Source organism: Curtobacterium sp. MCLR17_058 (genome assembly GCF_003234705.2).
Taxonomy (GTDB): domain Bacteria; phylum Actinomycetota; class Actinomycetes; order Actinomycetales; family Microbacteriaceae; genus Curtobacterium; species Curtobacterium flaccumfaciens.
Map to the genome: position 1 here is coordinate 2040921 of NZ_CP126262.1, position 57671 is coordinate 2098591.

The following is a 57671-nucleotide window of genomic DNA, read 5'->3' on the forward strand; positions in this document are numbered from 1 at the left end:
CTTCGTGATGCTCGCGATCGACCGGGGCTTCGTGTCGCCGCTGGTGCGCAGGCTCTCCGGGAAGTCCGTCGCCTCGACCGCCGTCGCGCCGTACCCCGGGAAGCTCAGCGCCGGGACGGTCGTCTTCGGTGCCGAGTACGTGGTGGTGCTGGCGCTCGCCGGGCCGAACGGCACGACGGCCGCGGCGACGAGGTACCCCGCCACCAGGAGCAGGACGGCGACCACCGAGATCGTGACCGGCCTCCGGACGGCGGAGCGGGGGCGGCGGACGACTCGTGACACGGGACCCGAGCGTACCGGTCCGCTCCTAGGCCGAGGCTGCGACGGGCTGGTCGGGCTGCCGTTCCGGAGCAGGAGCCGGGGTCGCTGCGCCGCCGGCCTCGGTCGCGGCGACCGGGTCGGCCGAAGCGGCCGGGTCGGCCGAACCGGCCGAACCGGCCGAGCCGGCCGAACCGGCCGAGCCCGTCGTCTCGGCCCGGGCGAAGGTCAGGCGGCGGGACAGGTAGGCGAACACCGGCCCGAGCGCGTTCATCAGCACGACCGACACCCAGGCGGCCCAGGCGTTCCCCGGGTCGAACCCGAAGCCGCCGAAGCAGGTCGCGAAGAACGAGGCGAACCCGAGGAACATGCCGGGGACGAGCCCGAACAGCTTCGTGCGACCGGTGTACATCAGGGCGCAGTTCACGACGAGGATGAGCAGCGCCAGGACGGTGTTCTGCGCCGCCTGCCCCTCGCCGAACAGCGTGCCGAACCGCTGGTCGAGCAGGACGATGACCAGGCCGAACGCCGACCCGATCGGCATCGCGGCCCACAGGCGCGTGGCGTTCCGCAGCGTCGGCTTGCTGCCGAGCAGGAACATCCCCGCCCAGCTGATGAAGATCGCCCAGGTCGGCATGTGCAGGGCGTTGCCCCCGATGAACGCCGTGGCACCGGCCAGGACGGAGGCGACGATCTCGTGCGGGATCCGTTCACGCATGGCTGAGTTCCTTCGATCGGTTCGTGGTGTGGCTGGTGGTGAGGCGGGTGGTCCGGGTGGTCTCGGCGACGACCCGGCCGCGCTTGACGACCAGGGCGCGGTCCGGCCGGTCGAGCAGGACGCCGTCCGGGTCGGTGGTGGAGAGCACGACGAGGTCGGCGGCGGCACCGGGCCGGATGCCGTGGGTGTCCGCGACGCCGACGACCTCCGCCGCCCCCGTGGTGGCCATGGCGAGCACCCGTCGCAGGTCGTCCGGGCCGGACAGGTGCCCGGTCTGCGCCAGGAGCAGCCCGACGTCGAGCAGGTCGGCGTTGCCGAACGGGGTGAAGGCGTTCCGGACGTTGTTCGACGCGTAGGCGCTCGTGACCCCGGCGTCCCAGAGTTCGCGGACCGGCACGACCCCGCGCCGCACGTCGTGGTCGTCGGACCGGCCGCCCAGGTGCAGGTCGGTCGCGGGCAGCGGCACGACGGCGACCCCGGCAGCTGCCAGACGGTCGAACAACGCCCGGCGCTCGCCGCGGGGCAGGCTCGCGACCGAGGTCACGTGCCCGAGCGCCACCCGCCCCTGCAGCCCGCGGGCGGTCACGCGGTCGGCGATGTGCCCGGCGAGGGCGTACCGCGGGTCGGAGGTGTCGTCGGCGAAGTCGGCGTGCAGGTCGGCCGGCACCCCGAACTCTTCGGCGAGGTCGAGGACGGTCTCGACGTGCTCGTGGCACGCGGCCAGGGTGTGCTCGTTGTACGTGCAGCCACCGATGACGTCCGCCCCCGCGGCGAGCGCCTGGCGGAGCAGCGCGAGGGTGCCCGGTGCCTTGGCGATGCCCTCCTGGGGGAACGCGACGATCTGCAGGTCGAGGGCGTCCCGGTACTCGTCGCGCAGGTCGAGCAGCACCTCGACGCCGGTGAGCCCGACGATCGGGTCGACGTCGGGGTGTGCGCGGACGAGCGTCGTGCCGTTCGTGATGGCCTGGTCGAGCAGGGTGCGGGCGCGGTCGCGGACGGTGGCGTGGGTGAAGCCGCGCTTGAGCTCCCCCGTGACGGCGATGGCGCCGGCGAGGGTGCCGTCGGGGTTCGGGCGTTCCCGGTCGAGCAGGGCCTTGTCGACGTGCAGGTGCGCCTCGATGAGCCCGGGGATGAGCACACGCCCGGCGCAGTCGACCACGCTGGTGGGAGCAGCAACGGTGCCGGTGCCGATGCCCTGCGCCGAGCCGGGACCGGGCAGCGCGTCGGCCACGCTGACGATCACGCCGTCGGCGATGGTGACGTCGACGGATGGACCGTCGGTCAGCCGTGCGTTGGTGAGGACCAGGTCCACGTCGAACCCCTCTTCCGGTCGGTGCGGGTGGGACGTGCTCCACCATTCGCCCGCCGTGTTTCGGCTTCCGACGCCGCGTGTGACGGCCGTGTAAAAGATGGTCGTACCAATGAACCAAGCAGACCAACCGGCCCTACGGTCGAGGGCATGCACCGTGGACGGACCCTGAGCGCGGCGACCGCCGCCCACCTCGGCACGCTCGTGCTCGACGACCTGCAGCCCGGCGACAAACTGCCGCCGGAACGCACCCTCGCCGAGGACCTCGCCGTGTCCCGCACGACCATCCGCGAGGCGCTGCAGGAGCTCGAGCGCCGTCGCCTGGTCTCCCGGACCCCTGGTCGTGGCACCGTGGTGCTGCCGCGGCCGGAGGAAGCGTCCGCCCTGCTCGACCACCACCGCGACGACCTGGACCACCGGGCCGAGCACGTCGCCGAGTTCCGGACCGTCGTGGAGCCGCAGGTCGCCGGACTCGCGGCGTCGCGGGCGGGCGAGGCCGACCTGCTCACCCTGGAACGCATCCTCGCCGCCACCCACGCGGGGCTCAGCCCGGAGGAGTCGCTCGCCCAGGACGTCGCCTTCCACGTGCAGGTCGCCCGTACCTCGGGGAACCCCCTGCTCGTGTCCCTGTGCGAGCTCAGCAGCGGCTGGGTGCAGGACGTCCGTGCCCGCTCGCACAGCACCAGCGAGGGGCGCCGGTCGTCGTTCGAGTGGCACGAGCGGATCCTCGAGCGGATCCGGGAGCACGACGTCGCGGGCGCGACGCGGGCGATGGCCGACCACCTGGCCGACGTGGCCCACCTGGTCGAACGGAGGACGGAACGATGACCACCACACACCGCACCACCGCACGCGAGACCACCGCCCCCGCGGTGGCGACCCTGCAGCCCGGCGCCGGGCCCGTCCGCGGTGACCACGCCCTGCCCGTCGACCCGGAGACCGTCCTCTGGGGCCGGCTGCCGAGCGACGGTGACACCCCGGCCCTGACGATCGGCCCAGGGGAGTCGGTCACGATCGACACCGTCAGCCACGAGGGGATCCTCCCCGACCAGGGCAGCGACCCCGTCGCCTGGTTCGGCGACCACGGCGTCGCTCCGGAGCACGTCCTCGCCGACGCCGTCGCGATCGTTCGCTCCGGTCACCGCGACCCCTCGGCGGACGGACCGCACGTCGTGTCCGGGCCGATCGCGGTGCGCGGTGCCCGTCCCGGTGACGTGCTGACGATGACGGTCCTCGAGACCCTGCCCCGCGTGCACTACGGCGTCGTGTCGAACCGGCACGGCCGCGGCGCCCTGCACGGTGAGTTCCCGGTCGACGGCACGACGGTGAGCGTCTTCGCCGACGTCGTCGACACCGACCAGGGCCGGCGGGGCCGTATCCCGCTCACCGCCGCCGGCGACCGCTTCGCGCACTTCCCCCTCGCCCCGTTCCTCGGGATCATGGGCGTCGCCACCCCCGGGGAGCGGCTGCACTCGGTCCCGCCCGGTCGCCACGGCGGCAACATCGACGTCAACCTGCTGCAGGCCGGGTCCCAGCTGCACCTGCCGGTGCTCGTCCCCGGCGCACTCGCCCACGTCGGTGACCCGCACTTCGCCCAGGGCGACGGCGAGGTCGCACTCACCGCGATGGAGGCCTCGCTCCGCGCGACGATCCGCTTCGACCTGACCCCGGCAGCCGAGGCCGCCGCGCGCTTCGGTGACCTGGTCTGGCCCGTCGCCGAGACGCAGGAGTTCCTCGTGCCCACCGGCATGGACCCCGACCTCGACGAGGCCGTCCGGCAGTGCGTCCGGCACGCCGTCGCGATCCTCGGCGCGCGCTGGGGCATGGAACGCCACCTGGCGTACGCGTACCTGTCGGCCGCGACCGACTTCAACATCTCGCAGGTGGTGGACCTGGTCACCGGGGTCCACGCCCGCATCCGCAAGGCCGACTTCGAGGAGCCCGCCCGATGACCACGCCCCCGGCGTCGCCCGCGCCCGACGCCGCGCCCGAAGGCCTGCTCGAGGCGCTCGACGCCTACGAGGCCGCCCTGCTGGTGAATGACCTCGACGCCCTCGACGCCGCCTTCGTCGACTCCCCCGCCACGATGCGCGGCGACGACCGCGGCCTGCTCGTCGGGCACGACGCGATCAGCGCGTTCCGCGGGGCACGGGGTGGGGTCGCGACCCGGTCGCTGACGCACGTCGAGGTCCGCCCCCTGACCGAGGACCGCGCCCTCGTCGTGTCGGTGTCCCGGTTCGCCGCAGGTGGGCAGGGCCTCCAGACCCAGCTCTGGCGCCGCGACGGCGACACCGGCGCCGGCCCCCGCTGGCGCATCGAGGCAGCCCACGTCACCGCCCGTCCCAAGGCCGTCGACACCACCGTCTGGCGGGCCGTCGGCGACCCGCTCGTCGCCCCCACCGCCTCCGGACCGCTCGACGGCCTGACCGTCGCGGTCAAGGACCTCTACGCCGTCCCCGGCCAGCCGGTCGGCGCGGGCAACCCGACGTACCTGCGCGAGGCCCCCGTCGAGACCGCGCCCGCCGCAGCGGTCGCCGCGCTCCTCGCCGCCGGCGCCTCGATCCGCGGGATCGCGCGCACCGACGAGTTCGCCTACAACCTGACGGGCCGGAACGCGCACCACGGCACGCCGCCGAACAGCGCGGCTCCCACCCGACTGCCTGGAGGCTCGTCCAGCGGATCCGCATCGGCCGTCGGCCTCGGGACGGCCGAGATCGGGATCGGCACGGACACCGCGGGATCGGTCCGGGTCCCCGCCTCGTACCAGGGGCTCTGGGGCCTCCGGACGACCCACGGCACCGTGTCCCGCGAGGGGCTGCTCCCGCTCGCGCCGTCGTTCGACACCGTCGGGTGGCTCACGCGGAGCCACGGTGTGCTGCTCGCCGCCCTCGACGCCACCGTGCCGCCGCCCGCGACGGCAGGGGCTTCCGATGCGACCGTGCTCGTCGTCCCCGAGGAACTCGTCGCACTCGTCGAACCGGCCGTCGCCCGGTCCTTCACCGCCTTCGTCGCGACACTCGACGAACCCGTCGCGACCGTCCGGCTGCGGGACCTCGGCATCCCGGACCCCGCAGCACTGCAGGAGCAGATGCGCCTCGTCCAGGCCGCCGAGGCACTCGCCGCCCACGGCCCCTGGATCGACGCGCACCCCGGCGCACTGAGCCCCGTCGTCGGTGACCGGTTCCGGGCGGCACGCGCGAACGACCCCGACGCGACCGCCGACGCCGTCGCACGCCTCGACGAGGTCCGTGCGACGATCCGCCGTGCCCTCGCCGGTCGGACGCTGCTGTTCCCGACCGTGCCCGGACCCGCTCCGCTGCTCGACGCGGACACCGCTGCGCTCGAGCGCACCCGGACCGCCACCACGGCGATGACCGCGCTCGCGAGCATCGGCGGCCTGCCCGCGGTGAGTGCACCGGCGCTGACCGTGGACGGCGCGCCCGTCGGCGTCTGCCTGGTGGGCGGGCCGGCCACCGACCGTGCCCTGGTGATCCGTGCCGGGCGCATGCTGCCGGACCAGGCCGCCCCGGGCCTCCCGACGGTCTCGGTGGTGCGCTAGGAGGCGAGCCGCCGGGCGTGGGTGACCGCCCACAGACCGACGGCGCTCGCCGCGGCCACGTTGAGCGAGTCGACGCCGTGCGCCATCGGGATCCGGACGGTCGTGTCGGCCGACGCGATCGCGGCCGGCGTCAGTCCCTGCCCCTCGGTGCCCATCACGAGCGCGACCTTCTCGGGCAGGTCCGCCACGAAGGCGTCGAGGTCGACCGATTCGTCGGTCAGCGCCATCGCGGCCAGGTGGAAGCCCTGCGCGCGGAGTTCCTCACCAGCCGCGGGCCAGTCGCCGATGCGGGTCCACGGCACCTGCAGGACCGTGCCCATGCTCACCCGGACGCTCCGGCGGTACAGCGGGTCGGCACACCGCGGGCTGACGAGCACCGCGTCGGCGCCGAGGCCGGCGACGCTCCGGAACACCGCGCCGACGTTCGTGTGGTCGACGATGTCCTCGAGCACGACGACGACCTTCGCGTCCCGCACCACGTCGGCGACGCTCGGCAGCTCGGGACGCTGCATCGCGGCGATCGCACCGCGGTGCATCCGGAAGCCGGTGAGCTCCTCGAGCAGGGCGTCGGCACCGACGAAGACCGGCCCGTCGTGCTCCGCGACCAGGGGCAGGACACTGTCGAGCCACTTCTCCTGCACCAGGATGCTCCGCGGCACGTGCCCGGCGCGGACCGCGCGCTCGATGACCGTGTTCGACTCGGCGATGTACAGGCCGCCCTCGGGCTCCGAGACCCGGCGGAGTGCAACGTCGGTCAGACGGGCGAAGTCGTCGAGGCGGGGATCGTCGAGGGAGTCGATGCGGACGGGGTGCACGGGGCTCGTTTCGGTGTGGTGCGGGGGCGGCGGGTGGGTCCGGCGGGCCGGGGCCGGCACGGGTCCGGCGGCCCGGAGCCGGCGCGGGTCCGGGCTGGTCCGGGCTGCCGCCGGGCTGCTCCGGGCTGCCGCCGGACGGGTCCGCCGAGGATGCGCTCCGCCTGGGAAGCGACCGGGACGGTCGGGTGTTGAGGGTACCGTGAACAGGGTGCTGGATGATGCTGCGTCGACGACCGGACCGACCACCGGGGCGGCCGCCGGGTCGGTGACCGCCGACGACCTGGACCGCGTCGTCGAGGTGCTCGCGGGCAAGCGGATCGCCGTGCTCTCCGGTGCCGGTCTGAGCACCGACTCCGGCATCCCCGACTACCGCGGTGCCGGGCGGGTGGTGCGCAAGCCGATGACGTTCCAGGAGTTCCTGGCCGACCCCGCGAAGCGCCAGCGCTACTGGGCCGGATCCCACCTGGGCTGGCGGAGCTTCGCGGCCGCCGTGCCGAACGACGGACACCGGGCGCTCGCCGCACTCGAGGACGCCGGGATCGTCGCCGGGGTCATCACGCAGAACGTCGACGGCCTGCACCTGCGCGCCGGCTCCCGCCGCGTCGTCGAGATCCACGGCTCGATGGACCGTGCCGTGTGCCTGCGCTGCGGGCAGGTCTTCTCCCGCTCCGACCTCGCCGCCACCATCGACCGCGAGAACCCCTGGATCGACGAGCCCGGGTCCGTGCAGCTGCAGCCGGACGGCGACGTCGAGATCACCGACGTCGAACGGTTCGTCGTGCCCGCGTGCACCGTGTGCGGCGGCGACCTGAAGCCCGACGTCGTCTTCTTCGGCGAGTTCGTGCCGGCCGAGAAGTTCCGCGAGGCCGTGTCGATCGTCGCCGATGCCGACGCGCTGCTCGTCGTCGGTTCGTCCCTCACCGTGAACTCGGGCGTGCGGCTGGTCGACCACGCTGCGCGCCGCAAGAACCCCGTGGTCATCGTGAACCGCGGCGAGACCCGCAGTGACCGGCGTGCGGCCGTGAAGCTCGACGCCGGCACCACCGAGACGCTCGTGCACCTGGCGGAGCGGCTCAGCGCGGCGGCGTCGACCGACTAGCGCGGTCGCGGTCGCCTGGGCCGACCTGCTGGTCGCGGCTTGCCTGGACATGCGCGGGCGCTGCCGCCGGACGGGCCTGCGCGGTCGCGGTTCCCGGACGGGCCTGCCGTTCGCGTCTGCGAAGATCGACGGGTGACGACCCTCCTGTACCTCGTCCGGCACGGCGAGACCGACTGGAACGCGCAGCGCCGCATCCAGGGCTCGACCGACATCCCGCTCAACGACACCGGACGACGGCAGGCCGCCGAGGCCGCCGAGCTCCTGACCCGCCGACCGTTCGACGCGGTCGTCGCCTCCCCGCTGTCCCGTGCGGCCGAGACGGGCGCGATCATCGCCGACCGCCTGGGCCTCGACGTACCGACGACGTACCCGGGCCTGGCCGAGCGCTCCTACGGCGAAGCCGAGGGCCTGACCGACGACGAGGTGTCGGCACGGTACCCGCACGACGACATCCCCGGTCGGGAGTCCCGCTCCGCGCTGCTCGCCCGCGTCACCGAGACGCTCGGTGAGATCGCGGTCCGGTTCGACGCCGGCGTCGTCGTGGTCGCGACCCACGGCGCGGTGATCCGCAGTGTCGTGAACGCCGCTGCCCCCGGCACCGCCGATCGCCGCAACACCCCGATCCGCAACGGGTCCATCCACTCGTTCCGGTGGGACCCCGAGCGCTTCCACGCCGAACTCGTCCGGTTCGATGACCCGATCGACGACGTGTCCGACGCCACCGGAGGGTCCGCGTTCGAGTACCAGAACCCCTTGGAGCGCCGGGGCTGACCGGGGACTAGGCTCCGACGCACCCGCACACCGGGGTGAGGGGAGCCACATGTCCGACGACGGAACCAGCCCACACGGCCAGCATGCCCTCGACCAGCAGGACGACGACCTCGACCGGGTGTTCGGTCCCGAGACGGCGAGCGTCCCCACCCGCACCCGGGCCCGCACCTGGTTCATCATCGGCGGCAGCACCCTCGCGGTGGTCGCGGTCATCGCCGTGGTGCTCGGCTCGATCATCGGGAGCGTCCAGAACGGCATCGGCGGGGTCTTCCCACGGCCGGACGTGGCGCTCGACCGGTTCAACACGCGCGTGCGTGCGCTGCCCGGCGTCACCGACGTGCGGCACCATGCCCCGTCGAAGACGGCGTTCGCGAGCTACGACGCCATCGCCTCGGTCCGGGCGGACCCGGCGCTCGACCTCGCTGCCCGGCGTGACCTGGTCGCCGCCATCAGCCGCGCAGCCGACGAGTCCGGTGGCAACGGTGTCCGCGTCGTCGTGGTCGCCGACCTCGGCAACCTGGAGATCGGCGTCACCGGTGCCGGTGGGGTCGCGGCGAAGCGCCTGGCACTGGCGGACACGCTCGACCACATCGGCGGTGTGACGGAGGTCCGTTGCTCGTGGGAGCGCGGCGGCGACCCGTCCGACGCCGCACGCGACCAGTCGATCGTCGTGCGGACCCCGGGTCGGGGCGCCGCGGTGCCGCCGATCGTGTCGCGGGTCACCGAGGAGACGCAGAAGGTGTTCCCCGGGGCGGACGTGCAGGTCATCGCGCCGGAGTGACGGTGTGGTGGTCGCGCGGGTGGCGCGGCGGTGGCGCGTCCGACGTGGGACGACACCGTCGACGTCGTACGACATCGACATCGTCGTTCCGCATCGCCACGAACCGCGAGCCCGCGCCCCGCACCCGCACCCGCCCTCAGCCCCGCCGGTCCCCCACGGCCCGCTCGACGGCCCGGACGACCTGCTCCGCCGAGTCCTGCCACCGGAACCGACCGGCACGCTCGATCGACTGCCACGAGGCCTCGTCCCACCGTTCCTCGACCCGCCGGACGGCCGCGGCAAGGGCGGACGGCGACGCCGGGTCGAAGTACTCCGCCGCCGAGCCGCCGATCTCCCGGAAGATCGGGATGTCACTGACGACGACCGGGGTCCCGACGCCCATCGCCTCGACGAGCGGGATGCCGAACCCCTCGTCGTACGACGCGGTCGCCAGCGCGGTGGCCGAACGGAGCACGGACAGGTACTCCTCGTCGGTGGCGCCGTCGTGGAACACGATCGTCCCCGTGGGAGCCAGCGCCTCGAGCCGTGCACGGTCGGCGTCGGACACCCGCGACATGCAGTGCAGCGTCCAGTCCGCCCCCAGGAGCGGCAGCGCCGCCGCCAGGGTCTCGACGTTCTTGTACGGCATGAACGAGCCCATGTAGACGAGCGAGCGTCCACGTGGTGCTCCGGCCACCCGCGGTGTCGCCGGGTCGGCCGCGTTGTAGGCGACCGTCACGGGTCGCTTCGTCAGCCGGTGCTCGGCGATCAGCCCGGCGGTCGTCTCGGACACCGTCACGACCCCGTCGGCGCCGTTCAGCAGGAACCGCTGCGGCGCCCAGGACAGGTGGAACGCCCGCCAGCCGAGCCGCAGCGGCCACGAGAACTCCCGCGGGGGCGTGCGGTTGCGGTAGTAGATCAGGTCGTGCAGCGTCAGGACGAGCGCGTACCGGCGCCCCCGCGACCCCATCGTCTGCATGGGCGAGAACACCGCGTCGAGCCCGAGCCGGTTGACGCGCCGGGCGACGAGCGGCTCCCCCGCGTCCGTCGGCGCTGGCAGCAGCTCCCACGGCAGGTCCCTCGGCAGCGACTCGAGCTGGCGCTCGTCGCTGACGAGCAGCACGTAGTCGTGCCGGTCCGGCAGGTGCGCGACGACTCCCGCGGTGAACCGGCTGATGCCGTCGTGCCGACCGATCCGCACGTACCGGCAGTCGATGCCGATGCGCAGGCGCGTCACGACGCGTCCGCCGTCCGGGAGGCCCGTCCCGCCCCCGACGGTCGGCTGTCCGTGGCTGCCGCGCCGCGTCCAGTGCGTCCCTGGCGTCCGGCACGTCGGGTCGTGTCCGCCATCCGGCGGAGCACGGCCGCCGCGGCCGGAGCCGGCGTCTCGTAGTGCACCAGGTGGCCGACCCCCGGGATCACGACGAGCTCGGCGTCACGCAGCCGCTCGGCGAGTGCGCGCTGTTCGGGGACGGCGGTGATGTCGTCGTGCTCGGCCGCGACGAGCAGCACGGGCACGTGGATGCGGTCGGCGTACTCGGAGACGTCGTGGGTGACCGAGGTGCGGAACGCCTCGAGCACGCTCGTGCGGTTTGCGAAGGCCGAGAAGTACCGGTCGTGCTGGTCGTGCACCCATCGGCGGACGGCGGGGTCGTGCGACTTCAGCATCGCGATGCTCATCGCCCGGACGATCGCGCCGTTCCGCAGGATCCCGAGCCCGATCGGCTTCGGCAGCACCGCACCGGCGCGGTAGTACCCGATCGCGATCGCGGTCCCCACGGCACGCGGACCCTGCAGGGCCGGGGCGGCGATGGGGTTCACGAGCACGAGCAGTCGGGTGTCGAGCCCGGCGGCGACGGTGGCCGACACCACGATCGACCCGAACGAGTGCCCGAGCACCACGGTGTCGCGGCCGAGCCCGAGCGCGGCGTGGAACCCCGTCAGCCAGGCCACGTAGGCGTCGATGTCCGACACCGGCAGCGGGTCGGACACGCCGAAGCCGGGCAGGTCCGGCACGATCACACGGACACCTTCGAGGTGCGCGGCGATGGTCTCGAGCCCGTGGTGGTCCCCGCGGAACCCGTGCACGGCGAGCACGGTGCGATCCGAGTCCTCGGGCCCGTAGACCCAGTAGTGCGTGGTCCGGCCGTCGACCTGGACGGCCCGGTGCACGACCGGGGTGGCGGCCATCAACGACTGGTACGGGGAGAGCACGGGCGGTTGCATCCGCGCCAGTCTAGGGAGCGAACCGCACGAAACCCCGGACACCCGCAGCATCTCGCGCCTATCGTGTCCGGGGCGGGCCGTCGACCGGTCCGTCGATGACGACGAGGAGCACGGTGACCTTCACAGCCCCGATCCAGCTGCCCGGCCTGACGCTCGACCCGCAGTGGTACAAGCGCTCGGTCTTCTACGAGTGCATGATCCGGTCGTTCGTCGACTCCAACGGAGACGGCATCGGCGACATCCAGGGCGTGATCGGCAAGCTCGACTACCTGCAGTGGCTCGGCGTGGACGCCCTGTGGCTGCCGCCGTTCTTCCAGTCGCCGATGCGCGACGGCGGGTACGACATCGCCGACTACCGGGCGATCCTGCCGGAGTTCGGCACGCTCGACGACTTCCGCGAGCTCGTCACGAAGTCGCACGAGCGGAACATGCGCATCGTGATCGACATGGTGATCAACCACACCAGCGACCAGCACGAGTGGTTCCAGCAGTCCCGCGAGGACCCGGACGGCCCCTACGGCGACTTCTACGTCTGGCGGGACACCGACGAGGACTACTCGAACATCCGCATCATCTTCGTCGACACCGAGGAGTCCAACTGGACCTTCGACCCGGTCCGACGCCAGTTCTTCTTCCACCGCTTCTTCTCGCACCAGCCCGACCTGAACTTCGAGAACCCCGCGGTCATCGAGGCGATCTACGACGTCGTCCGGCACTGGCTCGACATGGGCGTCGACGGGCTCCGGCTCGACGCGATCCCGTACCTGTTCGAGTCGGAGGAGGGCAACGGCGAGGGCGAGCCGGAGACCCACGAGTTCATCAAGAAGCTCCGCGCGATGGTCGACGACGAGTACCCCGGCCGCGTGCTCCTGGCCGAGGCCAACCAGTGGCCGCGCGAGACGGCGGCGTTCTTCGGCACCGACGAGGAGCCCGAGTGCCACATGGCGTTCGACTTCCCGGTGATGCCGCGCATCTTCTACTCGCTCCGCGCCCAGCACGCCGCCGAGCTCAAGGCGATCCTGTCCGAGACCCTCGACGTGCCGGCCAGCGCGGCGTGGGGCGTCTTCCTCCGCAACCACGACGAGCTCACGCTCGAGATGGTGAGCGAGGAGTACCGGCAGGCGATGTACGGCTGGTACGGCTACGACCCGCGGATGCGCTCGAACATCGGTATCCGCCGACGCCTCGCTCCCCTGCTCGACAACTCGCGCGCCGAGCTCGAGCTCATCCACGCGCTGCTGTTCTCGCTGCCCGGTTCGCCGTTCCTGTACTACGGCGACGAGATCGGGATGGGTGACAACATCTGGCTGCCGGACCGTGACTCCTCGCGCACGCCGATGCAGTGGACGCCGGACCGCAACGCCGGCTTCTCCACCGCCGACCCCGGCAAGCTCTACCTGCCCGTCGTGCAGTCCCTCGTCTACAACTACGCGCAGGTGAACGTCGAGGCGCAGCTCGCCCAGTCGCGCTCGCTGCTGCACTGGGTCCGGAACGTCATCCACACGCGCAAGGCCCACCCGGTGTTCGGCCTCGGGTCCCTGCACGTGCAGGAGACCTCGAACGACTCGGTGCTCGCCTTCGTCCGCTCGTGGGAGGGCTCCGGCCAGCAGTTCGGCCCGTCCGCCGAGGACGTCCTGTGCGTGTTCTCGTTCGCGACGAACCCGACCTCGGTCACGATCTCCGCGCCGGAGTTCGCGGGGCGCCCGCTCTACGACCTGTTCGGCGGCAGCTCGTTCCCGTCGTTCGACGAGGACGGCACCGTCACGCTCACCATGGGCACGCAGTCGTTCTACTGGCTGCACGTCGGCGCGCCGACCCGGTAGTCGGGGGTGTCGGTGCGTCCGGTTAGCCTGACCGCGTGACGTTCCCCACAGCACAGCTCGACGCGCCCGCTCCGTCCCAGGACCTCACGGGTCGGCCCTGGTGGCACGCGCTGGGCGTCTTCGACCTCGAGACCACCGGGGTCGACGTCGAGACGGCCCGCATCGTCACCGCCCACGTCGGGCTCATCGACATGACCGGGGCCTCCATCGTCGAGGGTGCCTGGATCGCGGACCCCGGCGTCCCGATCCCGGAGGGCGCCGCGGCCGTGCACGGCTACACCACCGAGCGTGCCCAGGCCGAGGGGCGTCCCGCGGCCGAGGTCGTCGCCGAGATCATCGCCGCGATCGAGGCCGTGTTCGCCCGGGGCATCCCCCTGGTGATCTACAACGCCCCGTACGACCTCACCGTGCTCGACCGCGAAGCGAAGCGGCACGGGTTCGCCTCCCCCGTCATCGGCAACGTCGTCGACCCGCTGGTGATCGACAAGGCGCTCGACACCTTCCGCAAGGGCAAGCGCACGCTCGAGGCCGCGTCCGAGCTCTACGGCGTCACCCTCGACGACGCGCACGACGCCGGGGCCGACGCGATCGCTGCCGGGCGTGTCGCCCAGGCCATCGCGGGCAAGTACCCGGACGAGCTCGGCATCTCCGCCGAGGAACTCCACCGCAAGCAGGTCGGCTGGTGCGCCGAGCAGGCCACCTCGTTCCAGGACTACATGCGCAAGAAGCGCGACCCGACGTTCACCGCCGACGGCCGCTGGCCGCACCGCAACGGCGCCTGACCTCGCCCTGCCCCCTCGCACAGCACCGGTGTCCACGCGCCGAACACCCGCAGACCGCGGTGTGACGCGCGAACACCGGTGTCTTGTGTCCGAGTACAGCGCCGGCCGGAAACGCCGCACAACGCGAACGGGCGGCCCTCCCGGAGGAGGACCGCCCGTGGGCGTTGCGTGGGGGCTGCTTACTTGCTGAAGCCCTTGAAGCGCTGGTTGAACTTCTCGACGCGACCGGCCGAGTCGAGGATGCGCTGCTTGCCCGTGTAGAACGGGTGCGAAGCGGACGAGATCTCGACGTCGATGACCGGGTAGGTCGCACCGTCGAGCTCGATGGTCTTGTCGCTGTTCGCGGTCGAACGCGTCAGGAACGTCTCACCGGAGGCCAGGTCGCGGAAGACGATGGCGCGGTACTCGGGGTGGGTGTCGGTCTTCATGGAGATTCCTCGATAGCGGTGATGGGATTGCGCGAACTGCGCGGGAAGTCGTCGGCTTGCGCCAGCCGTCCACGATACCAGAGAGACGGCGGGATCGCAGCGCTACGCGGCGCGTGCCGTGTAGCGACCGGCGTCCTTGGTGACCGAGAGGTCGATGCCGAACGCCTCGGTCAGGGTCTGGTCCGTCAGGACCTCGTCGATGGGGCCTGCGGCCTGCACGTGGCCGTCGGCGAGGACGAGCGCGTGGGTGAAGCCGGCCGGGATCTCCTCGACGTGGTGGGTCACGATGACGATGGCCGGCGAGTCGGCGCTCTGGGCGTAGCCGCCGAGGGTGCGGACGAGGCTCTCGCGGGCACCGAGGTCGAGCGACGCGGCCGGTTCGTCGAGGAACAGGATCTCCGGGTCGGTCATCACGGCACGGGCGATCTGCACGCGCTTCTGCTCGCCGTCGCTCAGGTCGCCGAACGTGCGGTCGGTGAAGGACCCCAGGCCCCACTCCTCGAGCACGCGCTGCGCGCGGCGGACGTCGAGCTCCTCGTACTCCTCGTTCCAGCGGCCCGTCACCGAGTACGCCGCGGTGAGCACGACGTCGATGACCTTCTCGGTCACCGGGATGCGACGGGCCAGCGCGGTCGACGCGAAGCCGATGCGCGGGCGGAGCTCGAACAGGTCGGCACCGCCGAGTTCGGTCCCGAGCGCCTCGACGTCACCCGAGGTCGGGAACGTCTGGGCGCCGGCGACCTGCAGCAGCGTCGTCTTGCCGGCGCCGTTCGCGCCGAGCACGACCCAGCGTTCGTCGTCCTGCACCTCCCACGAGATCGCGTCGAGGATGGTGGCCCCGTTGCGGACCACGGAGACGTCTGACAAGCGCACGACCGAGGGCATGCGACCAGCCTACGGGTTCTGGCCGAGCACCCGGTCGTAGACCTGCCGTGTCCTGGTGGCGATCGCGTCCCAGGTGAACTCGGTCTCGACACGGAGCCGTCCGGCGCGTCCCATGAGCTTCGCCAGCCCCTCGTCGGCGAGCACCTCGGTGAGGGTCGCGGCGAGGTCGGCCACGAAGCGGTCGGGGTCGGTCGGGGTGCCGGTGCCGTCCTGCACCTGGTCGATCGGGACGATGCGACCGGTGAGCCCGTCGGCGACGACCTCGGGGATGCCCCCGGTGCCGGTGCCGACGACCGGGATGCCGCACGCCATGGCCTCGAGGTTCACGATGCCGAGCGGCTCGTAGACCGACGGGCACACGAACACGGTGCCCGAGGACAGCACGTTCACGATCTCCTCGTGCGCGAGCATCCGGTCGATCCAGACGACGCCTTCACGTTCCGCGCGGAGGCCCTCGACGAGCTCGGTGACCTCGGCCAGGATCTCGGGGGTGTCCGGCGCGCCGGCGCACAGCACGATCTGCACGTCCGACGGCAGCGACGCCACGGCGCGGAGCAGGTACGGCAGGCCCTTCTGGCGGGTGATGCGTCCGACGAACACGACGCTCGGGCGCGTCGGGTCGATGCCGAGGGCGCGCACGGCGTCCTCGTCGACGGTCGGCTTCCACGCGTCGATGTCGATGCCGTTGTAGACGACGTGGACCTTCGCGGGGTCGATCGACGGGTACGAGCGCAGGATGTCCGCACGCATGGCCTTCGAGACCGCGATGACGCCGTCGGCGTGTTCGAACGCCTCGCGCTCCATCCAGCTGGACAGGCGGTAGCCGCCGCCGAGCTGCTCGGCCTTCCACGGGCGGAGCGGCTCCAGGCTGTGGGCGGTCACGATGTGGGGGATGCCGTAGGTCAGCTGCGCGATCCGGCCCGCGGAGTTCGAGTACCAGGTGTGCGAGTGCACGAGGTCGGCACCCTCGACGTCGGCCGCGATGGCCACGTCGGTGCCGAGGGCCTGCAGCGCGCCGTTCGCCTGGCCGAGGCCGTCCGGGGTCCGGTAGCCCCACACGTCGGGTTCGTCACGGAAGGCCCCGAAGGCCCGGACACGGACTTCCGTGTCCGTCCCCGACCGCAACGCGGCGGTGAGTTCGGACACGTGGACACCCGCTCCGCCGTAGACCTCCGGCGGATACTCCCTGGTCAGCAGATCGACTCGCACTGGTTCAACGTAACCGGTTCCCAGTGCTGACGCCTACTGTGAGCGGCATGGCACCAAAGAAGGTCTTCGGCATCGTGCTCGCCGGCGGCGAGGGCAAACGACTCATGCCGCTCACGGCCGATCGCGCGAAGCCCGCCGTCCCGTTCGGCGGCAACTTCCGTCTCATCGACTTCGCACTGTCGAACCTGGTCAACTCCGGTCTGCAGAAGATCGTCGTCCTGACCCAGTACAAGTCGCACAGTCTCGACCGGCACGTCGCGGAGACGTGGCGCATGGAGGGGCTGCTCGGCTCCTACGTCGCGTCCGTCCCCGCGCAGCAGCGGCTCGGCAAGCGCTGGTTCGCCGGCTCGGCCGACGCGATCCTGCAGTCGCTCAACCTGCTGCGCGACGAACGCCCCGACATCGTCGTCGTCGTCGGTGCGGACCACGTGTACCGGATGGACTTCCACCAGATGGTCGAGGCGCACATCGCGTCCGGCCGCAGTGCCACGGTGGCGGCGATCCGTCAGCCCATCGGGCTCGCCGACCAGTTCGGCGTGATCCAGGTGGCCGACGACGACCCCACGAAGATCGACGCGTTCCTCGAGAAGCCGAAGGACGCCGTCGGGCTGGCCGACTCCCCCGGCGAGATCCTGGCCTCGATGGGCAACTACGTGTTCAACGCGGACGCGCTCGTCGACGCGGTCCTGCGCGACGGCCAACTCGAGACGTCCGCGCACGACATGGGCGGCGACATCGTCCCCGACTTCGTCAACCGCGGCGACGCCGGCGTGTACGACCTGCAGCGCAACGAGGTCCCCGGGTCCACCGACCGCGACAAGTACTACTGGCGCGACGTGGGCACCATCGACTCGTTCTTCGACGCCCACATGGACCTCATCGCCCCGGTCCCGGTCTTCAACCTGTACAACCAGGACTGGCCGATCTTCAACCAGCAGACGAACCTGCCGCCGGCGAAGTTCGTCCGCGACGCGAACGGCAACACCGGGTCCACGGTGGACTCGCTCGTGTCGCTCGGCTGCCTGGTGTCGGGTGCGCAGGTCGAGCGCAGCATGATCGGGCCCTGGTGCTCGATCGACTCCGGCGCGAAGGTCCTCGACTCGATCGTCTTCGAGCGCGCCACCATCGGCGCCGGCGCGGTCGTCAACCGCGCCATCCTCGACAAGGACGTCGTCATCGCACCGGGCGCGCAGGTCGGCGTCGACCGCGAGGCCGACGAGGCACGCGGCTTCACCGTCACCGAATCCGGCATCACCGTGGTCGGCAAGGGCGTCCGCGTCGACGCGTAGACACGACGAACAGGCAAGCACCCGGGGCGCAGCCCCGGACGGACGGCCTGGAGGCACGGCTCGCGTCACGGACGCGGCCGTGCCTCCGTCAGTCGGTACCGTTGGTGCGTGCCCCGCTTCCTCGTCGTCCTCGATGCCGATTCCACGCTCCTCGAGGACGAGGTGATCGAACTGCTCGCCGACAGCGCCGGGACCCGGCCACAGGTGGCGGCGATCACGGAGCGCGCCATGCGCGGGGAACTCGACTTCGCCGAGAGCCTCCGGGAGCGTGTCGCGACCCTTGCGGGCCTCCAGGCAGACGTCTTCGTCCGTGCACAGCAGTCGGTCCGTGTGACGCGGGGCGCCGACCAGCTCGTCCGCGGGGTGCACGCCGCAGGCGGCACCGTCGGCGTGGTGTCCGGCGGGTTCCACGAAGTGCTCGACCCGTTCGCCGAGCAGCTGGGCCTCGACCACTGCCGGGCGAACCGCCTCGAGGTCACCGACGGCGTGCTCACCGGCCGCGTGCTCGGCGACGTCGTCGACGCGCACGCCAAGGCCGTCGCGCTCCGCGAGTGGGCGGACGCCGACGGGGTCGACCCGGCACGGACCATCGCCATCGGCGACGGCGCGAACGACCTCGAGATGATGCGCGTCGCCGCGCTCTCGGTGGCGTTCGACGCGAAGCCGCGCGTGCGGGACCAGGCGGACGTCGCGGTCGTCGACCGCGACCTGTCCGCCGTGCTCGCGACGCTCGGTCTGCGCGGCTGATCAGTCCGAGGGCTAGTGGCCCATCCCGAGGCCGCCGTCGACGGGGATGATCGCACCGGAGACGTACCCGGCGCCGTCGCTCGCCAGGAACAGCGTGGCGTCGGCGACGTCGTCGACCGTGCCGTAGCGGGCGGCCGGGATCGCCTTCTTGAACTCGGCCTGCAGCTCGTCGGAGAGCGCGGCGGTCATGTCCGTCTGGATGAAGCCGGGCGCCACGACGTTGGCGGTGATGCCGCGCGAGCCGAGCTCACGCGTGATCGACCGGGCCATGCCGACCAGGGCGGCCTTCGAGGACGCGTAGTTGACCTGGCCGATCTGGCCGTAGGCGCCCACGACGCTGGACATCAGCACGATGCGGCCGAACTTGGCCTTCATCATGCCCTTCGTGGCGCGCTTGACGACGCGGAAGGTGCCCGTGAGGTTCGTGTCGACCACGCTGGTGAAGTCGTCCTCGGACATGCGGAGGAGCAGCTGGTCGTTCGTGATGCCGGCGTTCGCGACGAGGACCTCGATCGGACCGAGCTCGGCCTCGACCTGCGTGAACGCGGCGTCGACGGAGGCCGTGTCGGTGATGTCGGCCTGCACCGTCAGCGCGCCCTCGGGACCCCCCTGACCGCTGCGCGACGTCACGGCGACCCGGTGGCCGGCGGCGACGAACCGCTCGGCCAGGGCGTGGCCGATGCCGCGGTTGCCGCCGGTGATGAGGACGGTACGGGGGGTGCTCATGGTCGCTCCGTTCGGTGGGATCTGCTCGGCACGCGGTGCCGGGTACCCGGCGGACACGCCCGGACGAGCGTACCGGAGCGGACCACCCCGCCGGTTCGCGCGCGGCGCACCCACGATCGGTCCGGCGGGATTAGGCTTGACCACGGGTAGACGGAGACCATCTGTATGAAGAGCACGCACACGAGCATCACGTCGCTGCCGGACACACCGGAGCAGGACCGGGCGCACCGCCTGTCCCGCTACGTCTGGCAGATGGCCATCCGAGTGGTCCTCTTCATCTCCGCCGTGCTCGTGTACTCGATCTGGCACTCGTGGCTCGCGGTCATCCCGATCGTCCTGGCCGCGGTGATCCCCTGGGTGGCCGTCGTCATCGCGAACGCCGGCAGCCGGACCGAGAGCGACATGATCTCCCCCGCCGGATCCATCGAGCTCTACGACGCCGTCGACCCGCGTCTCCGCGAACAGCAGGAGGACGCCCGGGCCCAGGCCTACCGCGACGAGCAGGACCGCCTCCGCCAGCAGGCGCAGCACGCGCAGGACGAGTGGCAGCGCAACGGCGACCGATCGAAGATGTGGGGACCCCGCTGATGGGTGCGACGTTCGACCTGCAGACCGAACCCGGATCCACCCCGGTGTGCTCGCGTGCCGGCTGCGTGTCGACGGCCGGGTGGCGTGTGAACTGGCGCAATCCCCGGATCCACGCGATCGACCGCGTGAAGATCTGGGCCGCGTGCGAAGAACACCGCGACTTCCTGGCCGACTACCTGCGGTCCCGCTCCTTCCCGGTGCGCGTCACCGGCATGCACGAGGACGTCGACCACCTCGACGACGAGCGCGAGTCGACGGCGGCGCCGAAGAACGACGTCGGGGTGCGCTCCACCGGCACCTCGCGATGACCGACGGCTTCGACCCGCAGTCCCGCTACGGCCGCAAGCACGCCGCCAAGCTGCAGCGCGCTGCGGTGGGTTCCGGCTCGACCGACGACTCCAGGTCGGGCTCGTCCGGTCGGGACCCCCACGAGCCGTTCGTCGGCTGGCGCTTCGTCCGGAGCCGCCGCTGGCTCGGCTACTTCGCGATCGCCGTCGCCTTCGCGATCGTGTGCGCACTGTTCGGCATGTGGCAGTGGGACCGCCGCAACGAGGCCGTCCGGCAGAACGAGCAGGTCGCGCAGAACTACGACCACACCCCCGTCCCCCTCGACCGGGCGCTGCCGAAGGCCTCGAGCTGGCAGGACGAGCAGGAGTGGCTCCGGGTCTCCGTGACCGGCCGCTACGACGTCGACTCGCAGCTGCTCGTGCGCAACCGCGTGCACAACGGGCAGCCCGGGTTCGAGGTCCTGACGCCCCTGGTCACGTCCGAAGGCCGCGCCTTCATCGTCGACCGCGGGTGGGTGCCGACCGGCAACGCCCAGGACGCCCCCGACCACGTGCCCGCTCCCCCGTCCGGCGAGGTCACCGCGATCGTCCGCCTGCAGCAGAGCGAACCGCGCATCCCCGGCCGCTCCGACCCGAAGGACACCGACCAGGTGCAGTCGGTGACCCTGGCCGACGTGGAGGACAAGGTCGACGACCCGATCTGGACCGGTGCGTACGGACAACTCGCCTCCGAGTCCCCCGCCCCGACCGAGGCCCGCCCGCTCGGCTGGGAGCGTCCGAACGCCGACACGGGGCTGCACCTGAGCTACTTCATCCAGTGGTTCCTGTTCGCCGCCGGGGGCTTCGGGTTCCTGGCGTACGTGATGGTGCAGGAGTACCGGAACCTCAACCAGGACGACCCGGAGGAGCGCGAGCGCGCCCTCGAGCGCGAACGCCGCAAGAACGCGAAGCCGAAGACCGACGCCGAGATCGAGGACGAACTCATCGCGTCACGTCGCTGACGCGCGGCCGAGGCGCGGCTGAGGCGCGTCCGTGGGTGCGCGTCGGCGCACCGTGCGCACCTCGCAACCCCGTGCGCGCTTGCGCGCACCGTGCAGCGCCACAAGCGGGCACCCAGCACACAACGCCGCACCGGATGGCGAAACGGGCACCGTGCAGACGGGAGGCGCGACGCACGACCGCACCGCGCCTCCAGGCCGCACCGTGCGGACCTCGCAACCCCGTGCGCGCTTCCGCGCACCGTGCAGCGCCACAAGCGCGCACCCAGCACGCAACGCCGCACCGGACCGCGAACGCGGCACCGTGCGGACGGGGCCGCACTGTGCGCGCTTCCGCGCACCGTGCAGCGCCACAAACGGGCACCCAGCACACAACGCCGCACCGGATGGCAAAACCGGAACCGTGCGGACGGGAGGCGCGACGCACGACCGGCACCGCGCCTCCAGTCCGCACCGTGCGCACCTCGCAACCCCGTGCGCGCTTCCGCGCACGGTGCAGCACCACAAACGGACACCCGGCACGCAACACCGCACCGGATGGCGAACGCGGCACCGTGCGGACGGGCCTCGCCCGACCACACGCGCCGCAGCTAGGCGAGCTCGATGAGCTCCGCGTAGTCCTTGTTCCAGTGGTCCTCGGTGCCGTCCGGGAGCAGCAGGACGCGCTCGGGGTTGAGCGCCTCGACCGCGCCGGCGTCGTGGGACACCAGGACGACCGCACCCTCGAAGCCGGCCAGGGCGTTGAGGATCTCCTCGCGCGAAGCCGGGTCCAGGTTGTTCGTCGGCTCGTCGAGCAGCAGGACGTTCGCGCCGGAGACCACGATCATCGCGAGCGACAGACGGGTCTTCTCGCCGCCGGACAGGACGCCGGCCTTCTTGTAGCCGTCGTCGCCCGTGAACAGGAACGAGCCGAGCACCCGACGGGCCTCGGTCTCGTTGAGGTCCGTCGACGCCGACACCATGTTCTCGATCACGGTGCGGTTGATGTCGATGTTCTCGTGCTCCTGCGCGTAGTACCCGATGCGCAGACCGTGACCGGGCTGGATCTCGCCGGTGTCGGGCTGGTCGGCACCCGCCAGGATGCGCAGCAGCGTCGTCTTGCCCGCACCGTTGAAGCCGAGGATGACCACACGCGAACCGCGGTCGATCGCCAGGTCGACACCCGCGAAGATCTCGAGCGACCCGTAGGACTTCGACAGCCCCTCGGCCATCAGCGGAGTGCGGCCGCACGGGGCCGGGGTGGGGAAGCGGATCTTCGCGACCCGGTCGGCGACGCGCTCGTCCTCGAGGCCGGCGAGGAGCTTGTCGGCACGCGCGACCATCTGGTGGGCTGCTGCGGCCTTGGACGCCTTCGCACCGAAGCGGGCGGCCTGGTCCTTGAGCGTGGCGGCCTTCTTCTCGGCGCCCGCGCGCTCCTTGCGGCGGCGCTCCTCGTCGGCGACGCGCTGCCGCTGGTACAGCTTCCAGCCCATGTTGTAGATGTCGATGGTCTGGCGGTTGGCGTCCAGGTAGAAGACGCGGTTCACGACCTCGTCGACGAGCTCGACGTCGTGGGAGATGATGATGACGCCACCGGGGTAGGTCTTCAGGTGCTCGCGGAGCCACACGACGGAGTCGGCGTCGAGGTGGTTGGTCGGCTCGTCGAGGATCATCGTCTCGGCGTCCGAGAACAGGATCCGGGCGAGCTCGATGCGCCGGCGCTGACCACCCGAGAGCGTCTTGAGCTGCTGGTCGAGGATGCGGTCGGGCAGCTTCAGGTTCGAGGCGATCGACGCCGCCTCGGCCTCGGCCGCGTAGCCACCGAGCGCATTGAACTGGTCGTCGAGGCGGCTGTAGCGCCGCATCGCCTTCTCCGCCACGGCCGCGTCGTCGCTCGCCATGTCGAGCGTGGCGAGGCGGATGCCCTCCACGAGCTCACCGAGCCCACGGGCGTCGAGGATGCGCTTCCGCGCGGTCTCCTCCGGGTCGCCGGAGCGGGGGTCCTGCGGCAGGTAGCCGATCTCCCCGCCGCGGTCGATCGTGCCGCCGTTCGGCTGCGTCTCGCCCGCGAGGGCCTTGGTCATCGTCGTCTTCCCCGCGCCGTTGCGGCCGACGAGTCCGATCTTGTCGCCCTTCTCGACACGGAAGGACACGTCTTCCATGAGGAGACGAGCTCCGACGCGGATCTCGAGTTCGTGCACGGCAAGCACAGTGGACGTCCAATCAGTTGGTGGGTTTGCACAACGGTGTGTGCGTGAGGTGCACCGCTACGCTGACGGGACCGATGGTTCCGAACGGAACCAGCAGTCCATTCTAGGAGAATCCATGACGAACGCCACCGGGTTCGCTCCCCGCGCAGTCCTCGCCGACCGTCTGCGCACGCACGGGCTGGCCGCCGACGCCGCCCTCGTCGCCGGCGGAGCCCTGTTCACCGCCGCGATGGCGCAGCTCGAGGTCCCGATGTGGCCGGTCCCGATCACCGGGCAGACGCTCGCCGTCGTGCTCGTCGGCGCGACCCTCGGCGCACGTCGCGGCATGCTCTCGCTGCTCGTCTACGCCGTCGCCGGACTCGCGGGTGCCCCATTCTTCGCCGACATGCAGGGCGGTCTGCAGGCCCTGGCCCTGCCGAGTTTCGGGTACGTCATCGGCTTCATCCCCGCCGCCGGGCTCGTCGGCTGGCTCGCCCGCCGCAACTGGGACCGCAACGTCGGCCGCGCCACCGTCGCGATGCTGCTCGCGAGTGCCATCCCGTTCGTGACCGGCCTGCCGTACCTGGCCGTGGCACTCGGCCAGCTCGGCGCCCCGAACGACGTCCAGTCGGTGCTCGCCGCCGGCCTGTACCCGTTCATCGTCGGTGGCATCGCCAAGGCCCTCATCGCCGCCGGCATCCTGCCGCTCGCGTGGAAGGCCGTCGGTCGTCGCTGACACCTCGCATGAGAACGGCCCCGCACCTGATCGGTGCGGGGCCGTTCTGCGTCCGGAGCGGTTGACCGGCCCGGTGGTCGGTCACGACTCCCCGCCACCCGGACGCCGAGTGGTCGCATCCCGTCGCCTGGAGCGCGGTCAGCCGACAGAACGTGACCACTCGGCGAACGTGAGCGTGTGGTCGCGACCACTCGGCGGCGCGCCCCGCGCGTGGCGTGCGCACAGACGGACGGGAGGCGCGGTGCCAGCTGGCACCGCGCCTCCCGTCCGTGGTGGGTCGCGACTAGATCGCGAACCCGAGGGCGCGCATCATCTCGCGTCCGTCGTCGGTGATCCGTTCCGGACCCCACGGCGGCATCCAGACCCAGTTGATCCGGAAGGCGTCCACGATGCCGTCGAGGGCGTTCGCGGTGTCACCCTCGATGACGTCGGTCAGGGGGCAGCCGGCGCTGGTGAGCGTCATGCTGATGACGAGCGCGTTGGCGTCGTCGTCCCAGGCGAGGTCGTAGATCAGGCCGAGGTCGACGATGTTCACGCCGAGCTCCGGGTCCTGGACCTCCTTCAGGCCCTCGACGACCTCGTCGAACTTGTCGGGAGCGAGTGCGGCGATCATCAGGCCTGCGCCTCGGCGGCGGCGACCTGCACGTAGCGGTCGTAGCCCTCGTTCTCGAGGCGGTCGGCCAGCTCGGGGCCGCCCTGCTCCGCGATCTTGCCGGCGACGAACACGTGCACGAAGTCCGGCTTGATGTAGCGGAGGATGCGCGTGTAGTGCGTGATGAGCAGCACACCGAGGCCGGTCGCGGCCTTGGCGCGGTTGACGCCCTCGGAGACGATCTTCAGCGCGTCGACGTCGAGGCCGGAGTCGGTCTCGTCGAGGACCGCGAACTTCGGCTTGAGGAGCTCGAGCTGCATGATCTCGTGGCGCTTCTTCTCGCCACCGGAGAAGCCCTCGTTGACGTTGCGCTCGGCGAACGACGAGTCCATCTTCAGGTCGGCCATCGACTGGCGGAGTTCCTTGATCCAGCCACGGAGCGCCGGAGCCTCGCCGTCGATCGCCGTCTTGGCGGTGCGGAGGAAGTTCGACACCGTGACGCCGGGGATCTCGACCGGGTACTGCATCGCAAGGAACATGCCGGCACGGGCGCGCTCGTCGACGCTCATCGCGAGGACGTCCTCGCCGTCGAGGGTGATGGTGCCACCGACGACGTTGTACCGGGGGTGACCGGCGATGGTGTACGCCAGGGTGGACTTGCCGGAGCCGTTCGGCCCCATGATCGCGTGGATCTCGCCCTCGTTGATGGTGAGGTCGACACCCTTCAGGATCTCCTTGGTGCCCTGATCGGTGTCGATCGAGACCTTGAGGTCACGGATTTCCAGAGTGGACATTGCGTTCCTTCGGTTGCAGCTGTGTGCGGCGTCAGCCGCGGGAAGTGTTGGGGGTGCTCAGTCGACCGGGACGACGTCCTGCACGTCGACGTAGACGTCGCCGTCGCGGACCTCGACCCGGAAGACCGGGACGGGCTCGTAGGCCGGGAAGTTCTGCGGCTTGCCGGTGGCCAGCGAGAAGCGGGACCCGTGGGCCCAGCACTCCAGCGAGTCACCCTCGACGAAGCCCTCGGCCAGCGAGATGTCGCCGTGCGTGCAGGTGTCGCCGATGGCGTGGACCGTGCCGGACGAGTCCTTCACGATCGCGACCGCCGTGCCGCCGACGACCACCCGCAACGGGCTGTCCACCGCGATGTCGGCTTCGGCGCAGACCTTCTCGGCCATCAGGCGGTGGCCTCCGCGCCGTCGGACTGCCCTGCGGCAGCCTGTGCGTCGCCCGCCTCGGCCGGTGCGGCGATGACCGAACGGCCCTCGGCCAACTCCTGCTCGACCGCGGCGATGAGGCGTTCCTCGAGCTCGGGCGCACCGATCTTCTGGATGACCTCGACCAGGAAGCCGAGCACGACGAGGCGCCGGGCTTCTTCTTCCGGGACTCCGCGGGACTGCAGGTAGAACAGTTGCTCGTCGTCGAATCGACCGGTCGCACTCGCGTGGCCGGCGCCCTCGATGTTGCCCGTCTCGATCTCGAGGTTCGGGATGCTGTCGGCACGGGTGCCGTCCGTCAGCACGAGGTTGCGGTTCTGCTCGTACGAGTCGGTGCCGTCACCGGCGCGGCCGATCAGGACGTCGCCGATCCAGACGGTGTGCGCGCCCTGGCCCTGCAGCGCGCCCTTGTAGTTGACCCGACCGCGCGTGTTCGGCGCGTCGTGGTTCACGTAGACCTGCTGCTCGATGTACTGGCCGGCGTCGGCGAAGTACACGCCGTACATCTCCGTGTCGGCGCCCTGCGCACCGAGGTGCGTCGAGGGGTTGACGCGGATGACGTCGCCGCCGAGCGAGACCACGACGTGCTTGAGGAAGGCATCGCGGCCGACCTCGGCGAAGTGGGTCGAGACGTGCACGGCGTCGTCGTCCCAGTCCTGCAGGCTGACGACGGTCAGTCGTGCGTTCTGCTGCGCGACGATCTCGATGTTCTCGCTCAGCAGGGCGCTGCCGCGGTTGTCGAGCACGACGATGCCCTGGGAATTCGGCTCGGCCGTGATCACCGTGTGCGCAGCGCGGGGCTGCGACCCGAAGTCGGAACGGGTCACGGTGATGAACTCGTGCGCCTCGGTGGCCTTGATCGTGATCGCCAGGACCGCGTCACGGGCGGTCCAGGCTGCGGCCGACGCGCGGTCCTCGGGCAGGCCGGCGGAGCCGACGCGGGGGTCGTCGCTGCGACCCCACTCGACGTCGGCGCCCTCGGACTGGCGGGCGAGGTACGGGTAGGCGGATCCGTCGAGCGCGCCGTCCAGCAGCGGCTGGAGCTTGGCGAGCGGCGCGAACTTCCAGTTGACCTCTCGGCCGGTGACCTTCGGGAACGCCTCGACGTCGCCGGACTGGAACCGCTCGGAGCGGGTCTGGACCGGCACCTTCTTGTCGGGGGCGTCCCAGCCGCCGTCGGAGTGGGCTCCGGCGCCGTGCTGGGTGCCGCCCTGCGCTGCGGCAGCGGGCTCGATCGGCTGGTCGATGTGGGGAGGGGTGGTGCTGGACATCTAGCCGACGGATCCTTCCATGCTCATCTCGATGAGCTTGTTGAGTTCGAGTGCGTACTCCATCGGGAGCTCGCGGGCGATTGGCTCGATGAAGCCACGGACGATCATCGCCATCGCCTCGTCCTCGGCCATGCCGCGGGACATGAGGTAGAAGAGCTGCTCCTCGCTGACACGCGAGACCGTGGCCTCATGTCCCAGCTGCACGTCGTCGACACGGATGTCGATCGCGGGGTAGGTGTCGCTCCGGCTGATCGTGTCGACCAGCAGGGCGTCGCAGCGCACGGTGTTGGCGGCGTGGTGCGCGGCCGGGTCGACCCGGACCTCACCGCGGTAGCCCGCACGACCGCCACCACGGGCGATCGACTTCGAGACGATCGACGACGTCGTGTACGGCGCCATGTGGATCATCTTCGCGCCGGCGTCCTGGTGCTGACCGGGGCCGGCGAAGGCGACGGAGAGCGTCTCGCCCTTGGCGTGCTCGCCGGCGAGGTAGATCGACGGGTACTTCATCGTGACCTTGGACCCGATGTTGCCGTCGATCCACTCCATCGTCGCGCCCTCGTGTGCGATCGCACGCTTGGTGACGAGGTTGTAGACGTTGTTCGACCAGTTCTGGATCGTCGTGTACCGAACGCGGGCGTTCTTCTTCACGATGATCTCGACGACGGCCGAGTGCAGCGAGTCGGACTTGTAGATCGGGGCGGTGCAGCCCTCGATGTAGTGGACGTACGAGTCCTCGTCCGCGATGATCAGCGTCCGCTCGAACTGGCCCATGTTCTCGGTGTTGATCCGGAAGTAGGCCTGCAGCGGGATCTCGACGTGGACGCCCTTCGGGACGTAGACGAACGAGCCACCGGACCAGACGGCCGTGTTCAGCGCGGCGAACTTGTTGTCGCCGGCCGGGATCACGGTGCCGAAGTACTCCTCGAACAGCTCCGGGTGCTCACGGAGCGCCGTGTCGGTGTCCATGAAGATGACGCCCTGCTGCTCCAGGTCCTCGCGGATCTGGTGGTAGACGACCTCGGACTCGTACTGCGCGGCGACACCGGCGACGAGGCGCTGGCGCTCGGCCTCGGGGATGCCGAGCTTCTCGTAGGTCGCACGGATGTCCTCGGGGAGGTCTTCCCACGACTGCGCCTGCTTCTCCGTGGAACGCACGAAGTACTTGATGTTGTCGAAGTCGATGCCCGTCAGGTCGGCACCCCACGTCGGCATCGGCTTGCGGCCGAAGAGCGACAGCCCCTTGAGGCGGTTCTTCAGCATCCACTCGGGCTCGTCCTTGAGGTTCGAGATGTCGGTGACGACCTCTTCCGAGATCCCACGACGGGCGGAGGACCCTGCCGAGTCGGAGTCGGACCAGCCGAACTCGTATTGGCCGAGCCCTTCGAGCTCGGGACGGTCGATGAGCACGTCGGACATGGTCTCCTCGTTTCCTTCTCGCGGGACAGCGTTACAGGTGTGAACCCGTGGCGTCTGGACGCCATTCCACCGCGGACCGCTGACATGCGGACCCGGTGCTGCTCCCTCGCAACGACAATGGTTCCACGCAGTCCGTGGGTTGATCGGCGATCTCGGCCCATTCGGAGCCGGCGCCTGCCTAGACTTGACTGCTGCTGAACCCTCGAATCCTACAGGTTCACTGCACGGAACAACAGGAAGGCACCACCCTCGTGACACGCGTCGGATCCCCCGTCGAGCAGGATCTCCGGACCGGACGGTGGTGGTCGCTCCCCCGCGTGGTCGACCGTCGCGTGGTCGCACTGGCCTGGGCGTCCTTCGTGGTCGAGGTCGTGCTGATCGGCACCGGAGGCCTGGTACGCCTCACCGCCTCGGGCCTCGGATGCCCCACCTGGCCCAAGTGCACGGCGGATTCGCTCGTCTCCACGCCGGAGATGGGCATCCACGGCATCATCGAGTTCGGCAACCGACTGCTGACCTTCGTGCTCGTGATCGTGGCCGTCGCGATGTTCCTCGCGGTCGTCCGGATGCTCCGCACGCGCCCCGAACTCTTCTGGCTCGCGTTCGCTCAGGGCGTCGCGATCCCGGTGCAGGCCGTCATCGGCGGCATGAGCGTCTGGACGAACCTGAACCCATTCGTGGTCGGGCTGCACTTCGTCGTCTCCGCCGCCCTCACCTCGGTGACCGCTGCGCTGGTCTACCGCACGACGCACGGCCCGCGCACCGCCCAGCGGCTCGTCCCGCGCTGGTACACGGGTGTCGTCCGCGGCACCGTCGCCGCGGTCGTCGTGACCGTGCTCGTCGGCATCCTGACCACCGGCAGCGGCCCGCACGCCGGAGCCGACGCCGCGGTCGACGGTGGGCGTCTGCACCGCACCGGGTTCGACCCCGCGGTCATGGAGCACGTGCACGCCTGGCCCGCGTACGCCCTCTTCGCCCTGACCCTGGTGCTCGTCATCGGAGCCGTCCGCCTGGGCCGCCCGAGCAAGTGGCCGCTGCTGCTGCTCGTCGTCGAGTTCCTGCAGATCGCGGTCGGGCTCACGCAGGCACGCACGGGTCTGCCCGTCGGGCTCGTCGGCACGCACATGGTGCTCGCCGGGCTGCTCGTCGGAGCGGTGACCGCCGTGGTGCTGTCGACGCGGGCCTCGGCCGGCCGAGACGCCGTCCGGGAACCCATCGACGCCTGACGCCCGGGCGCGTCGCGCGCTCGACACCCGTTCTCCGACACCCCACGAGTCGTTCGACTCGTGGGGTGTCGCGTTTCCGGTGGACGTGGCCGGCGGGCGCCACGCTGCTGACGCAGAACGACACCGCGGACGTCGCACGACATCGACTTCGTCGCTCGACATCCGCACCACGCGCGGCCCGCAGCGACTCGCGTCCGCCCCGCGGCCGACGGCGGTCACGCCGGACGGGAGGCCCGTGGCGGGCCCGCACCGCGCCTCCAGGCCGCCTCGTGGCCGACGCAGGACGCCGGTGTCCTGCCGGTACGCCGCCGAACGCGCGAGACGCCGCCGGATTCGGCGGCGTCTCGGCGGGGTGGCGGCGTCGTGCCGACACGACGGCGTCAACAGGACACGACGGCGTCAACCGGACACGACGGCGTCGAATCGACACGACGGCGTCGTGCGGACCGAACGCGCGGGCGCCCGCTCGACCGCCTAGAAGGTGAAGACCTGCGGCAGCAGCGGATCGATGCCCACGGCGATGAAGAGCAGCGTCAGGTACGTGATCGAGCTGTGGAAGACCCGCATCGGCTGCACGTGCTCGACGTGCTGGATGGCCCGCGAGTACAGGCGGTGCGACTCGACGACGAACCAGATGCCGCCAGCCAGCGCGACGACCGTGTAGAGCGGCCCCATGTGCCCGACGGGGATGAGCAGGAGCGAGCAGACGAGCGTCGCCCACGCGTAGAGCACGACCTGCAGGCCGACGACGGTACGGCCACGGACCACGGCGAGCATCGGCACGTCGGCCGCGTCGTAGTCGTCGCGGTACTTCATCGACAGCGGCCAGTAGTGCGGCGGCGTCCACAGGAAGATCACCATGAACAGGATGACCGGGGTCCAGGTCAGCGACCCGGTGACGCCCGCCCACCCGATGAGCACGGGCATGCAGCCGGCCGAGCCGCCCCACACGATGTTCTGCGGGGTGCGGCGCTTGAGCCACAGCGTGTAGACGAACACGTAGATGAGGATGGCGATGACGCTCAGCGCCGCGGCGAGCCAGTTCACCAGGAACCCGAGCACCGCGGTCGACAGGATGCCGAGCACCCACGAGAACACGAGGGCCTCGCGGTCGGACAGCTCGCCGGTGACGAGGGGGCGGGTGCTGGTCCGCTTCATCAGGCGGTCGATGTCGCGGTCGATGTAGCAGTTGAAGGCCGACGCCGAACCGGCCGACATCGCTCCGCCGAGCATCGTCCAGAAGACGAGCCACAGGTCGGGGACGCCGCGTTCGGCGAGGAACATCGTCGGCGCCGTGGTGACGAGCAGCAGCTCCATCACGCGCGGCTTCGTCAACGAGACGTACGCACGGACCTTGCGGGACAGCGGCGATCGGGGTCGATCGGTGTCGGGCCGGGTCACGGTGGCAGTCGGCAAGAGAACCTCAGTCTGTTCGCATCAGCTCGCACACTCGGTGGACGACTGCGACGGCGTCCGGGCATGCGCTGACCCGGAATGTCCACGGGTCCCGATCAGTTTACGGGATGGAAGCGCCGCGACGGTGCCCCGCTCCGACATCCCGGCGTGATCCGGACGCGCTCGACACGCCCGGATCGACCGTCGACGGCCACCCCGGTGTGAACATCGGGGGTCACCTGAACCCCTTCTGAGTACCGGGTCACTATGCTGGACACGCCCTCCCGCAGTGCGCGCCCCGATGACGTCGGCCGCGATGAGCCGGTCGGCCGCCGCTAGACGGCGACACGACTCGGCCCCGGGATGGCCACATGTCCGTGCGATGGCACGAGCCCTCGCACATGTCGCATCAAGAAGGGTCAACATCCAAGTGGCTGAATTCACCTGGGACGCCATCGACCGGAAGGCCGTCGACACGGCCCGCGTTCTCGCCGCCGACTCGGTCGAGGCCGCCGGCAACGGTCACCCCGGCACCGCGATGAGCCTCGCTCCGCTCGCCCACCTGCTCTTCCAGAAGGTGATGCGTCGCGACCCGAGCGACTCCACCTGGATCGGCCGCGACCGCTTCATCCTCTCCGCCGGTCACGCCTCGATCCTCCAGTACGTGCAGTTCTACCTGCACGGCTACGGGCTCGAGATCGACGACCTGCAGCACCTGCGCAAGTGGGGCTCGAAGACCCCGGGTCACCCGGAGTACGGCCACACCGACGGTGTCGAGATCACCACGGGCCCGCTCGGCCAGGGCCTCGCGTCCTCGGTCGGCTTCGCCTACGCCCAGCGCTTCGAGCGCGGCCTGTTCGACCCGGAGACCCCGGCCGGCCAGTCGCCGTTCGACCACTACACCTACGTGATCGCCGGCGACGGTGACATGCAGGAAGGCGTGACGAACGAGTCCGGCTCGCTCGCCGGCCGTCAGCAGCTCGGCAACCTCATCGCGTTCTACGACTCGAACCAGATCTCGATCGAGGACAACACCGACATCGCGTTCTCGGAGAGCGTCGCCGACCGCTACGAGGCGCTCGGCTGGCACGTCCAGATCGTCGACTGGAAGAAGACCGGCGAGTACTCCGAGGACGTCGAGGAGCTCCACGCCGCGATCGAGGCCGCCAAGCAGGTCACCGACAAGCCGTCGCTCATCGTCCTCAAGACGATCATCGGCTGGCCGTCGCCGACCAAGCAGAACTCGGGCAAGATCCACGGTTCGGCGCTCGGCGCCGACGAGATCAAGGGCCTCAAGGAGATCCTCGGCTTCGACACCGACAAGACCTTCGAGGTCGCCCCCGAGGTCCTCGAGTACACCCGCGGCGCCGTCGCCAAGGGCCAGGCCGAGCACGCCGAGTGGCAGAAGTCCTTCGACGCGTGGGCCGCGGCCAACGCCGACAAGAAGGCGCTGTTCGACCGTGTCCAGTCGAAGGAGCTCCCGGAGGGCCTCGAAGCAGCGCTCCCGGTCTTCCCGACCGACAAGGCCGTCTCGACCCGTGCCGCTTCCGGCAAGGTCATCAACGCCATCGCGCCGCTGATGCCCGAGTTCTGGGGCGGTTCGGCCGACCTCGCCGAGTCGAACCTCACCACGATCGAGGGCGCCAAGTCCTTCGGTCCGGCCGAGGCCTCGACGTCGACGTGGAGCACCGACCCGTACGGCCGCGTGCTGCACTTCGGCATCCGCGAGCACGCCATGGGCTCGATCCTCAACGGCATCGTCCTGCACGGGAACACCCGCCCCTTCGGTGGCACGTTCCTCATCTTCAGCGACTACATGCGTCCGGCGGTCCGTCTCGCCGCGCTCATGCAGGCGCCGGCGATCTACGTCTGGACCCACGACTCCATCGCCCTCGGCGAGGACGGCCCGACGCACCAGCCGATCGAGCAGGTCTCGTCGCTCCGTGCGATCCCCGGTCTCGACGTCGTCCGCCCGGCCGACGCCAACGAGGTCGCGTACGCGTGGCTCGAGATGCTCAAGCACACCGACCGCCCGGCCGGCATCGCGCTGAGCCGTCAGAACCTCCCCGTGTTCGAGCGTGGCGAGGGTGACGCCTCTGGCGAGGTCTTCGCTTCGGCGAAGAACGTCGCGAAGGGTGCGTACATCCTGGCCGAGGCGCCCAACGGCACCCCGGACGTCATCCTCATCGCGACCGGTTCCGAGGTCCAGATCGCGGTCGATGCTCGCGAGCAGCTCAAGGCCGAGGGCATCAACGCCCGCGTCGTGAGCGCGCCGTCGATCGAGTGGTTCCGCGCCCAGTCCGAGAACTACCAGGACCAGGTGCTCCCGAAGGACGTCACCGCTCGCGTGTCGGTCGAGGCCGGCATCGCCATGAGCTGGCGCGACATCGTCGGCGACAAGGGCCGCAGCGTCTCGATCGAGCACTTCGGTGCCTCGGCCGACTACCAGACGCTCTTCAAGGAGTTCGGCTTCACGACGGAGCACGTCGTGGCCGCCGCGAAGGAATCGATCGCAGCTTCCTGACCTGCAAGGGCCGGGTCCGGTTTCCGGATCCGGCCCTTCTTCCGGGAGGCCCGGCTCGGTTCCGCCACGGGCCTCCCGTCCCCGAAACCCCGACTCACGGTCCTCACGGACCCGTCGATGAAAGAAGAAGAGAAACACATGGCTGAGAACACCCCCACCGCCGCCCTCTCCGCGGTCGGCGTGAGCATCTGGCTCGACGACCTCTCCCGCGAGCTCCTCGAGACCGGCAAGCTCACCGAGCTCATCGAGCAGAAGAACGTCGTCGGCGTGACGACGAACCCGACGATCTTCGCGTCGGCCCTCGCCAAGGGCGAGCGCTACGACTCGCAGGTCAAGGAGCTCGCCGCTGCGGGCACCGACGTCACCGACGCGATCTTCGCGATCACCACGCAGGACGTCGCGAACGCCTCCGACGTCTTCAAGCCGATCTACGACGAGACCAAGGGCTTCGACGGCCGCGTCTCGATCGAGGTCGAGCCGGGCCTCGCGCACGACACCGCCAAGACCATCGAGCAGGCCAAGTTCCTGTTCGAGAAGGTCGGCAAGGAGAACGTCCTCATCAAGATCCCGGCGACGCTCGAGGGTCTCGAGGCTATCACCGAGGTCATCGGCGCCGGCATCTCCGTCAACGTCACCCTGATCTTCTCGCTCGAGCGCTACCGCGCCGTCATCGACGCCTACCTCGGTGGGCTCGAGAAGGCCAAGGCCGCCGGCCACGACCTCTCCAAGATCCACTCCGTCGCGTCCTTCTTCGTGTCGCGCGTCGACTCCGAGATCGACAAGCGCCTGGACGCCGTCGGCACCGACGAGGCCAAGGCCCTCAAGTCGAAGGCCGGCATCGCCAACGCGCAGCTCGCCTACCAGGTCTGGACCGAGGCCTTCGCCTCCGAGCGTGCCCTCGGCCTGCTCGAGTCCGGCGCCAACACGCAGCGTCCGCTCTGGGCCTCGACCGGTGTCAAGGACCCGTCGCTCCCCGACACGCTCTACGTGACCGAGCTCGCCGCCCCGAACACCGTCAACACGATGCCGGGCAAGACGCTCGACGCCACGTTCGACCACGGTGAGATCCACGGCGACGCCATCGCCGGCACGTTCGACCAGGCGCAGCAGGTCCTCGACCAGCTCGCCGCACAGGGCGTCGACTACGACGAGGTCGTCGCACTGCTCGAGAAGGAGGGCGTGGACAAGTTCAACGTCTCCTGGGGCGAGCTCGTCGACACCGTCAAGGCAGCGCTCGAGGGCGCCAAGTAGTGACGGTTTCCATCGCAGCCAGCGGCGACGCCGCGCGGGCCATCGAACAGGTGGTCCCGCGGCTCGTCGCTGACCTGGTGGCCTCGGGCATCACCGCCCAGGACGCCGATCTGTGGGGAACCACCGCCGAGGCCGAGGCGTCGAAGCGCCTCGGCTGGGTGGAGGCCGTCTCGGTCTCCCGCCCGCTCGTCGCCGAGGTGACCGCGCTGCGCGAGTCGCTCCGTGCCGAAGGGGTCGACCACGTCGTCCTCGCCGGCATGGGCGGCTCGTCCCTCGCACCCGAGGTCATCACGCGCACCGCCGGCGTGCCCCTCACGGTCCTCGACTCGACCGACCCCGCACAGGTCCGCGCGGCCGTGACGACCGACCTCGAGCGCACCGTGCTCGTGGTCTCGTCGAAGTCCGGCTCGACGCTCGAGACCGATTCGCAGCGCCGTGTCTACGAGCAGGCCTTCCGCGACGCCGGCATCGACCCGGCCCGCCGCATCGTCGTCGTCACCGACCCGGGCTCCGCGCTCGAGGCCGCTGCGATCGACGCCGGCTACCGCGTCTTCACCGCCGACCCCACGGTCGGCGGCCGCTACTCCGCGCTCACCGCCTTCGGCCTCGTGCCGTCCGGGCTCGCGGGAGCGGACATCGCCGAGCTCCTCGACGAGGCCGACGCGATCTCCGCGCTGCTCTCGGTCGACCTGGACGAGAACCCCGGGCTCGTGCTCGGTGCGGTCCTCGCGGGCACCGAGCCGCTGCGCGACAAGATCGCCATCGTGCCCGACGGCACGCACATCGTCGGTTTCGGCGACTGGGTCGAACAGCTGATCGCGGAGTCGACCGGCAAGGACGGCCGCGGCCTGCTGCCCGTCGTGCTGCACGCGGACTCCCCCGAGGTCACCGCCGGCCTGCCCGACGTCCAGGTCATCCGCCTGGTCGGTTCGCGCGAGGACGAGCGTCACGTGGCCGAGGGAGAGGTCGAGATCACCGGCACGCTCGGTGGCCAGATCCTCGTCTGGGAGTACGCCGTCGCGGTCGCCGGTCGCCTGCTCGGCATCAACCCGTTCGACCAGCCCGACGTCGAGGCCGCCAAGGTCGCGACCCGCGCGCTGCTCGACGACCGCCCCGTTCCTGCCGAGCCGGCGTTCTCCGAGGACGGCATCGCCGTGCACGCGACGCCCGGACTCGCGGTCGGTGCGACGCTCTCGGAAGCCGTGTCGGGCCTCCTGTCCGCACTCGACCCGACCGGCTACGTGTCGGTGCAGGCGTACGTCGACCGCACCACGAACAGCGGCCTCGAGTCGCTGCGCGACGCGATCGCGGCGCGCACGGAGCGCCCCGTCACCTTCGGGTACGGCCCCCGGTTCCTGCACTCGACCGGCCAGTACCACAAGGGCGGCCCCGCCACGGGAGTGTTCCTGCAGATCGTGGCCGACGAAGCGGACGACCTGGCGATCCCGGGTCGGCCGTTCACGTTCGGGCAGCTCCTCCGGGCCCAGGCCGCCGGCGACGCGAGTGTCCTCGCCGAGCACGACCGGCCGGTCCTCACCCTCACCACGTCGGACGTCCACGCCGCCACCGCGGCGATCGCGTCCGCCGTCTCCCACTGACTCGTAAGGAGTTCACCGACTCATGTCACCGGTGGCAATCACCCCGGAGCGCAACCCGCTCCGGCTGCCGACGGATCGTCGACTGAACCGGATCGCGGGACCGAGCACGCTCATCATCTTCGGCGTGACGGGCGACCTGTCACGCAAGAAGCTGATGCCCGCGGTCTACGACCTGGCCAACCGGGGGCTCCTGCCCCCCGGGTTCGCGCTCGTCGGGTTCGCTCGTCGCGACTGGGAGGACCAAGACTTCTCCCAGCTCGTCCACGACGCCGTCAAGGAGCACTCGCGCACCCCGTTCGACGAGGACGTCTGGCGTCAGCTCGAACAGGGCATCCGCTTCGTCCAGGGCTCGTTCGACGACCCCGAGGCGTTCCGCGAGCTCAAGCGCACCGTCGACGACCTCGACGCCGAGCGCGGGACGCTGGGCAACCACGCGTTCTACCTGTCCATCCCGCCGAAGATGTTCCCGGTCGTCACCGAGCAGCTGAAGCTGTCCGGGCTGACCGAGAAGCGCGAGGGCTCCTGGAGCCGCGTGGTCGTCGAGAAGCCGTTCGGCTCCGACCTCCGCACCGCGCGCGAGCTCAACGCGATCGTCGAGAGCGTCTTCGCGCCCGACGACGTGTTCCGCATCGACCACTACCTCGGCAAGGAGACCGTCCAGAACCTCCTGACGCTCCGGTTCGCGAACCAGATGTACGAACCCATCTGGAACTCGAACTACGTCGACCACGTGCAGATCACGATGGCCGAGGACATCGGCGTCGCCGGGCGTGCCGCGTACTACGACGGTATCGGTGCGGCGCGCGACGTCATCCAGAACCACCTGCTGCAGCTCCTCGCGCTCACCGCGATGGAGGAACCCGTCTCGTTCAAGGCCGCAGACCTGCGTGCCGAGAAGGAGAAGGTGCTCTCCGCCGTCCGTCTGCCCGAGGACCTGTCGACCGCCACTGCCCGCGGGCAGTACGACGGCGGCTGGCAGGGCGGCGAGAAGGTGCTCGGCTTCCTCGAAGAGGCCGGGATGAACCCGGAATCCGGCACCGAGACGTACGCGGCGATCAAGCTCGACATCGCCACGCGTCGCTGGCAGGGCGTCCCGTTCTACCTGCGCGCCGGCAAGCGTCTGGGCCGTCGTGTGACCGAGATCGCGATCGTGTTCAAGCGCGTCCCCGAGGACGTCTACGGCAACACGCAGTCCCCGCTCGGCCAGAACGCGCTCGTCATCCGTGTCCAGCCGGACGAGGGCGTCACGCTCCGCTTCGGCTCGAAGGTCCCCGGCGTCGGCACCCAGGTGCGCGACGTGACGATGGACTTCGGCTACGGCCACGCGTTCACCGAAGCATCCCCCGAGGCGTACGAGCGACTCATCCTCGACGTGCTCCTCGGTGACCCGCCGCTGTTCCCGCGGCACCAGGAGGTCGAGCTGTCCTGGAAGATCCTCGACCCCATCGAGGAGTTCTGGGCCACGCAGGGCCAGCCCGAGCAGTACCGTCCCGGCACGTGGGGCCCGGCATCCGCCGACGCCCTGCTCGCCCGCGACGGTCGGACCTGGAGGCGTCCGTGAAGATCGACATGCCCGACACCACGGTGTCGAAGATCCAGAAGAAGCTCGTCCGCATCCGTGAAGAGGGCGGCGCCGTCGCCCTCGGCCGCGTGCTGACCCTCATCATCTCGACGGCCCTCGGCCACGAGGAAGAGGCGATCGAGGCGGCCAACGAGGCGTCCCGCGAGCACCCGATGCGCGTCATCATCGTCTCGAAGAACAGCGGTGACACGAAGTCCCCCGGTCGCCTCGACGCGCAGATCCGCGTCGGCAGCGACGCGGGTGCGAGCGAGGTCATCGTCCTCCGCGCGTACGGCGAGACCGCGACCGACGAGGAGAGCCTGGTCACCGGCCTCCTGCTGCCGGACGCACCCGTCGTGGCCTGGTGGCCGCAGACCGCTCCCGAGCAGCCCGCGGCGTCCGCCCTCGGCCGCATCGCGCAGCGCCGGATCACCGACGCGGCCGCACAGAAGGACCCGAACGGCGCGATCGAGGCGCTCGGTGCGTCCTACGTACCGGGTGACACCGACTTCGCGTGGACCCGTCTGACCCTGTGGCGGAACCAGCTCGCCGCGGCGCTCGACCAGCCGCCGTACGAGCCGATCACCGCCGTCGAGGTCTCGGGAGCGTCCGACAGCCCATCGACGATCCTCCTCGCCGCCTGGCTGCAGCTGCAGCTCCAGGTGCCGGTGTCCGTCGTCACGTCGCCGCGCGCGACGGGGTCGAGCGGCATCCACGGTGTGAAGCTCGTGCGCGAGTCCGGCACCATCGAACTCGAGCGTTCCCTGGTGGACGTCGCGACGCTCTCGATGCCCGGGCAGCCGACGCACGACCTGTCGCTGCCACGCCGCAACCTGCGCGACTGCCTGGCCGAGGAACTCCGTAGACTCGACCCGGACGTCCTCTTCGGAGACGTCGTCAAGCACGGGGTGCCCCAGCTGCGCGAGACCATCGCCCGCTGATCAACACCCCACACGGTCGGGCCGCCTGTCTGGTGCAGGCGGCCCGACCGGACCGAAGGCGGTCGGACGACCGGTCGGCCGCCACGAACACGGGAGTCACGTGACCAACGAACGGCGGGTGCTCGTGCACCCGGACAAGCAGGCCCTCGGCGCTTCGGTCGCCGCACGCTTCATCACCAAGATCATCGATGTGCTCGACGAGCAGGAGCGCGCCGACATCGCGATCAGCGGTGGCTCGGTGTCCTCCCTCGTCCTCGCCGCGATCGGCCAGTCGCCGGCGCGCGAGAGCGTCGACTGGTCGAAGGTGCACGTCTGGTGGGTCGACGAGCGCTGGGTCCCGTCGGACGACGCCGACCGCAACACGATCGGCACCCAGACCGACTTCTTCGACCACGTCGACATCCCCGCGTCGAACATCCACCCGATGCCGGCGTCGGACGGCGGGCTCGACATCGAGGCCGCGGCGACCCAGTACGAGCGCGAGCTGCAGGACGCCGCGCCCGAAGGCGCCGTGGCTCCGCGCTTCGACATCACCCTGCTCGGTGTCGGCCCTGACGGGCACACCGCCTCGCTCTTCCCGGAGTTCCCGCAACTCACCGTCACCGACCGTGCCGTCGTGTCGGTCGACGACTCCCCCAAGCCGCCGCCGCAGCGTCTGACCGTCACCTTCCCGGTGATCAACGCTTCGCAGCGGGTCTGGGTGATCCTCTCCGGTGCCGAGAAGGCCTCGGTCCTCGGGCTGGCCCTCGCCGGTGCGTCGATCGAGGACGTCCCCGTCGGTGGCGTGCAGGGTCGCAAGCGCACCGTCTTCTTCGTGGACCAGGACGCCGCACGCGACGTCCCCGAGAACCTGATCGCGTCGACGTACTAGACGCGCGTTCCTGACGGACGGGAGGCCCGGTGCCAGCTGGCACCGGGCCTCCCGTCCGTCTGTGGTCGCGCCCACTGCACGCCGCGCCCGAGCCCCTCCGTCGAGAGGGCACGAACTGTCGGTTGCGGGCGCCGCAGGCGACGGAACGTGCCACCACGACGCACCGGACGCGGCGTGTCGTGACCACTCGGCGAACCGTCGCTCCGCGCGGCATTTCGGGTGTCAGCGGTCGCGACACCCTGCCGGCGCGACGCCGAGTGGTCACGAACTGTCGGCTGCGGGCGCCGCAGGCGACAGAACGTGCCACCTCGACACACCGCACACGGCGTGTCGTGACCCCTCGGCGAACCGGCATTCCGCGCGGCACCCGGACGCGGTACCCCGGTGCCGAACGGCCGCGACTGCCCGCCGGGCGACGCCGAGTGGGCACGAACTGTCGGCTGGAAGCGCCCGCCGGGCGACGCCGAGTGGTCACGAACTGTCGGTTGCGGCGCCTGCAACCGACAGTTCGCGCCACCACCGCGCACCGCACGCGGCGTGTCGTGACCACTCGGCGACCGAGCCACCCGTGCACCGCACGCACGAAGGCCCCCGCACCATCGGTGCAGGGGCCTTCGGCAGCGTGTGTGCGCTAGCTCTTCTTCGCCGCGGTGCCGCGACGCTCTCGGAGCTGCTGGAGCGCGTCCTCGAGGAGCTGCGCTGCCTCTTCCTCGGTGCGGCGTTCCTTCACGTACGCGAGGTGGGTCTTGTAGGGCTCCGTCTTGGAGACCACGGGAGGGTTCTCCTTGTCGCGCCCAGCCGGCAGACCACTCGACGGCGAGTCCACCGTCTCGGGGATCTCTTCATCGGGCAGGTTCGCGGCGAAGTACCGCACGACCTCGTTGCCGAGGGCGTCCCAGTACGAGATCGCCACGCGCTCTGCCTGGACCCCGCGGTCCTGTTCGCCCATCGGTCCCGCGCCGACGCGAGACCCTCGGATTGCACTGCCTCCGCTTGCCATGGATCAGACCCCCGCCGTGAACTTGTTGATGAGACCGAGCACGATGATGGAGACGATCCAGACCAGACCGAGGATCACCGTGATGCGGTTGAGGTTGCGCTCGGCCACGCCGGACGCACCGAGGTTGCTCGTGACCCCACCGCCGAACATGTCGGAGAGGCCACCACCGCGGCCTTTGTGCAGCAGGATGAGGAGCGTGAGCAGGAGGCTCGTGATTGCGAGCAGGACCTGCAGCACGACGGAGAGTATCGCCACGACGTACCTTTCGTGTCAGTCAGCCGTACCAGTGTACCGGCCGCGCGGAGCACGGCCGGTACCTGGACGGGAGTGGTGCGGACGACTGCCCGCGACGACGCCTGTGGACTACAGCCCGACGTGCTGACGGAACCGGGCGATGGCCGCGAACTCCTGCACGTCGAGCGAAGCGCCACCGACGAGCGCGCCGTCGATGTCGGGCTCGCGGAGGAACCCCGCGATGTTGCCCGACTTGACCGAGCCGCCGTAGAGCACTCGGGTGTCGGCAGCAGCCTGGTCGCCCCACGCTGCGGCGATGCCACGACGGATGGCCGCGCACTCGTCCTGCGCCTGCTCAGCCGTGGCGGCCTGGCCGGAGCCGATGGCCCAGACGGGCTCGTACGCCACGACGATGTCGGCGGGCTTGACCGCGTCGAGCACGACGCGGAGCTGCTCGACCGGCACGACACCGGCGCCGCGCTCCTCGCGCTGCTCGCCGGTCTCGCCGACGCACACCACGGGGACGAGGCCGTGCTTGACGGCCGCTGCGGTCTTCGCCGCGACGACCTCGTCGGTCTCACCGTGCAGCGTGCGCCGCTCGGAGTGGCCGACGATGACGTACTGGGCGTCGAGCGCGGCGAGGAACGCGCCGGAGACGTCACCGGTGTAGGCACCGGAGTCGAACTGCGACAGGTCCTGCGCACCGAAGTGGATCGGCAGCTTGTCGGCCGAGATGAGCGTCTGCACGCTCCGCAGGTCGGTGAACGGCGGGAACACCGCGACCTCGACGTCGTCGAAGTCGTGCCGGGCGTCCTTGAGCGTCCACGCGAGCTTCTGCACGGTGGCGATCGCCTGGAGGTGGTCCAGGTTCATCTTCCAGTTGCCCGCGATCAACGGCGTGCGGCTCATGCGGTCCACCCCAGTGCTTCGAGACCGGGCAGCGACTTGCCCTCGAGGAACTCGAGGCTCGCACCGCCACCGGTCGAGATGTGGCCGAACTGGTCGTCCGAGAATCCGAGCGACCGCACGGCGGCAGCGGAGTCGCCACCACCGACGACGCCGAGGCCGTCGACCTCGGTGAGCGCCTGCGCGACGGTCTTCGTGCCGGCGGCGAAGGCCGGGAACTCGAACACGCCCATCGGGCCGTTCCAGAACACGGTCTTCGAACCCGAGACGGCCGAGGCGAACCGCGCAGCGGTCTCCGGGCCGATGTCGAGGCCGATGCCGTCCGTGCCGAACGACGAGGACTCGATGGCGTCGGCCGCCACGGTCTCGTGGTCGGCGTCGGCCGCGAAGGCGGAGGCCACCACGACGTCGGTCGGCAGGTCGATGGTGACACCGAGCTCCTTCGCCCGCGAGAGGTACTCGCGGACGACGTCGAGCTGGTCCGCCTCGAGCAGCGACTTCGCGACCCCGTGGCCCTGGGCCGCGAGGAACGTGAAGAGCATGCCGCCACCGATGCAGAGGGTGTCGACCTTCGGCAGGATGTGGTCGATGACACCGAGCTTGTCGCTGACCTTCGACCCGCCGAGCACGACCGTGTACGGCCGCTCCGGCGAGGTGGTCAGACGCTCGAGCACGCGCAGCTCGGTCTCGATCAGCGAACCGGCTGCACTGGGCAGTGCGGACGCGAGCTCGTAGACCGAGGCCTGCTTGCGGTGCACGACACCGAAGCCGTCGGAGACGAAGGCATCACCGAGGGCGGCGATGCGGTCCGCGAAGGCACCGCGCTCGGCGGCGTCCTTCGAGGTCTCCTCCGGGTTGAAGCGGAGGTTCTCGAGCAGCAGGACGTCGCCGTCCTCGAGGGCCTCGGCCGCGGCGGTCGCTTCGTCGCCGACGGTCTCGCCGACGAACGTGACCTCTTTGCCGAGCAGCTCGGAGAGCCGCTGGGCCACCGGTGCGAGCGAGAACTCGGGCTTGGGCTCCCCGTCGGGGCGGCCCAGGTGCGAGATCACGATGACGCGTGCGCCGGCGTTGACGAGGGTGTTCAGCGTGGTCAGCGAGGCACGGACGCGGCCGTCGTCCGTGATCGTGCCGTCCTTGAGCGGGACGTTCAGGTCACAGCGGACGACGACGCGTTTGCCGGCGAGGTCGCCGAGGTCCTCGAGGGTGCGGAGGGCCATGTGTTACAGACGCTCGCCGACGTACTCGGTGAGGTCGACGAGGCGGTTCGAGTAGCCCCACTCGTTGTCGTACCACGAGGTGATCTTCACGAGGCCGCCGATGACCTTGGTCAGGCCGGAGTCGTAGATCGAGGAGTGCGGGTCCGTGGTGATGTCGGTCGACACCAGCGGGTCCTCGCTGTAGAGCAGGATGCCCTTGAGGGGGCCTTCTGCGGCCTCCTTGTAGGCGGCGTTGATCTCGTCGACGGTGACCTCGGACTTGGTCTCGAGGGTGAGGTCGGTGATCGAGCCGGTGGGGACCGGGACGCGCAGCGCGAAGCCGTCGAGCTTGCCGGCGAGCTCCGGCATGACCTGGCCGATCGCCTTGGCGGCACCGGTCGAGGTCGGGACGATGTTCAGCGCGGCGGCGCGGGCACGACGGGGGTCCTTGTGCGGGCCGTCCTGCAGGTTCTGGTCGGCGGTGTAGGCGTGCACCGTCGTCATGAGGCCACGCTCGATGCCGAACTTGTCGTGGAACACCTTGGCGAGCGGCGCGAGGCTGTTCGTGGTGCAGGACGCGTTCGAGATGATGTGGTGGTTCGCCGCGTCGTACTGGTCCTCGTTCACGCCGAGCACGATGGTGACGTCGTCACCCGTGGCCGGGGCGGAGATGATGACCTTCTTGGCGCCGGCGTCGATGTGCTTCTGCGCATCGGCGGCCTTGGTGAAGAACCCGGTCGACTCGATGACGATGTCGACACCCAGCTCGCCCCAGGGGAGGTTGGCGGGGTCGCGCTCGGCGAGGACCTTGATGGCCTTGCCGTCGACGACGATGTTGTCACCGTCGAGCTCGACGGAGACGCCGAGACGGCCCGTGATGGAGTCGAACTTCAGCAGGTTGGCGAGCGACGCGTTGTCGGTGAGGTCGTTCACCGCCACGATCTCGAGGTCGGAGCCCTTCGCGAGGGCGGCCCGGAAGAAGTTACGGCCGATGCGGCCGAAGCCGTTGATACCGATCTTGACGGTCAATGGATCTCCTGGTGAGTGTGGAGCGCCCAGGGGGCGCTGCTTTCGGGAGTCGCGCACCCTGGCGGGCCCGCGTGTGGTGGACGATACGCCCCGTAACGTCGCCGTAACGACCCTAGCAGTCGGACACTGCGTGCCCGAGCGGGATGACGGTCCGTCCGGACGGTCGCCGACCGGGCCGGGAACGGGTCCGAGAACGGGCCGGAGAACGGACGGGAGGCGCGGTGCCAGCTGGCACCGCGCCTCCCGTCCGTGGGGTCGACAGACCGCTCTCAGGCCCCTTCGAGCTCCTCGGGAACGCTCGCTTCGGTGCCCGGGATGCCGAGGTCGGAGGCCCGCTTGTCGGCCATCGCCAGCAGGCGCCGGATGCGGCCGGCGATGGCGTCCTTGGTCATGGGCGGGTCCGCGTGCTGGCCGAGCTCGTCGAGCGACGCGTCGCGGTGCTGCAGGCGCAGCGTGCCTGCGTACTGCAGGTGGTCGGGGACCTCGTCGCCGAGGATCTCGAGCGCACGCTCGACCCGGGCGCAGGCGGCCACGGCGGCCTGCGCGGAACGGCGGAGGTTCGCGTCGTCGAAGTTGACCAGGCGGTTCGCGGTCGCGCGGACCTCGCGACGCTGGCGCATCTCCTCCCAGTCGGCGGTGGTGCGCGCTGCACCCATGACGGTCAGCATCTGGCCGATGGCCTCACCGTCGCGGATGACGACGCGGTGCACCCCGCGGACCTCGCGGCCCTTCGCGGCGACCCCGAGACGCGACGCGGCCCCGACGAGGGCCATCGCGGCCTCGTTGCCGGGGCACGTGACCTCGAGCGCTGCGGCCCGACCCGGGTCGGTCAGGGTGCCGGAGGCGAGGAAGGCGCCGCGCCAGATGGCGGCGAGGTCCTCACGGTTGCCCGTGGTGAGGCGGTTCGGCAGGCCGCGGACCGGACGACGACGGGCGTCCATCAGGCCGGTCTGGCGGGCGAGGGTCTCCCCCGCCTCGAGCACGCGGACCAGGTAGCGGGTCCCGCGGCGGGCGGACGCGGACGAGCCCACCGACGCCTCGCTGCGCACGCCGTAGAGCTCGGCGAGGTCCTTGCGGACCCGGTGCACGATGATCCGGGTGTCGAGCTCGACCTCGACCGCGATGCGGCCCGAGATGACGTGCAGACCACCAGCGAACCGGAGGATCGTGGCCAGTTCGGCGGCGCGGACCGTGTTGCGGTTCACGGCGACCCTGGCCAGTTCGTCCTTGACCTCGGCAGTCAACGGCACAGCATCATTCCTAACGTTCGTTCAGTGGTTCCCGCAGATCCGGCGGCACGGGCGTGGGAGCGGCCGGAGGGACGGTCACTCCCGGCCGAGATCTCGGTTCTTCACACGCACGGCGACGCCAGGCATCCCGCGGAGGAGGTTCGCCAACTCGGCGACGATGGCGACCGAGCGGTGCTTCCCGCCGGTACAGCCGATGGCGATCGTAGCGTGTCTTTTGTTCTCGCGCTGGTACCCCTCGAACACCGGCTCGAGGACGGAGGCGTAGCGATCGACGAACGGACGGGCTCCGGCCTGCGCCAGCACGTAGTCCGAGACCGGCTGGTCCAGCCCGGTGTGGGGCCGCAGTTCCGGCACCCAGTAGGGGTTCGGGAGGAACCGCACGTCGGCCACCATGTCGGCGTCGGCGGGCAGACCGTACTTGAACCCGAAGCTCATCAGCGTGACCTGTACACCCACGAAGTGCTCGTCGGCGAAGTGCTCGATCACGGTGTTCGCGAGCTGGTGGATGTTGAGGTCGGAGGTGTCGATCACCACGTCGGACGCCTCGCGGAGGCCGGCGAGACGCGCCCGTTCGCGGGCGATGCCGTCGAGCAGGGTGTCCTCGCCCTGGAGCGGGTGGGGCCGACGGACCTGCTCGAAGCGCCGGACCAGCACGGCGTCGGTGGCTTCGAGGAACAACACCCGGACCCGCGCGGAGGTGCTCGAGCGGACCTGCTCGACCGCGTGCTCGGGGTCGGTGAAGAACCGCCCGCCGCGGACGTCGACCACCGTGGCGATCTTCGGGATCTTCTCCCCCGCGCGGTCGGCCAGTTCGGTCAGCGGGGCCAGCATCTGCGTGGGCAGGTTGTCGACGACGTACCAGCCCAGGTCTTCGAGGGCCTTGCCGACGGTGGACCGCCCGGCCCCGGACATGCCGGTGACGATGAGGATGTCGTGCTGCGACGCGTGGGTGGTCGCGGTGGCGCTGTCGGTCATCTGGGAGTGGGCTCCGTCGTGGCGGCCCGGGCGCGTCGCCCGGGGAGGTCTCGGCTGCCGGACCAGGCTACCGCCCGGTGGCGGCCGGGAGGCGCGGGGTTCGTCACGACGGTCGCTGCGGACCGTCGTCGGTCACCTCGGGGACCCGCACCGAGCCTCCGGGGTGGGTGGCGGTCTGCTGGGTGGCGGTCTGCTGGGTGGCTGCGTTCTCGGTCACGGTGTCCGCGATCGCGTCGGCGTCCGGTTCGGGGGCGCTGGACGCGCTCGTCGCCGGCGCGCTCGTCGGCGTCTGCGCCAGCTTCGACACGACCGCGGCAGCGGTCGCCGGGCCGATCCCGTTCACCTCGCCGATCTCTTCGGCCGTGGCTTCACGCAGCCGCGCGACCGAGCCGAAGTGCTTCAGCAGGGCGTTGACGCGGCTCGGGCCGAGACCGGGGATCTCGGACAGCCGCGACCGGACGTCGCGCTTCCGCTTGCTGCGCTGGTGGGTGATCGCGAACCGGTGCGCCTCGTCGCGGATGCGCTGGATGAGGAAGAGCGCCTCGGAGTTGCGGGGCAGGATGACCGGGAAGTCGTCGTCGGGGAGCCAGAGCTCCTCGAGCCGCTTGGCGATGCCGACCAGGGCGATGTCGTGCACGCCGGCTTCGTCCATCGCGCGCTTCGCGGCCTGCACCTGGGGCTGGCCGCCGTCGACGATGAGCAGCTGCGGTCGGTACGCGAACCGCTTCGTCGGCTTCGACCCCTCGACGACCTCGTCGGTCGTGACGTCCGGGACGTCCGGCAGCTCAGCGTCCTCGTCCAGCCGCGCCAGGCGCCGCGAGAGCACCTGGTACATGCTGTCGGTGTCGTCGGTGGTCTCGGCGATCGAGTACCGGCGGTACTGGTCCTTGCGCGGCAGGCCGTCCTCGAACACCACCATCGACGCGACGACGTTCGTGCCCTGCAGGTGCGAGATGTCGTAGCACTCCATGCGGAGCGGCGCCTCGGTCATGCCGAGGGCGTCCTGGATGTCGGCCAGTGCCGCGGCCCGGGTGGTGTAGTCGGCCGAACGCTTGGTCTTGTAGAGCATGAGCGCCTGCCCGGCGTTCTGCGCGGCCGTCCGGGCGAGCCCGGCGCGATCGCCGCGCTGTGCCGTGCTGAGCTTCGTGCCGCGCCCGTTCCGGCGCTTGCTGAGCCACTCCTGGAGCGCGTCGGCGTCCTCGGGCAGCTCGGGGACGACGATCTCGCGCGGGGGCTCGTCGGTGACGTAGACGCCCTGCACGATCTGCTCGACGAGGTCGCCCGTGGCGATGTCGAGCTCCTTGTCGACCACCCAGCCGCGGACACCGCGGATGCGGCCACCACGCACCGAGAACAGCTGCACGGCCGCGGCGAGCTCGTCCTCCGCGATGCCGAACAGGTCGAGGTCGACCGAGTCGCGGAGCACCACGGCGGACTTCTCGAGCACGGCTTCGAGCGCCTCGACCTGGTCGCGGTACTTCGCGGCCTGCTCGTACTGCATCGCGTCGGCGGAGGCCCCCATGCGCTGCCGGAGTTCGGTGATGACCCGACGGTCGTAGGAGTTCATGAAGCGCACGAACTCCTCGACGAGCGCGCGGTGCTCCTCGATCGTGACCTTCTGCGAGCACGGGCCACCGCACTTGCCGATCTGCCCCGGGAAGCACGGACGGCCCGTCTGCATCGCCTTCTTGTACGACGAGTCCGAACAGGTGCGGATCGGGAACACCTTGATCATCAGGTCGATGGTGTCGTGCACCGCCCAGATCTTCGGGTACGGACCGAAGTACTTCGCGCCCTTGATCTTGCGGTTGCGCGTCACCATCACCCGCGGCGCTTCGTCACCCAGGGTGACCGCCATGTACGGGTACGACTTGTCGTCGCGGAACTTGACGTTGAACGGCGGGTCGAACTCCTTGATCCAGGTGTACTCCAGCTGGAGCGCCTCGATCTCGGAGCCGACCGTCGTCCACTCGACGCTGCGTGCCGTGAGGACCATGCGCCGCGTGCGCTCGTGCAGCGTCGGCAGCGGCGCGAAGTAGTTGCTCAGCCGGGCGCGGAGGTTCTTCGCCTTGCCGACGTAGAGCACCCGACCGGCTTCGTCACGCCATCGGTAGACGCCCGGGTCGGTCGGGATCTCTCCCGCCTTCGGACGCCACGGGACGGTGTCCGCCACCTACCGAGCACCCGCCTTCTGCTTGCTCGCCTGCTTGGTCGCGCCCTGCTGCTTGCCGCCCTGCTGCTTCTGGGTGGCCTGGCGTGCGCCGACCGCCTGCTGCTTGCCGACCCGGGCGTCCTGGGCGTCGAAGATCTCGCGCAGGAAGACACCGGTGTGGCTCTCCGGCACGGTCGCCACGTGCTCCGGGGTGCCCGTCGCCAGGACCGTGCCGCCACCGGAACCGCCCTCAGGACCCATGTCGATCAGCCAGTCGGCGGACTTGATGACGTCGAGGTTGTGCTCGATCGTGATGACGGTGTTGCCCTTGTCGACCAGGCTCTGCAGCACGAGGAGCAGTTTGCGGACGTCCTCGAAGTGCAGACCGGTCGTCGGCTCGTCGAGCACGTAGACCGTGCGGCCGTTCGAGCGACGCTGCAGCTCGGTGGCGAGCTTGACGCGCTGCGCCTCGCCGCCGGAGAGCGTGGTCGCGCTCTGGCCGAGACGCACGTAGCCGAGGCCCACGTCGACCAGGGTCGCCATGTAGCGGTGGATGGCCGAGATCGGCTCGAAGAACTCGGCCGCCTCGCTGATCGGCATGTCGAGGACCTCGGAGATGTTCTTGCCCTTGTAGTGCACCTGGAGCGTCTCGCGGTTGTAGCGCGCACCACCGCAGACCTCGCACGCGACGTAGACGTCGGGCAGGAAGTTCATCTCGATCTTGATCGTGCCGTCGCCCGCGCAGTTCTCGCAGCGGCCGCCCTTGACGTTGAAGCTGAAGCGGCCCGGCTGGTAGCCGCGGGTCTTCGCCTCTTGCGTCTCGGCGAACAGCTGGCGGATGCGGTCGAACACGCCCGTGTAGGTCGCCGGGTTCGAGCGCGGGGTGCGACCGATCGGCGCCTGGTCGACGTGCACGACCTTGTCGAGCTGGTCGAGGCCCTTCACCCGGGTGTGCTTGCCCGCGATGTGTCGGGCACCGTTGAGCTGGTTGGCGAGCACCTTGTACAGGATGTCGTTCACCAGCGTCGACTTGCCGGAGCCGCTGACGCCCGTCACCGCGGTGAACACACCGAGCGGGAAGTCCGCGTCGATCGACTTGAGGTTGTTCGCCCGGGCGCCCTGCACGGTGATGGCCCGCTTCAGGTTGACCTTGCGACGCTCGGCCGGCACCTCGATCGCGCGTCGGCCGGCGAGGTAGTCACCGGTGATCGACTCGCGGTTCTCGATGATGCCCTCGTACGAACCGGAGTGCACGACGTTGCCGCCGTTCACACCGGCACCGGGGCCGATGTCGACGACCCAGTCGGCCGTGCGGATCGTGTCCTCGTCGTGTTCGACGACGATGAGCGTGTTGCCGAGGTCCTTGAGCTTGACCAGGGTGTCGATGAGTCGACGGTTGTCGCGCTGGTGCAGGCCGATGCTCGGCTCGTCGAGCACGTACAGCACGCCCGTCAGCCCGGAGCCGATCTGCGTCGCCAGGCGGATGCGCTGCGCCTCACCGCCGGAGAGACCGCCGGCACCACGTGCCAGCGAGAGGTAGTTCAGGCCGACCTCGAGCAGGAACTCGAGGCGTGCGCGGATCTCGCGGAGGACCGCTGCGGCGATGTGCGCTTCGCGGTCGGTCAGCGTCAGCTCGTCCATGAACGAGTACGCGTTGTCGAGCGACATGTCGGTGACGTCCGCGATGCTGCGGTCGTTGACCGTCACCGCGAGCACCTCGGGCTTGAGGCGGGTTCCCTCGCACACCGGGCACGGGACCTCGCGCAGGTACCCCTGGAAGCGCTGCCGCTGCGAGTCCGACTCGGCCTCGGCGAACTTGCGCTCGATGTAGGGCATGACGCCTTCGAACCCGCTCGTGTACCGCATCTCGCGGCCGAAGCGGTTGCGCCAGGAGACCGACACCTGGAAGTCCTTGCCGGTCAGGATCGACGCCTGCACCGCGGGGTCGAGCTGGCTCCACGGGGTGTCGAGCGAGAAGCCGAGCTCCTTGCCGAGGCCGCCGAGCAGCTTCTCGAAGTAGGAGTACAGCCCGCTCGTCCCGGTCCAGGGCAGCAGGACGCCGTCCCGCAACGAGGCCTCGGGGTCGCCGAGCACCAGGTCGGGGTCGACCGACATGCGGGTGCCGAGGCCGGAGCACTCGGGGCAGGCACCGAACGGCGCGTTGAACGAGAACGTGCGCGGCTCGATCTCGGTGAGCGCGAGCGGGTGGTTGTTCGGGCACGAGAGGTTCTCGGAGTAGTTCCGGACCGCTCCGGGCCCCTCGTGGTCCACCAGGTCGATGCCGACGGTGCCGTCGGTCAGGCGCAGGGCGGTCTCGAGCGAGTCGGTGAGACGACCGAGGATGTCGTCGCTCGCCACCAGGCGGTCGACGATGACCGAGATGTCGTGCTTGACCTGCTTCTTGAGCTTGGGCGGGTCGCTGAGCTGGATGCGCTCCCCGTCCACGATCGCGCGGGCGTAGCCGGACGCCGCGAGCTCCTGGAAGAGGTCGACGAACTCGCCCTTCTTCTTCGAGATCACGGGTGCGAGGACCTGGAAGCGGGTGCCGGTCTCGAACTGCATGAGCTGGTCGGCGATCTGCTGCACGGTCTGCTTGCTGATCACCTCGCCACACGTCGGGCAGTGCGGGACCCCGATGCGCGCCCAGAGCAGACGCATGTAGTCGTAGACCTCGGTGATCGTGCCGACCGTCGACCGCGGGTTGCGGTTGGTCGACTTCTGGTCGATCGACACCGCCGGCGAGAGCCCCTCGATGAAGTCGACGTCGGGGCGGTCGACCTGGCCGAGGAACTGGCGCGCGTAGGCGGACAGCGACTCGACGTACCGGCGCTGCCCCTCGGCGAAGATCGTGTCGAACGCCAGCGAGGACTTGCCCGAGCCGGACAGGCCGGTGAACACGACGAGCGAGTCGCGCGGGATCTCGAGGTCGACGTCACGGAGGTTGTGCACGCGCGCGCCGCGCACGCTGAGCGTGGAGGTGCTGTGCGGAGCGGTCCCGCCGGGGAGGTGGAGGTCAGCGGGCTCGCCGAAGGCGTTCCGGCCCGACGTCGAGGTACCGGGGTCAGAGGTGATGGTCATCGTCGTCGATTCTACGAAGCGGCACCGACATTCGGCCGGGATGGAGGGTCAGACGAGTGCGTCGAGAGCGAACGCGACGCCGGATGCACGCTCGCTCGCCGCCCAGAGCTGCGCTGCGACGGTGCGGTCCTGCGCCCGAGGTTCGGCCGCGACCACCGTGGCCGGGCCCCGGAGCTGCATCCAGCCCGCCGGGCCCCAGTACTCCCCCGAGCGCACGTCCGCACCGACGACCGCGTGCACGAGCGGCTGGGCGCCGACGTCCTTGCCCTGGGCGACGATGCGCTGCGCCGGGCGGATCCACTCGGGTTCGGCTCTGGTCGGGCTGACGTCGGGACGGCCCGGCGACAGGCGGTCGAGCGACAGGCCGGGGTGCGCGACGACGCTCGACACGGATGAGCCCGAGTCGGCCAGTCGTTGGGCGAGCTCGAAGCCGAACAGCATCACGGCGAGCTTGCTCCTGGCGTACTGGCGGTGGCTCGAGTACCGACCGACGCCGAGCGGATCGGTCGCGTCGAGCTGGGCGAATCGATGGGCGATCGACCCGAGGTGCACGACCCGGCCGGCTCGTCGTTCGAGCAGGGGCAGGACCAGAGCGGTCCACGCGAAGTGCCCGAGGTGGTTCGTACCGATCTGCAGTTCGGTGCCCTGTGCCGTGCACCCCCGCGTCGACGCCCCGACGACCCCGGCGTTGTTCACGACCGCGTCGACGCCGTCGGGTTCCAGCGCGGCGAGTTCGTCGGCAGCGGCACTGACCGAGTCGAGGTCGGCGAGGTCGAGGTGGACGTGGGCGAGCGAGGCCCCGTCGACGTGCCGACGGATGCTGCGCTCGGCGGCGTCCGCCCGGCCGCGGTCGCGCGTCGCCAGCACCACACGGTGCCCCGCCGTGGCGAGCTGCTCGGCGGCGTGGTACCCGAGCCCGGCGCTCGCACCGGTGACGACGACCGTGCGGGCGCCGTCAGCTGACATGTCCGGCCGACTCCATCTGGCGCAGGGCCTTCTTCAGGTCCTGCACCTCGTCGCGCAGTCGCGCCGCGAGCTCGAACTTCAGCTCCGCCGCCGCCTGCAGCATCTGGTCGTTCAGGTCGGCGATGGTGGCACCGAGCTGCGTCGCACCCTCGCCCGCGATGCCGCCGCGCTTGAGGTTCGGCGTGGGCGACCGACGGCCGTCGGTGCCGGGGCGACCCTGCAGGAGCGCCTTCGTGTCGTCGTTCTCGCGCTGCAGGACCTCGGTGATGTCCGCGATCTTCTTGCGCAGCGGCTGGGGGTCGATGCCGCGCTCCAGGTTGTAGGCGACCTGCTTCTCACGACGGCGATCGGTCTCCTCGATCGCGGTCTTCATCGAGTCGGTCATCTTGTCGGCGTACATGAGCACCTGGCCCGACACGTTGCGGGCAGCACGACCGATCGTCTGGATGAGCGACGTCGACGAGCGGAGGAAGCCTTCCTTGTCGGCGTCGAGGATCGCGACGAGCGACACCTCGGGCAGGTCGAGGCCCTCGCGCAGCAGGTTGATGCCGACGAGCACGTCGTAGACGCCCTGCCGCAGCTCGGTCAGCAGCTCGACGCGCTTCAGGGTGTCGACGTCGGAGTGCAGGTAGCGGACGCGGACACCGGCGTTCCCGAGGAAGTCGGTCAGTTCTTCCGCCATGCGCTTGGTCAGCGTGGTGACGAGGACGCGTTCGTCCTTCTCGACCCGCTGCTTGATCTCCTCGAGCAGGTCGTCGATCTGGCCGTCGCTCGGCTTGACCACGATCTCGGGGTCGATCAGGCCGGTCGGGCGGATGATCTGCTCGACCACGCTGTCGGTGACCCCGAGCTCGTAGCGCCCCGGGGTGGCCGACAGGTAGACCTTCTGCCCGACGCGCTCGAGGAACTCCTCCCACTTCAGCGGGCGGTTGTCCATCGCGCTCGGCAGGCGGAACCCGTGCTCGACGAGGGTGCGCTTGCGCGAGGCGTCACCCTCGTACATCGCGCCGATCTGCGGCACGGTGACGTGCGACTCGTCGATGACGATCAGGAAGTCGTCGGGGAAGTAGTCGATGAGGCAGTGCGGGGCCTCGCCCGGACCACGGCCGTCCATGTGCCGCGAGTAGTTCTCGATGCCCGAGCAGAACCCGATCTGCTCCATCATCTCGATGTCGAACGTGGTGCGCATCCGGAGGCGCTGGGCCTCGAGCAGCTTGCCCTGGCCCTCGAGCTCGGCGAGCCGTTCCGCGAGTTCTTCCTTGATGGAGGCGATCGCGCGGTGCATCACGTCGGTGTCCGCGACGTAGTGCGAGGCCGGGAAGATCGACACGGCGGGCAGGTCGTCGATGACGTTGCCGGTGAGCGGGTGCAGCGAGGAGAGCGCTTCGATCTCGTCACCGAACATCTCGATGCGGATCGCGTGCTCTTCGTACATCGGGATGATCTCGATGGTGTCGCCGCGCACCCGGAACGTGCCCCGGGCGAAGTCGACGTCGTTGCGCTGGTACTGCATGGCGACGAACTTGCGGACGAGCTGGTCGCGGGAGATCGTCTGGCCCACGTGGAGCGCGACCGATGCGTTCATGTACTGCTCGGGGGTGCCGAGACCGTAGATGCAGGAGACGGTGGACACCACCACGGTGTCGCGACGGCTGAGCAGTGAGTTCGTCGTGGAGTGCCGGAGTCGTTCGACCTCGGCGTTGACGGAGGAGTCCTTCTCGATGAAGGTGTCCGTCTGCGGGACGTACGCCTCGGGCTGGTAGTAGTCGTAGTACGAGACGAAGTACTCGACCGCGTTGTTCGGCATCAGGCTGCGGAACTCGTTGGCGAGCTGGGCCGCGAGGGTCTTGTTGTGCGCGAGCACGAGCGTCGGCCGCTGCACCTGCTCGATGAGCCACGCGGTCGTCGCCGACTTGCCGGTACCGGTCGCACCCAGCAGCACGACGTCGGTCTCACCGGCGTTGATCCGCCCGGCGAGTTCCGCGATGGCCGCGGGCTGGTCGCCACTCGGCGAGTACTCGCTGATGACCTCGAACGGACGCACCGCTCGGGTCGGTTCGATCGCAACACCCATGGGGACAACGGTAGTCGGCACCCCTGACACCGAGGGCCCCTGCTCGCCCTCGGCGTACTGTCCGCTGCAAGCAGGCTCCAAGTCGACTGATGGTCAACGGGCATACCGTCCGATCCGTTCAGTCACCCGACTCCTTCCCACTCCCCCGAAGAGGCCTCATGACCACGGCGAACCCGGCCGCACCGATCAAGGGCACCCCGTTCCGCGGACGCATCCGCGGGCGTGTGCTCGTCCTGCTCTGCTGCATGTACGCGATCTCGTACATCGACCGGACGAACATCTCGACGGCGCTGCCGCACATCACCGAGGAGTTCGGGTTCAACGAGGCGACCGCCGGCCTCATCGTCTCCGCGTTCTCGTTGCCGTACGCCCTGCTGCAGGTGTTCGGCGGCACGATCAGCGAGAAGTTCGGCCCGCGCCGGGCGCTCTTCGTCATCACGGTGATCTGGGGCGTCGCGACGCTCTGGACCGGGTTCGCGGTCGGCTTCTGGACCCTCTTCGCCGCACGGGCCCTGCTCGGGCTGAGCGAGGCCGCCGCGTTCCCGACCGCCACGCAGGCGATGAGCCGGTGGATCCCCCGCGACCGGAACGGCTTCGCCCAGGGCGTGGTGCACTCCGCGGCACGGCTCGGCAACGCGCTGGCCCCGCTCATCGTCGCGTGGGTGATCGGGGCGACGGGCAGCTGGCGCTGGGCGTTCTTCGCCACTGCGGTGCTGTCCCTGGCGTGGGCCGTCGTCTGGTTCGTCTGGTTCCGCGACAGGCCCGAGTCCGCGAAGGGCATCACGCAGGTCGAGCTCGCCGAGCTCCCGCCGGTCGAGACCCGCGCGACCCGTCCCCCGGTGCCGTGGCGGCAGATGGCGAAGCAGATCCTGCCGGTCACCTTCGTCGACTTCGGGTACGGCTGGACCCTCTGGGTGTTCCTCACGTGGCTCCCGACGTTCCTCAGCTCCACCTACGGCCTGGAGATCGGCGACTTCGCCCTGTTCACCACCCTCATCCTGCTGGCCGGTGTCGTCGGGGACACGGTCGGCGGGATGCTCAGCGACCGCATCATCCACCGCGGCGGGAACACCCGGAACGCCCGCCGGACCATCCTGGTGATCGGGCTCGGCGGCTCGCTCCTCTGCCTCATCCCGCTCGTGATCGGGCAGGGCCTGCTCGTCGCGACGATCTCGCTGGCCCTGTCGTTCTTCTTCCTCGAGCTCTGCAACGCCAACCTCTGGGCGATCCCGATGGACGTGGCGCCGCAGTGGTCCGGCACGGCCTCGGGCTTCATGAACACCGGGTTCGGCATCGCCGGTGTCGTCTCGCCCATCGTGTTCGGTCTGCTCATCGACGCCTCCGGCTGGCAGGTGCCCTTCGCGCTCTCCTGCGTCCTGCTCGGAGCCGCGGCCGTCGTCGCGTGGTTCATGAAGCCCCAGCGGCTGACCTCCACCGACGGCGTGCTCGAGATCGGCACCCCGAAGGCCGAGCAGCGCTCGGCCTGACGGCCGGCAGCCGGTGCGCGGACCGTGCACCGGCCCTGGTGGTCCGCACGCGACGGCCGGGAGGCGCGGGTCGGGCCCGCCACGTGCCTCCCGGCCGTCGCGCCACGTGTCCACCGCCCCGCACGGCTGGTGCGAGCGTGCGGGCGAGCGCTCAGCGCGCGGCGCGCCGCCCGACGTCGTCGGTCTCGCCGACGAGGGCGTCGTCCGGCTCCACCGGCTCCGGCGACCGCTGCGGCACCCCCGCGCCGGCGGACCGACGCGCCCGCGCCGCTCGTGACGCTCGCGAGGACAACGACGGCCGCCCGGTCAACGGCACGCTGAGGGGCGTCCACCGGAACAGCTCGGTCACCGCGACGGACAGCACCAGCACGAGCACGTAGGTGACGAGGGTGAGCCACGGCCGTGGCACGACGGCCTCGAGCCAGCTGTCGCCGGAGAGCAGGATCCAGATGACGAACGGGTGGCTCAGGAAGATGCCGAACGAGCGATCGGAGGCGTAGTCGACGAACCGGGCGGTCCGGCTCCCGGGGCGCCGTCGATCCGCCCAGGCCGCGCCGATCGCCAGGAACCCGACGAACACCGCGGTGCTCCAGACCACCTGGACCGGCTGCAGCGGCGTCCCCGCGGCGTAGAGGGACTGCCCGAGGCCGACCTGCAGCGCCCACACACCGAGGGTGAGCCCACCGACGCCGGCGAACGCCCACAGGACCGAACGGCGGTGGACCCGGATGAACCGCAGGAACGCGTCCGCGTGGTCGGCGGCGATCGCCCCCGAGACGATGAAGAAGACGTACGAGAAGAAGAACTGCTTCTGGTACCCCTGCATCCACGCGTCGCTCGCCGGGAAGTACTTGTACCCGGCGAACACCACCAGCTGGACCAGGAACGCCACGACCAGCACGGTCACGTGGTGCCCGCGGGTCCGGCGCACCAGCCAGACGATCACCGGCAGGAGCAGGTACACCTGCATCGTCACGAGCAGGAAGTACAGGTGGTACCACGAGGTACCGGTGACGATGCCCTCGGCCGCGGTGCGCACCAGGTCGGGGACGTCGCCACGGCGGGTGGGACTCAGCAGCCACGCCGCCGCGACGTAGACGAACGACCACGCCAGGTACGGCACGCCCACGAGCAGGAACCGCTTCGGCCAGAACTGCGCCATCGGCCTCGGGCGCAAGGTGTAGCTGTACACGAGCACGAACGCGGTCAGCGAGAAGAAGACCAGCCGGGTGAAGTGCAGCAGGGCGAGCAGCGCGTTCAGCCCGACGTCGTCGGTG

At 70.4% G+C, this 57671-nt stretch carries 51 protein-coding genes (2 of these 51 cut by a window edge); 22 read left to right on the top strand and 29 right to left on the bottom strand.

Going from position 1 to position 57671, the window contains the following annotated elements; genetic code table 11:
* The 3 genes in view from DEJ11_RS09750 to DEJ11_RS09760 are tightly spaced (at most 25 nt apart) and all read right to left on the bottom strand, a layout consistent with a single transcriptional unit that may run on beyond the window.
* On the bottom strand, nucleotides 1-282 hold the 5' end (the start) of the coding sequence (locus DEJ11_RS09750) for a D-alanyl-D-alanine carboxypeptidase family protein (RefSeq protein WP_146243475.1). Its footprint begins 951 nt before the window's first position; the window shows 282 of its 1233 coding nt (coding positions 1-282); its start codon is at nucleotides 280-282; its stop codon lies beyond the left edge, outside the window.
* Nucleotides 283-307: 25 nt separating this feature from the next.
* A complete protein-coding gene (locus tag DEJ11_RS09755; protein WP_111103621.1) occupies nucleotides 308-976 on the bottom strand; it encodes a DUF1097 domain-containing protein in 669 nt (222 codons plus the stop codon).
* Nucleotides 969-2288, bottom strand: a complete 1320-nt coding sequence (locus DEJ11_RS09760) for an amidohydrolase family protein (RefSeq protein ID WP_111103623.1) — start codon at nucleotides 2286-2288, stop codon at nucleotides 969-971. Before DEJ11_RS09760 ends, DEJ11_RS09755 begins: the two co-directional genes overlap by 8 nt.
* Before the next feature lie 147 nt (nucleotides 2289-2435).
* Here DEJ11_RS09760 and DEJ11_RS09765 point away from each other — a divergent pair, with 147 nt between their 5' ends.
* From DEJ11_RS09765 to DEJ11_RS09775, 3 genes are read left to right on the top strand one after another with little or no spacing between them, the layout of a single operon-like run.
* Entirely contained in the window at nucleotides 2436-3113 is a 678-nt protein-coding gene (locus DEJ11_RS09765; RefSeq protein ID WP_111030131.1) for a FadR/GntR family transcriptional regulator, read from the top strand.
* Complete coding sequence (locus tag DEJ11_RS09770; RefSeq protein WP_111103624.1) at nucleotides 3110-4237, top strand: acetamidase/formamidase family protein; 1128 nt, start codon at nucleotides 3110-3112, stop codon at nucleotides 4235-4237. The genes DEJ11_RS09765 and DEJ11_RS09770 overlap by 4 nt, the downstream gene beginning before the upstream one ends.
* A complete protein-coding gene (locus DEJ11_RS09775; protein ID WP_111103625.1) occupies nucleotides 4234-5844 on the top strand; it encodes an AtzH-like domain-containing protein in 1611 nt (536 codons plus the stop codon). The genes DEJ11_RS09770 and DEJ11_RS09775 overlap by 4 nt, the downstream gene beginning before the upstream one ends.
* On the opposite strand, the gene DEJ11_RS09780 is transcribed toward DEJ11_RS09775, so the two are convergent.
* A complete protein-coding gene (locus DEJ11_RS09780; RefSeq protein ID WP_111024981.1) occupies nucleotides 5841-6659 on the bottom strand; it encodes a TrmH family RNA methyltransferase in 819 nt (272 codons plus the stop codon). The genes DEJ11_RS09775 and DEJ11_RS09780 overlap by 4 nt on opposite strands.
* Before the next feature lie 265 nt (nucleotides 6660-6924).
* Between DEJ11_RS09780 and DEJ11_RS09785 the strand changes: the two genes are divergently transcribed.
* From DEJ11_RS09785 to DEJ11_RS09795, 3 genes are all read left to right on the top strand, one after another.
* Complete coding sequence (locus DEJ11_RS09785; protein WP_111024994.1) at nucleotides 6925-7758, top strand: Sir2 family NAD-dependent protein deacetylase; 834 nt, start codon at nucleotides 6925-6927, stop codon at nucleotides 7756-7758.
* Between the two features lie 132 nt (nucleotides 7759-7890).
* Complete coding sequence (locus DEJ11_RS09790) at nucleotides 7891-8529, top strand: histidine phosphatase family protein (RefSeq protein ID WP_111103009.1); 639 nt, start codon at nucleotides 7891-7893, stop codon at nucleotides 8527-8529.
* 49 nt (nucleotides 8530-8578) lie between these two features.
* Nucleotides 8579-9310: a hypothetical protein gene (locus tag DEJ11_RS09795; protein WP_111103010.1), complete on the top strand. Its 732-nt coding sequence runs from the start codon at nucleotides 8579-8581 to the stop codon at nucleotides 9308-9310.
* Nucleotides 9311-9446: 136 nt separating this feature from the next.
* Here DEJ11_RS09795 and DEJ11_RS09800 read toward each other — a convergent pair whose 3' ends face one another.
* Nucleotides 9447-10517, bottom strand: coding sequence for a glycosyltransferase family 4 protein (locus DEJ11_RS09800; RefSeq protein WP_111103093.1), 1071 nt, complete (start codon nucleotides 10515-10517; stop codon nucleotides 9447-9449).
* A gap of 5 nt (nucleotides 10518-10522) precedes the next feature.
* Nucleotides 10523-11515 carry an alpha/beta fold hydrolase gene (locus DEJ11_RS09805; protein WP_258375309.1) on the bottom strand — a complete coding sequence of 331 codons (993 nt, stop codon included), beginning with the start codon at nucleotides 11513-11515 and terminating at the stop codon, nucleotides 10523-10525.
* Nucleotides 11516-11628: 113 nt separating this feature from the next.
* Between DEJ11_RS09805 and treS the strand changes: the two genes are divergently transcribed.
* Both treS and DEJ11_RS09815 read left to right on the top strand, forming a co-directional pair.
* Nucleotides 11629-13338 carry a maltose alpha-D-glucosyltransferase gene (gene treS / locus DEJ11_RS09810; RefSeq protein WP_071403984.1) on the top strand — a complete coding sequence of 570 codons (1710 nt, stop codon included), beginning with the start codon at nucleotides 11629-11631 and terminating at the stop codon, nucleotides 13336-13338.
* A gap of 35 nt (nucleotides 13339-13373) precedes the next feature.
* The gene (locus DEJ11_RS09815; RefSeq protein WP_111223637.1) at nucleotides 13374-14120 is read left to right on the top strand and encodes a 3'-5' exonuclease; all 747 of its coding nucleotides are present in this window, start codon (nucleotides 13374-13376) and stop codon (nucleotides 14118-14120) included.
* A gap of 179 nt (nucleotides 14121-14299) precedes the next feature.
* Here the strand turns inward: DEJ11_RS09815 and DEJ11_RS09820 are convergent, their stop codons facing one another.
* From DEJ11_RS09820 to glgA, 3 genes are all read right to left on the bottom strand, one after another.
* Nucleotides 14300-14548, bottom strand: a complete 249-nt coding sequence (locus DEJ11_RS09820; protein WP_017887280.1) for a type B 50S ribosomal protein L31 — start codon at nucleotides 14546-14548, stop codon at nucleotides 14300-14302.
* A 102-nt stretch (nucleotides 14549-14650) separates the two neighbouring features.
* Nucleotides 14651-15433: an ABC transporter ATP-binding protein gene (locus tag DEJ11_RS09825; RefSeq protein ID WP_111103012.1), complete on the bottom strand. Its 783-nt coding sequence runs from the start codon at nucleotides 15431-15433 to the stop codon at nucleotides 14651-14653.
* A gap of 9 nt (nucleotides 15434-15442) precedes the next feature.
* Nucleotides 15443-16642, bottom strand: coding sequence for a glycogen synthase (gene glgA / locus DEJ11_RS09830; protein WP_111103013.1), 1200 nt, complete (start codon nucleotides 16640-16642; stop codon nucleotides 15443-15445).
* A gap of 47 nt (nucleotides 16643-16689) precedes the next feature.
* Between glgA and DEJ11_RS09835 the strand changes: the two genes are divergently transcribed.
* Together DEJ11_RS09835 and serB are read left to right on the top strand one after the other, a co-directional pair.
* On the top strand, nucleotides 16690-17931 hold the full coding sequence (locus tag DEJ11_RS09835) for a glucose-1-phosphate adenylyltransferase (protein ID WP_111023028.1): 1242 nt from the start codon (nucleotides 16690-16692) through the stop codon (nucleotides 17929-17931).
* A 108-nt stretch (nucleotides 17932-18039) separates the two neighbouring features.
* The gene (gene serB / locus DEJ11_RS09840; RefSeq protein WP_111103014.1) at nucleotides 18040-18678 is read left to right on the top strand and encodes a phosphoserine phosphatase SerB; all 639 of its coding nucleotides are present in this window, start codon (nucleotides 18040-18042) and stop codon (nucleotides 18676-18678) included.
* Nucleotides 18679-18690: 12 nt separating this feature from the next.
* Here the strand turns inward: serB and fabG are convergent, their stop codons facing one another.
* Nucleotides 18691-19404, bottom strand: coding sequence for a 3-oxoacyl-ACP reductase FabG (gene fabG / locus DEJ11_RS09845; protein ID WP_027465673.1), 714 nt, complete (start codon nucleotides 19402-19404; stop codon nucleotides 18691-18693).
* Between the two features lie 165 nt (nucleotides 19405-19569).
* Between fabG and DEJ11_RS09850 the strand changes: the two genes are divergently transcribed.
* From DEJ11_RS09850 to DEJ11_RS09860, 3 genes are read left to right on the top strand one after another with little or no spacing between them, the layout of a single operon-like run.
* The gene (locus DEJ11_RS09850; protein WP_051596733.1) at nucleotides 19570-19992 is read left to right on the top strand and encodes a DUF3099 domain-containing protein; all 423 of its coding nucleotides are present in this window, start codon (nucleotides 19570-19572) and stop codon (nucleotides 19990-19992) included.
* Nucleotides 19992-20300, top strand: coding sequence for a hypothetical protein (locus DEJ11_RS09855; protein WP_371830589.1), 309 nt, complete (start codon nucleotides 19992-19994; stop codon nucleotides 20298-20300). Before DEJ11_RS09850 ends, DEJ11_RS09855 begins: the two co-directional genes overlap by 1 nt.
* Nucleotides 20297-21280: an SURF1 family cytochrome oxidase biogenesis protein gene (locus DEJ11_RS09860; protein WP_111103016.1), complete on the top strand. Its 984-nt coding sequence runs from the start codon at nucleotides 20297-20299 to the stop codon at nucleotides 21278-21280. The genes DEJ11_RS09855 and DEJ11_RS09860 overlap by 4 nt, the downstream gene beginning before the upstream one ends.
* Nucleotides 21281-21867: 587 nt before the next feature.
* On the opposite strand, the gene DEJ11_RS09865 is transcribed toward DEJ11_RS09860, so the two are convergent.
* Nucleotides 21868-23466 carry an ABC-F family ATP-binding cassette domain-containing protein gene (locus DEJ11_RS09865; protein ID WP_071403762.1) on the bottom strand — a complete coding sequence of 533 codons (1599 nt, stop codon included), beginning with the start codon at nucleotides 23464-23466 and terminating at the stop codon, nucleotides 21868-21870.
* Nucleotides 23467-23581: 115 nt separating this feature from the next.
* Between DEJ11_RS09865 and DEJ11_RS09870 the strand changes: the two genes are divergently transcribed.
* Nucleotides 23582-24181, top strand: a complete 600-nt coding sequence (locus DEJ11_RS09870) for a biotin transporter BioY (RefSeq protein WP_111103018.1) — start codon at nucleotides 23582-23584, stop codon at nucleotides 24179-24181.
* Between the two features lie 283 nt (nucleotides 24182-24464).
* Here DEJ11_RS09870 and DEJ11_RS09875 read toward each other — a convergent pair whose 3' ends face one another.
* The 5 genes from DEJ11_RS09875 to sufB are packed head-to-tail and all read right to left on the bottom strand — an operon-like array spanning nucleotide 24465 to nucleotide 28680.
* Nucleotides 24465-24794: a metal-sulfur cluster assembly factor gene (locus tag DEJ11_RS09875; protein ID WP_017887270.1), complete on the bottom strand. Its 330-nt coding sequence runs from the start codon at nucleotides 24792-24794 to the stop codon at nucleotides 24465-24467.
* The gene (sufC, locus tag DEJ11_RS09880; protein ID WP_071403760.1) at nucleotides 24794-25567 is read right to left on the bottom strand and encodes a Fe-S cluster assembly ATPase SufC; all 774 of its coding nucleotides are present in this window, start codon (nucleotides 25565-25567) and stop codon (nucleotides 24794-24796) included. Before sufC ends, DEJ11_RS09875 begins: the two co-directional genes overlap by 1 nt.
* A 57-nt stretch (nucleotides 25568-25624) precedes the next feature.
* Nucleotides 25625-25951, bottom strand: a complete 327-nt coding sequence (locus DEJ11_RS09885) for a non-heme iron oxygenase ferredoxin subunit (RefSeq protein WP_502866898.1) — start codon at nucleotides 25949-25951, stop codon at nucleotides 25625-25627.
* Nucleotides 25951-27261, bottom strand: a complete 1311-nt coding sequence (gene sufD / locus DEJ11_RS09890) for a Fe-S cluster assembly protein SufD (protein ID WP_111029284.1) — start codon at nucleotides 27259-27261, stop codon at nucleotides 25951-25953. Before sufD ends, DEJ11_RS09885 begins: the two co-directional genes overlap by 1 nt.
* A complete protein-coding gene (gene sufB / locus DEJ11_RS09895; protein ID WP_071403757.1) occupies nucleotides 27262-28680 on the bottom strand; it encodes a Fe-S cluster assembly protein SufB in 1419 nt (472 codons plus the stop codon).
* Between the two features lie 251 nt (nucleotides 28681-28931).
* Between sufB and DEJ11_RS09900 the strand changes: the two genes are divergently transcribed.
* The gene (locus DEJ11_RS09900; RefSeq protein WP_071403756.1) at nucleotides 28932-29906 is read left to right on the top strand and encodes a COX15/CtaA family protein; all 975 of its coding nucleotides are present in this window, start codon (nucleotides 28932-28934) and stop codon (nucleotides 29904-29906) included.
* Nucleotides 29907-30380: 474 nt separating this feature from the next.
* On the opposite strand, the gene DEJ11_RS09905 is transcribed toward DEJ11_RS09900, so the two are convergent.
* A complete protein-coding gene (locus DEJ11_RS09905) occupies nucleotides 30381-31307 on the bottom strand; it encodes a heme o synthase (protein ID WP_071403755.1) in 927 nt (308 codons plus the stop codon).
* Between the two features lie 424 nt (nucleotides 31308-31731).
* Here DEJ11_RS09905 and tkt point away from each other — a divergent pair, with 424 nt between their 5' ends.
* The 6 genes from tkt (at nucleotide 31732) to pgl (ending at nucleotide 40047) form a co-directional block, all read left to right on the top strand.
* Nucleotides 31732-33825, top strand: coding sequence for a transketolase (tkt, locus tag DEJ11_RS09910; protein ID WP_071403754.1), 2094 nt, complete (start codon nucleotides 31732-31734; stop codon nucleotides 33823-33825).
* 138 nt (nucleotides 33826-33963) lie between these two features.
* Nucleotides 33964-35076 (top strand): transaldolase, encoded by a 1113-nt coding sequence (tal, locus tag DEJ11_RS09915; protein ID WP_071403753.1) that lies wholly within the window; start codon nucleotides 33964-33966, stop codon nucleotides 35074-35076.
* Nucleotides 35076-36674, top strand: coding sequence for a phosphoglucose isomerase-related protein (locus DEJ11_RS09920; protein ID WP_111103022.1), 1599 nt, complete (start codon nucleotides 35076-35078; stop codon nucleotides 36672-36674). The genes tal and DEJ11_RS09920 overlap by 1 nt, the downstream gene beginning before the upstream one ends.
* Nucleotides 36675-36696: 22 nt before the next feature.
* The gene (gene zwf / locus DEJ11_RS09925) at nucleotides 36697-38235 is read left to right on the top strand and encodes a glucose-6-phosphate dehydrogenase (protein ID WP_111029280.1); all 1539 of its coding nucleotides are present in this window, start codon (nucleotides 36697-36699) and stop codon (nucleotides 38233-38235) included.
* Nucleotides 38232-39176 (top strand): glucose-6-phosphate dehydrogenase assembly protein OpcA, encoded by a 945-nt coding sequence (locus tag DEJ11_RS09930; RefSeq protein ID WP_027465684.1) that lies wholly within the window; start codon nucleotides 38232-38234, stop codon nucleotides 39174-39176. Before zwf ends, DEJ11_RS09930 begins: the two co-directional genes overlap by 4 nt.
* 100 nt (nucleotides 39177-39276) lie before the next feature.
* Complete coding sequence (pgl, locus tag DEJ11_RS09935) at nucleotides 39277-40047, top strand: 6-phosphogluconolactonase (RefSeq protein ID WP_110864544.1); 771 nt, start codon at nucleotides 39277-39279, stop codon at nucleotides 40045-40047.
* Between the two features lie 631 nt (nucleotides 40048-40678).
* On the opposite strand, the gene DEJ11_RS09940 is transcribed toward pgl, so the two are convergent.
* The 11 genes from DEJ11_RS09940 to uvrB form a co-directional block, all read right to left on the bottom strand.
* A complete protein-coding gene (locus DEJ11_RS09940; protein ID WP_110862753.1) occupies nucleotides 40679-41047 on the bottom strand; it encodes an RNA polymerase-binding protein RbpA in 369 nt (122 codons plus the stop codon).
* A gap of 3 nt (nucleotides 41048-41050) precedes the next feature.
* Nucleotides 41051-41302: a preprotein translocase subunit SecG gene (gene secG, locus DEJ11_RS09945; protein WP_017887256.1), complete on the bottom strand. Its 252-nt coding sequence runs from the start codon at nucleotides 41300-41302 to the stop codon at nucleotides 41051-41053.
* 108 nt (nucleotides 41303-41410) lie between these two features.
* Complete coding sequence (gene tpiA / locus DEJ11_RS09950) at nucleotides 41411-42190, bottom strand: triose-phosphate isomerase (RefSeq protein WP_111031855.1); 780 nt, start codon at nucleotides 42188-42190, stop codon at nucleotides 41411-41413.
* Nucleotides 42187-43404 carry a phosphoglycerate kinase gene (locus tag DEJ11_RS09955; protein WP_111039100.1) on the bottom strand — a complete coding sequence of 406 codons (1218 nt, stop codon included), beginning with the start codon at nucleotides 43402-43404 and terminating at the stop codon, nucleotides 42187-42189. Before DEJ11_RS09955 ends, tpiA begins: the two co-directional genes overlap by 4 nt.
* Nucleotides 43405-43407: 3 nt before the next feature.
* Complete coding sequence (gene gap / locus DEJ11_RS09960; RefSeq protein WP_111103024.1) at nucleotides 43408-44412, bottom strand: type I glyceraldehyde-3-phosphate dehydrogenase; 1005 nt, start codon at nucleotides 44410-44412, stop codon at nucleotides 43408-43410.
* 269 nt (nucleotides 44413-44681) lie between these two features.
* On the bottom strand, nucleotides 44682-45662 hold the full coding sequence (gene whiA / locus DEJ11_RS09965; protein WP_027465690.1) for a DNA-binding protein WhiA: 981 nt from the start codon (nucleotides 45660-45662) through the stop codon (nucleotides 44682-44684).
* Nucleotides 45663-45737: 75 nt separating this feature from the next.
* Nucleotides 45738-46637: an RNase adapter RapZ gene (rapZ, locus tag DEJ11_RS09970; protein WP_027465691.1), complete on the bottom strand. Its 900-nt coding sequence runs from the start codon at nucleotides 46635-46637 to the stop codon at nucleotides 45738-45740.
* A gap of 103 nt (nucleotides 46638-46740) precedes the next feature.
* Nucleotides 46741-48810, bottom strand: coding sequence for an excinuclease ABC subunit UvrC (uvrC, locus tag DEJ11_RS09975; protein ID WP_111103026.1), 2070 nt, complete (start codon nucleotides 48808-48810; stop codon nucleotides 46741-46743).
* On the bottom strand, nucleotides 48811-51867 hold the full coding sequence (uvrA, locus tag DEJ11_RS09980; RefSeq protein WP_258375310.1) for an excinuclease ABC subunit UvrA: 3057 nt from the start codon (nucleotides 51865-51867) through the stop codon (nucleotides 48811-48813).
* 48 nt (nucleotides 51868-51915) lie between these two features.
* Nucleotides 51916-52833, bottom strand: a complete 918-nt coding sequence (locus DEJ11_RS09985; RefSeq protein ID WP_111103028.1) for an SDR family NAD(P)-dependent oxidoreductase — start codon at nucleotides 52831-52833, stop codon at nucleotides 51916-51918.
* A complete protein-coding gene (gene uvrB, locus DEJ11_RS09990) occupies nucleotides 52823-54895 on the bottom strand; it encodes an excinuclease ABC subunit UvrB (protein WP_071403981.1) in 2073 nt (690 codons plus the stop codon). The genes DEJ11_RS09985 and uvrB overlap by 11 nt, the downstream gene beginning before the upstream one ends.
* A 170-nt stretch (nucleotides 54896-55065) precedes the next feature.
* Between uvrB and DEJ11_RS09995 the strand changes: the two genes are divergently transcribed.
* Nucleotides 55066-56394 carry an MFS transporter gene (locus DEJ11_RS09995; protein ID WP_111103030.1) on the top strand — a complete coding sequence of 443 codons (1329 nt, stop codon included), beginning with the start codon at nucleotides 55066-55068 and terminating at the stop codon, nucleotides 56392-56394.
* A gap of 151 nt (nucleotides 56395-56545) precedes the next feature.
* On the opposite strand, the gene DEJ11_RS10000 is transcribed toward DEJ11_RS09995, so the two are convergent.
* Nucleotides 56546-57671 carry the 3' portion of an acyltransferase gene (locus DEJ11_RS10000; protein WP_181440787.1) on the bottom strand. Its footprint extends 119 nt past the window's final position, so only the last 1126 of its 1245 coding nucleotides appear in the window; its start codon lies beyond the right edge, outside the window; the stop codon is at nucleotides 56546-56548.

What these genes read in the sequence shown, in the direction of transcription:
- sufD (WP_111029284.1), bottom strand. Translation starts at nt 27,261, where the DNA reads ATGTCCAGCACCACCCCTCCCCACATCGACCAGCCGATCGAGCCCGCT.
- uvrA (WP_258375310.1), bottom strand. Translation starts at nt 51,867, where the DNA reads ATGACCATCACCTCTGACCCCGGTACCTCGACGTCGGGCCGGAACGCC.
- DEJ11_RS09820 (WP_017887280.1), bottom strand. Translation starts at nt 14,548, where the DNA reads ATGAAGACCGACACCCACCCCGAGTACCGCGCCATCGTCTTCCGCGAC.
- DEJ11_RS09850 (WP_051596733.1), top strand. Translation starts at nt 19,570, where the DNA reads ATGAAGAGCACGCACACGAGCATCACGTCGCTGCCGGACACACCGGAG.
- DEJ11_RS09885 (WP_502866898.1), bottom strand. Translation starts at nt 25,951, where the DNA reads ATGGCCGAGAAGGTCTGCGCCGAAGCCGACATCGCGGTGGACAGCCCG.
- DEJ11_RS09770 (WP_111103624.1), top strand. Translation starts at nt 3,110, where the DNA reads ATGACCACCACACACCGCACCACCGCACGCGAGACCACCGCCCCCGCG.
- sufB (WP_071403757.1), bottom strand. Translation starts at nt 28,680, where the DNA reads ATGTCCGACGTGCTCATCGACCGTCCCGAGCTCGAAGGGCTCGGCCAA.
- zwf (WP_111029280.1), top strand. Translation starts at nt 36,697, where the DNA reads ATGTCACCGGTGGCAATCACCCCGGAGCGCAACCCGCTCCGGCTGCCG.
- DEJ11_RS09765 (WP_111030131.1), top strand. Translation starts at nt 2,436, where the DNA reads ATGCACCGTGGACGGACCCTGAGCGCGGCGACCGCCGCCCACCTCGGC.
- DEJ11_RS09855 (WP_371830589.1), top strand. Translation starts at nt 19,992, where the DNA reads ATGGGTGCGACGTTCGACCTGCAGACCGAACCCGGATCCACCCCGGTG.
- DEJ11_RS09795 (WP_111103010.1), top strand. Translation starts at nt 8,579, where the DNA reads ATGTCCGACGACGGAACCAGCCCACACGGCCAGCATGCCCTCGACCAG.
- DEJ11_RS09985 (WP_111103028.1), bottom strand. Translation starts at nt 52,833, where the DNA reads ATGTCAGCTGACGGCGCCCGCACGGTCGTCGTCACCGGTGCGAGCGCC.
- fabG (WP_027465673.1), bottom strand. Translation starts at nt 19,404, where the DNA reads ATGAGCACCCCCCGTACCGTCCTCATCACCGGCGGCAACCGCGGCATC.
- sufC (WP_071403760.1), bottom strand. Translation starts at nt 25,567, where the DNA reads ATGTCCACTCTGGAAATCCGTGACCTCAAGGTCTCGATCGACACCGAT.
- DEJ11_RS09755 (WP_111103621.1), bottom strand. Translation starts at nt 976, where the DNA reads ATGCGTGAACGGATCCCGCACGAGATCGTCGCCTCCGTCCTGGCCGGT.
- DEJ11_RS09825 (WP_111103012.1), bottom strand. Translation starts at nt 15,433, where the DNA reads ATGCCCTCGGTCGTGCGCTTGTCAGACGTCTCCGTGGTCCGCAACGGG.
- tal (WP_071403753.1), top strand. Translation starts at nt 33,964, where the DNA reads ATGGCTGAGAACACCCCCACCGCCGCCCTCTCCGCGGTCGGCGTGAGC.
- rapZ (WP_027465691.1), bottom strand. Translation starts at nt 46,637, where the DNA reads ATGACCGACAGCGCCACCGCGACCACCCACGCGTCGCAGCACGACATC.
- DEJ11_RS09835 (WP_111023028.1), top strand. Translation starts at nt 16,690, where the DNA reads ATGGCACCAAAGAAGGTCTTCGGCATCGTGCTCGCCGGCGGCGAGGGC.
- DEJ11_RS09875 (WP_017887270.1), bottom strand. Translation starts at nt 24,794, where the DNA reads ATGATCGCCGCACTCGCTCCCGACAAGTTCGACGAGGTCGTCGAGGGC.
- DEJ11_RS09955 (WP_111039100.1), bottom strand. Translation starts at nt 43,404, where the DNA reads ATGGCCCTCCGCACCCTCGAGGACCTCGGCGACCTCGCCGGCAAACGC.
- DEJ11_RS09870 (WP_111103018.1), top strand. Translation starts at nt 23,582, where the DNA reads ATGACGAACGCCACCGGGTTCGCTCCCCGCGCAGTCCTCGCCGACCGT.
- DEJ11_RS09805 (WP_258375309.1), bottom strand. Translation starts at nt 11,515, where the DNA reads ATGCAACCGCCCGTGCTCTCCCCGTACCAGTCGTTGATGGCCGCCACC.
- DEJ11_RS09940 (WP_110862753.1), bottom strand. Translation starts at nt 41,047, where the DNA reads ATGGCAAGCGGAGGCAGTGCAATCCGAGGGTCTCGCGTCGGCGCGGGA.
- DEJ11_RS09775 (WP_111103625.1), top strand. Translation starts at nt 4,234, where the DNA reads ATGACCACGCCCCCGGCGTCGCCCGCGCCCGACGCCGCGCCCGAAGGC.
- DEJ11_RS09860 (WP_111103016.1), top strand. Translation starts at nt 20,297, where the DNA reads ATGACCGACGGCTTCGACCCGCAGTCCCGCTACGGCCGCAAGCACGCC.
- tpiA (WP_111031855.1), bottom strand. Translation starts at nt 42,190, where the DNA reads ATGAGCCGCACGCCGTTGATCGCGGGCAACTGGAAGATGAACCTGGAC.
- DEJ11_RS09995 (WP_111103030.1), top strand. Translation starts at nt 55,066, where the DNA reads ATGACCACGGCGAACCCGGCCGCACCGATCAAGGGCACCCCGTTCCGC.